Annotated in this window: 41 protein-coding genes and 1 other RNA gene; 13 read left to right on the top strand and 29 right to left on the bottom strand. The window is 39.7% G+C overall.

Annotation, left to right across the window (positions count from 1 at the left end):
* The first annotated feature begins 134 nt into the window (after positions 1-134).
* Complete coding sequence (locus I6F54_RS18480; RefSeq protein WP_197142599.1) at positions 135-1,442, top strand: hypothetical protein; 1,308 nt, start codon at positions 135-137, stop codon at positions 1,440-1,442.
* Positions 1,439-1,753: a hypothetical protein gene (locus I6F54_RS18485; protein WP_197142601.1), complete on the top strand. Its 315-nt coding sequence runs from the start codon at positions 1,439-1,441 to the stop codon at positions 1,751-1,753. Before I6F54_RS18480 ends, I6F54_RS18485 begins: the two co-directional genes overlap by 4 nt.
* Positions 1,754-1,780: 27 nt before the next feature.
* Here the strand turns inward: I6F54_RS18485 and I6F54_RS18490 are convergent, their stop codons facing one another.
* Positions 1,781-2,095, bottom strand: a complete 315-nt coding sequence (locus I6F54_RS18490) for a helix-turn-helix domain-containing protein (RefSeq protein WP_197142603.1) — start codon at positions 2,093-2,095, stop codon at positions 1,781-1,783.
* A gap of 141 nt (positions 2,096-2,236) precedes the next feature.
* On the opposite strand from I6F54_RS18490, the gene I6F54_RS18495 reads away from it, so the two are divergent.
* Positions 2,237-3,826 carry a hypothetical protein gene (locus I6F54_RS18495; RefSeq protein WP_197142605.1) on the top strand — a complete coding sequence of 530 codons (1,590 nt, stop codon included), beginning with the start codon at positions 2,237-2,239 and terminating at the stop codon, positions 3,824-3,826.
* Between the two features lies 1 nt (position 3,827).
* Here I6F54_RS18495 and I6F54_RS18500 read toward each other — a convergent pair whose 3' ends face one another.
* From I6F54_RS18500 to I6F54_RS18525, 6 genes are all read right to left on the bottom strand, one after another.
* The gene (locus I6F54_RS18500) at positions 3,828-5,168 is read right to left on the bottom strand and encodes a KAP family P-loop NTPase fold protein (RefSeq protein WP_197142607.1); all 1,341 of its coding nucleotides are present in this window, start codon (positions 5,166-5,168) and stop codon (positions 3,828-3,830) included.
* Positions 5,169-5,236: 68 nt separating this feature from the next.
* On the bottom strand, positions 5,237-6,238 hold the full coding sequence (locus I6F54_RS18505) for a TniB family NTP-binding protein (RefSeq protein ID WP_197142609.1): 1,002 nt from the start codon (positions 6,236-6,238) through the stop codon (positions 5,237-5,239).
* Positions 6,239-6,240: 2 nt separating this feature from the next.
* Positions 6,241-8,064 carry a Mu transposase C-terminal domain-containing protein gene (locus tag I6F54_RS18510; RefSeq protein WP_197142611.1) on the bottom strand — a complete coding sequence of 608 codons (1,824 nt, stop codon included), beginning with the start codon at positions 8,062-8,064 and terminating at the stop codon, positions 6,241-6,243.
* Complete coding sequence (locus tag I6F54_RS18515; RefSeq protein WP_197142613.1) at positions 8,057-8,686, bottom strand: TnsA endonuclease N-terminal domain-containing protein; 630 nt, start codon at positions 8,684-8,686, stop codon at positions 8,057-8,059. The genes I6F54_RS18510 and I6F54_RS18515 overlap by 8 nt, the downstream gene beginning before the upstream one ends.
* Positions 8,687-8,819: 133 nt before the next feature.
* Positions 8,820-8,916, bottom strand: an RNA gene (gene ffs, locus I6F54_RS18520) — signal recognition particle sRNA small type.
* A gap of 139 nt (positions 8,917-9,055) precedes the next feature.
* Positions 9,056-9,931: a DUF3014 domain-containing protein gene (locus tag I6F54_RS18525; protein ID WP_101164364.1), complete on the bottom strand. Its 876-nt coding sequence runs from the start codon at positions 9,929-9,931 to the stop codon at positions 9,056-9,058.
* A gap of 239 nt (positions 9,932-10,170) precedes the next feature.
* On the opposite strand from I6F54_RS18525, the gene I6F54_RS18530 reads away from it, so the two are divergent.
* Entirely contained in the window at positions 10,171-11,316 is a 1,146-nt protein-coding gene (locus I6F54_RS18530) for a patatin-like phospholipase family protein (RefSeq protein ID WP_165728544.1), read from the top strand.
* A gap of 15 nt (positions 11,317-11,331) precedes the next feature.
* Here the strand turns inward: I6F54_RS18530 and I6F54_RS18535 are convergent, their stop codons facing one another.
* Entirely contained in the window at positions 11,332-13,305 is a 1,974-nt protein-coding gene (locus I6F54_RS18535) for a monovalent cation:proton antiporter-2 (CPA2) family protein (protein WP_197142615.1), read from the bottom strand.
* 132 nt (positions 13,306-13,437) lie between these two features.
* Between I6F54_RS18535 and I6F54_RS18540 the strand changes: the two genes are divergently transcribed.
* Positions 13,438-14,334 (top strand): GGDEF domain-containing protein, encoded by an 897-nt coding sequence (locus I6F54_RS18540; RefSeq protein WP_197142617.1) that lies wholly within the window; start codon positions 13,438-13,440, stop codon positions 14,332-14,334.
* A gap of 73 nt (positions 14,335-14,407) precedes the next feature.
* On the opposite strand, the gene I6F54_RS18545 is transcribed toward I6F54_RS18540, so the two are convergent.
* The 6 genes from I6F54_RS18545 to lpxB all read right to left on the bottom strand — a co-directional run bounded on the left by I6F54_RS18545 (position 14,408) and on the right by lpxB (position 22,384).
* A complete protein-coding gene (locus I6F54_RS18545) occupies positions 14,408-14,749 on the bottom strand; it encodes a hypothetical protein (RefSeq protein WP_197142619.1) in 342 nt (113 codons plus the stop codon).
* Complete coding sequence (gene tilS / locus I6F54_RS18550) at positions 14,750-16,084, bottom strand: tRNA lysidine(34) synthetase TilS (RefSeq protein ID WP_197142627.1); 1,335 nt, start codon at positions 16,082-16,084, stop codon at positions 14,750-14,752.
* An 83-nt stretch (positions 16,085-16,167) separates the two neighbouring features.
* Complete coding sequence (gene accA, locus I6F54_RS18555; protein WP_007581016.1) at positions 16,168-17,124, bottom strand: acetyl-CoA carboxylase carboxyl transferase subunit alpha; 957 nt, start codon at positions 17,122-17,124, stop codon at positions 16,168-16,170.
* A gap of 16 nt (positions 17,125-17,140) precedes the next feature.
* Positions 17,141-20,632 carry a DNA polymerase III subunit alpha gene (dnaE, locus tag I6F54_RS18560; RefSeq protein ID WP_197142629.1) on the bottom strand — a complete coding sequence of 1,164 codons (3,492 nt, stop codon included), beginning with the start codon at positions 20,630-20,632 and terminating at the stop codon, positions 17,141-17,143.
* A gap of 2 nt (positions 20,633-20,634) precedes the next feature.
* Positions 20,635-21,237, bottom strand: a complete 603-nt coding sequence (gene rnhB / locus I6F54_RS18565) for a ribonuclease HII (protein ID WP_010553737.1) — start codon at positions 21,235-21,237, stop codon at positions 20,635-20,637.
* Positions 21,227-22,384 (bottom strand): lipid-A-disaccharide synthase, encoded by a 1,158-nt coding sequence (gene lpxB, locus I6F54_RS18570; RefSeq protein ID WP_197119488.1) that lies wholly within the window; start codon positions 22,382-22,384, stop codon positions 21,227-21,229. Before lpxB ends, rnhB begins: the two co-directional genes overlap by 11 nt.
* A gap of 301 nt (positions 22,385-22,685) precedes the next feature.
* On the opposite strand from lpxB, the gene I6F54_RS18575 reads away from it, so the two are divergent.
* From I6F54_RS18575 to cydC, 5 genes are read left to right on the top strand one after another with little or no spacing between them, the layout of a single operon-like run.
* Positions 22,686-24,269: a cytochrome ubiquinol oxidase subunit I gene (locus I6F54_RS18575; protein WP_197142631.1), complete on the top strand. Its 1,584-nt coding sequence runs from the start codon at positions 22,686-22,688 to the stop codon at positions 24,267-24,269.
* On the top strand, positions 24,266-25,405 hold the full coding sequence (gene cydB / locus I6F54_RS18580; RefSeq protein ID WP_231617053.1) for a cytochrome d ubiquinol oxidase subunit II: 1,140 nt from the start codon (positions 24,266-24,268) through the stop codon (positions 25,403-25,405). Before I6F54_RS18575 ends, cydB begins: the two co-directional genes overlap by 4 nt.
* Before the next feature lie 12 nt (positions 25,406-25,417).
* Entirely contained in the window at positions 25,418-25,582 is a 165-nt protein-coding gene (gene cydX, locus I6F54_RS18585; RefSeq protein WP_002958303.1) for a cytochrome bd-I oxidase subunit CydX, read from the top strand.
* A complete protein-coding gene (gene cydD, locus I6F54_RS18590) occupies positions 25,572-27,365 on the top strand; it encodes a thiol reductant ABC exporter subunit CydD (RefSeq protein ID WP_197119486.1) in 1,794 nt (597 codons plus the stop codon). Before cydX ends, cydD begins: the two co-directional genes overlap by 11 nt.
* On the top strand, positions 27,358-29,103 hold the full coding sequence (gene cydC / locus I6F54_RS18595; RefSeq protein WP_197119485.1) for a thiol reductant ABC exporter subunit CydC: 1,746 nt from the start codon (positions 27,358-27,360) through the stop codon (positions 29,101-29,103). The genes cydD and cydC overlap by 8 nt, the downstream gene beginning before the upstream one ends.
* Here the strand turns inward: cydC and I6F54_RS18600 are convergent.
* The 14 genes from I6F54_RS18600 to rpsB all read right to left on the bottom strand — a co-directional run bounded on the left by I6F54_RS18600 (position 29,086) and on the right by rpsB (position 42,759).
* A complete protein-coding gene (locus I6F54_RS18600; RefSeq protein ID WP_010553743.1) occupies positions 29,086-29,478 on the bottom strand; it encodes a septal ring lytic transglycosylase RlpA family protein in 393 nt (130 codons plus the stop codon). The genes cydC and I6F54_RS18600 overlap by 18 nt on opposite strands.
* 146 nt (positions 29,479-29,624) lie before the next feature.
* A complete protein-coding gene (gene lpxA / locus I6F54_RS18605) occupies positions 29,625-30,395 on the bottom strand; it encodes an acyl-ACP--UDP-N-acetylglucosamine O-acyltransferase (RefSeq protein ID WP_007580998.1) in 771 nt (256 codons plus the stop codon).
* Positions 30,396-30,397: 2 nt separating this feature from the next.
* Positions 30,398-30,850, bottom strand: coding sequence for a 3-hydroxyacyl-ACP dehydratase FabZ (gene fabZ / locus I6F54_RS18610; protein WP_007580997.1), 453 nt, complete (start codon positions 30,848-30,850; stop codon positions 30,398-30,400).
* Between the two features lie 26 nt (positions 30,851-30,876).
* On the bottom strand, positions 30,877-31,899 hold the full coding sequence (gene lpxD, locus I6F54_RS18615) for a UDP-3-O-(3-hydroxymyristoyl)glucosamine N-acyltransferase (RefSeq protein WP_007580995.1): 1,023 nt from the start codon (positions 31,897-31,899) through the stop codon (positions 30,877-30,879).
* Positions 31,900-31,906: 7 nt separating this feature from the next.
* Positions 31,907-32,425, bottom strand: coding sequence for an OmpH family outer membrane protein (locus tag I6F54_RS18620; protein ID WP_007580993.1), 519 nt, complete (start codon positions 32,423-32,425; stop codon positions 31,907-31,909).
* An 11-nt stretch (positions 32,426-32,436) separates the two neighbouring features.
* Positions 32,437-34,908 carry an outer membrane protein assembly factor BamA gene (gene bamA / locus I6F54_RS18625; protein ID WP_007580991.1) on the bottom strand — a complete coding sequence of 824 codons (2,472 nt, stop codon included), beginning with the start codon at positions 34,906-34,908 and terminating at the stop codon, positions 32,437-32,439.
* A 96-nt stretch (positions 34,909-35,004) separates the two neighbouring features.
* On the bottom strand, positions 35,005-36,357 hold the full coding sequence (gene rseP, locus I6F54_RS18630; RefSeq protein ID WP_010553745.1) for a sigma E protease regulator RseP: 1,353 nt from the start codon (positions 36,355-36,357) through the stop codon (positions 35,005-35,007).
* A gap of 1 nt (position 36,358) precedes the next feature.
* Complete coding sequence (gene ispC, locus I6F54_RS18635) at positions 36,359-37,564, bottom strand: 1-deoxy-D-xylulose-5-phosphate reductoisomerase (protein ID WP_024590724.1); 1,206 nt, start codon at positions 37,562-37,564, stop codon at positions 36,359-36,361.
* Positions 37,561-38,427, bottom strand: coding sequence for a phosphatidate cytidylyltransferase (locus I6F54_RS18640; protein ID WP_007580986.1), 867 nt, complete (start codon positions 38,425-38,427; stop codon positions 37,561-37,563). Before I6F54_RS18640 ends, ispC begins: the two co-directional genes overlap by 4 nt.
* Before the next feature lie 19 nt (positions 38,428-38,446).
* The gene (locus I6F54_RS18645) at positions 38,447-39,226 is read right to left on the bottom strand and encodes an isoprenyl transferase (protein WP_007580985.1); all 780 of its coding nucleotides are present in this window, start codon (positions 39,224-39,226) and stop codon (positions 38,447-38,449) included.
* 371 nt (positions 39,227-39,597) lie between these two features.
* Positions 39,598-40,119: a ribosome recycling factor gene (gene frr, locus I6F54_RS18650; protein WP_206008562.1), complete on the bottom strand. Its 522-nt coding sequence runs from the start codon at positions 40,117-40,119 to the stop codon at positions 39,598-39,600.
* A 49-nt stretch (positions 40,120-40,168) separates the two neighbouring features.
* Entirely contained in the window at positions 40,169-40,918 is a 750-nt protein-coding gene (gene pyrH, locus I6F54_RS18655) for a UMP kinase (protein WP_007580982.1), read from the bottom strand.
* Positions 40,919-41,075: 157 nt separating this feature from the next.
* Positions 41,076-41,927: a translation elongation factor Ts gene (gene tsf, locus I6F54_RS18660; RefSeq protein WP_007580981.1), complete on the bottom strand. Its 852-nt coding sequence runs from the start codon at positions 41,925-41,927 to the stop codon at positions 41,076-41,078.
* 103 nt (positions 41,928-42,030) lie between these two features.
* Entirely contained in the window at positions 42,031-42,759 is a 729-nt protein-coding gene (gene rpsB / locus I6F54_RS18665; protein ID WP_007580978.1) for a 30S ribosomal protein S2, read from the bottom strand.
* Between the two features lie 271 nt (positions 42,760-43,030).
* Between rpsB and map the strand changes: the two genes are divergently transcribed.
* From map to dapD, 3 genes are all read left to right on the top strand, one after another.
* Complete coding sequence (gene map, locus I6F54_RS18670) at positions 43,031-43,816, top strand: type I methionyl aminopeptidase (protein ID WP_007376820.1); 786 nt, start codon at positions 43,031-43,033, stop codon at positions 43,814-43,816.
* 63 nt (positions 43,817-43,879) lie between these two features.
* Positions 43,880-46,498 (top strand): [protein-PII] uridylyltransferase, encoded by a 2,619-nt coding sequence (gene glnD / locus I6F54_RS18675; protein WP_197142632.1) that lies wholly within the window; start codon positions 43,880-43,882, stop codon positions 46,496-46,498.
* Between the two features lie 9 nt (positions 46,499-46,507).
* Entirely contained in the window at positions 46,508-47,335 is an 828-nt protein-coding gene (gene dapD, locus I6F54_RS18680; protein ID WP_197142634.1) for a 2,3,4,5-tetrahydropyridine-2,6-dicarboxylate N-succinyltransferase, read from the top strand.
* A 44-nt stretch (positions 47,336-47,379) separates the two neighbouring features.
* Here the strand turns inward: dapD and I6F54_RS18685 are convergent, their stop codons facing one another.
* Positions 47,380-48,345 carry a leucine-rich repeat domain-containing protein gene (locus I6F54_RS18685; protein ID WP_197142636.1) on the bottom strand — a complete coding sequence of 322 codons (966 nt, stop codon included), beginning with the start codon at positions 48,343-48,345 and terminating at the stop codon, positions 47,380-47,382.
* Positions 48,346-48,438 lie beyond the last annotated feature (93 nt).

A 48,438-nucleotide genomic window follows, 5' to 3' on the forward strand; every position in this document is an offset into this window, starting at 1 on the left:
GCCGGTTTAGCGCCAAATGAATCTGAGGTTAGATATCAAGATTCTAAAACTGTGGCCAAATTTTATTGACCACTACAATTCTGGTCTTATCAATTGATAATGTATTTAGGGCAAAGAACATTCGAAGAAATGAATTGAGCGATATAACACCAGCTGAAGTGGCTTCCAACATGAGAGCTTTTATGCATATGATTAATTCTGAGGGTAGCTTGAACCTAGACTTAGACTTAGACAATCAAGGTAAAGACATAAATTTGGCTGATAATAATACAAAATACGGTTTTATAGCTTATAAAGGATTAGTTCCTCAATCTGGATTAACTATTAACAATTTATGCCAAAATCTAACATATTTAAAGCCAAATGTGGCCCCAGAAATCATCTATAGTTTCGATGCAGATAATAAATTCGATAGTTCATCATACAACGTTCTTTTCATTCCTTGGCCTCTTAAAGTGGAAGATGAATCATTTAAAATATCTAGTATTCGTCCAATTGAAACAAACCGTTTTTTTGATTTCTTTGACTACGAGCCTAATGAACCTATTTTTAATGAGGTCATGAGGATGGTACGTTCAGCCATTATTTCTACAATAAAAAGACTTGGCTCTATTGATTTAATAGTATTCCCTGAATGCGCTTTTTCTACCAAAACATTTAATAAACTAAAAGAGAAAATTTATGAACACTTTGGGGAAGATGCTCCGTCGATTCTTAGTGGCGTTTATGGTAAAGACGAAGATGGAGGTATAAATACAGCCTCTTTGGCATTTACTGGAATTGGTGATGGGTATGATACGATAAATCAAAAAAAACATCACAGGTGGTATTTAGATAGAGATCAAATTAGAGCGTACAACCTTGCGGCTCGATTAGACCCAGGGAAAAAATGGTGGGAAAATATTGACATCTCGAGGAGAAAATTAGCTGTTCTTACGACTCCTGATGGAATAAAATTGTGTCCATTGGTTTGTGAAGATTTAGCCAGACAAGAGCCTGTGGCACAAGCAGTTAGAGCCATTGGGCCAAATTTTGTAGTTAGTTTACTTTTAGATGGGCCGCAGCTAAAAGCTCGGTGGCCGGGTAAGTATGCAACGGTGCTATCAGATGACCCAGGCTCATCTGTACTGACGGTTACGCCTCTTGGCATGACATTAAAGTCAACAGGATTAGGAGATCCTCCTAGTCGTGTAGTAGCTTTGTGGAGTGAGCAAGGTAAGTCAGCTGAAGAAATCTCTATCGGAGAAGATGGGATCGGAATTGCTCTGGAATTAAAAGTAGAAAAAACGACTAACTGGTCACTTTTTGGAACTAAGCAAGAAAAAATCATTCTAAAGAAAATGTTTCATTCAACTATAATTGATCAATATAAAGATTCAAATAGTAATAATCTAAGAACCGTTCTTGAAAAGCTATTAAAAGATGGGGGTTACAACATATGAACTTGTCACTGAAAGAGAAACAACAATTACGCTCAGTTATTGAGCTGATAGTACAAAACCCAGATCTAGCTAAAAAACTATTTATAGATATAGAAACAATAAATGCATCCAAAAAATTAGGTGCTTTAGAAGAGATAGCTCCGCTGATAAGACTAGTCTACAATTATGAAAGCTCTATAACAAAACCGAATTACATTCATTCAATTAAAAATATTACAAATAGCTTAACTAATCATGATGTCAAAAAACTTGTACTTTCAACACTTAATGCTCAAGAAATAAGTTCAAGAAATTTGAGTGCGCACCTGTAAAATTTGGAAAGAGGAAGATTCAAAATATTATCTTCCTCTTTCAATTACTGCTCCTAAATGCTGTAATATTTCATTTCGTTTAGTCGCATCTACTTTGCTCAGAGCACAAATTAGCTCAGCTAGATCATCTTCTTCACAATAAAAATAAGCTACTGGCACACCTAGCTCTTTAGCGATGCGTTTCATGGTTAAAAAATCAGGGGCATGTTTGCCTTTTTCGTATTGGTTCATGCGAGCACTAGCCGTATTTGGCTCCATTCCTAATGCCATACCAAGCTGTTGCTGAGTAAGGCCAGCTGCTTTTCTTGCAGATTTTAGGCGTGAAGGTGTTGGAGTTTCCATGTGAACCTTAGCTATAAAAAACATCTTGCTAAGATTCTCTTAGTATCTAACCCATAAGTGTACTAAGGATATTTTAGTTTTTAAATATACACTTAATTAGTAATGTCTTAAACTATACATTTATGAGTTAAAAGGGATTTTATGCTTGTTTTTGCTAGCGATGCTTCGGGTAAGATTGTTTCAATAAATAATGTCAAAAATGGTAAAGCATGTAATTGCTTTTGTATCGCATGTAATGACCCTTTAGTCGCACGCAATGGCGGCAAAATAAAAGCTCACTCATTTGCTCATACGACTAAAGAAGAGTCTAGAACATGCTTAATGACCGCTTTGCATCGGTACGCTCAAGAATATTTTTTAACGGCTAAAACAATAAACCTTCCAGAAATTACTATTTATCATCGAGGTTACAGTAAAACTGAACCTAGTAGAAAAGCTTTAATTAACTCTGCAAAACTTGAATATAGCATTCATAACAAATACATCGCCGATGTGAAGTTAGAAACTGATGTCGGTGATTTATTAGTTGAAATTAAGGTAACATCGCCTTGCTCAGCAGAGAAAATTAACTTTTATCGTGAAGAAAAGCTCGCTTCCTTAGAGTATGATTTATCAGTTTATATTGATTCGGATTATGCTGATGTAAATTGTGCTCTTAAGCATAATGATGATACGTCTAATTGGTTATTTGGTTGGTGTGAGGATCAATTAAGAGAAGAGATTAATCAAAAAGTTGAACTCAACCAAATAGAAATGAATAAAAAAATTCGACAACAAATTGAAGAGTCAAGAAAACAAGCTCTACGTAAATTTGATAACTTAAAAAAGCGACAACGATTAAAAATACCCAGCCACAACATTGGATTTAACCATAATATCAATGGTAAAAATTACGATTTATCTGCCCAAGTAGTAAAAAGTAAAAGTATACATTTTAAAGAAGTTTTACTTGAAGCAGAGCATGAACATTTTTTACTATTGAAATGCGTAGCTCTTAATAACTCTAATCAAGAACGAGTGTTAAATGTTGCCCTTTTATTTCAACACGATACCCCCGATATCCTCAAAAAAGACTCAGGCCAAATCATCGTAGGTCGAATAAAAAAATCAAAACGATTTAAGTTCGAATGGCTTAACTTTACACCACCAGACTCAGCTTTAGAAAGAGCCAAATTTATAGCAATTGCTGAAAAAGAAGAACAACTAAAAAAATATAAGTTTATAGATCATGTAACAAACTATGCTGAAGTTTATACATTAGAACAAGATAGATATTTTTCAAATGATTACCCAAAATGGAAAATTTGGCTTGCTTCACAAAGCGATATGGCTTCAAACGAAAATTTTAATGTTAAAAACCCTAAGTATCCAGCTTTATTAAAAAAAAATAACACACACCCTCAACTTTGGATGTTTGATCGCTGGTATATATTAATATTTAGTAAGTTAGCAGAGTTTATTGATAGCTACCCAATCAATACCCCCATAGATACAAAATACATATTTGAGCTACTAAAAAATGAATTTCCACTTTCCTATAATTACAACCTCTTTGTCGAGCAAGCAGAGAAAATGAATGTTTCATATAAATTAGAGCACTTGCTGAAACCTGAAAGCATTATAAATACTTGCTTATCTTTTTTTGAGGAGACACTTGCTGTTGAAAAAATCTCTGGTGTTTTTTTTAGAAATTACAACTTGAGATTGCAAATGTCCCCTGCAATCAAATAAATTAAGTACCGGAAGGTTGCAGCCCTAATACTTCGAATGTATTTTTAAGCTCTAAAATGGCGTAGCCAGGGTCTATGCCCCAATTAAAAAAGCCGTCATTTATTGTTTTGTCCCAACTATCCTGATCTTCTTTAGGAATAAATTCAGCGGTATTAACATCACAATCTTTAGCTAAAACGACCATTAGAACTTCATGAACCGAAGGTCTATTATGACCTTCAGGATATGGGTTAACTTTCTTTATTCCTAAGATATTAGCAATCTCTTTAGCATCATACTTAGAGTTACTTATTTCATTGGCTAAATCGGGCTTGAAACAATAAATGATAACTGCCAATGTTTTTAATAGTGTATACCCTAAATAGCCACTTCTTGGAAATGCATTTTTGTCTGTTAAAACTTGTAAAACCTCTAAATACCTAACAAGCGTTTCGACTTCTCGTAAGGACAACTCTAAATTAATAATTATAGATTCAATAAATTTTTTTGATACAGAGGAGTAAGTATCACTTCGTATATTCTGATTCCTTTGTATCAATTGCTCAAATAGAGACATTGAAGCAAAAATAGGTTCAAACCTATTTGGCATTGTTTTATTGCTAAGTTTAATAGTAAATTTTAAAAATTTATCTAAATATCTTTGAGAGTCAACATCAACACCATAGCAATGATTTATTGATGCTCTCAATTGTTGGGAGTTAGTAATCAATACAAATTGAACATTGTCGATATCAAATACGTGTTTAATAAGCTCTAGAACATCTACGGCAAAGCTAGGCTTACACCTATCTAGCTCATCAACAAAAAACACTATAGCTTTTTCTTCTGCTACTTTGGATATCGCATCTTTAAGGGAAGTTAGATTTTTTTCAGCTTGTACCTGATCTCTTATAATTGACTCAACTGTAGCATCAATGGCTTTATCCGCGGCTTTTTGAATATCTTTGTCATAGTCATCGGCGACACTAGCAAAATCTTGCCTAAGAATATGTCCAACAAAAGCTTTTCCTCCTGTTTTAAGTCCAAACTTTGTAGCTGGTATAATCTTTTTAATAAAGCCTGGCTGCTCTTTTTCTGGCAGTAACTTAATTATCTCTGATAGAAGCGTGACAAGTGGTTCACCTACATGATCAGCTTTAAATGCATCTACATAGATTAAATGGTGAGTATCCTTTAATTTGAATAAATTAATTGTTTTTTGACAAAATTCAGATTTCCCCGTTCCCCAACTGCCATCAAGCATCATAGGAGATATATCCAAAGATGAACTCAAAAGTTTAATCATGTTTTCTGCTACAGGCTTACGATGAAACTCATCACGACTTTCAAATGTGTTGTTCATATTTTCCCTAATAATTTAATTTTTTAATATTCGAATAATAGTAATCTAGATTCATGACTCCGTATAACCTATTTCCTCAACAACTGACTTATCGGCATCCGTTCGGTAAACTTAGTTGCTATAAATGGGTCTTCGTCTTGGGCGCTTTCAGGTTTGTATAGTGAATAGCGCTCAACTTCGCTTGCTGTAATTTCTGTAACCGGCAAGGTAAATAGGTTTGGTACATCAGGAAATAATACTTCAAATGCTTTAACCAAGTGTGTAGTCGTAAGGGTTTTCGCGTTGTCTACTAAAGCGTAGAGTACGGCATCATCTAAAAAATATTTGAGCGTTCTAAAGCAGCCTTTTGATAGTGAGAACAAAGCAAATACTGTTGCTTGCTCACTTAGATTTGGCTTTTCGGTGAATGGCATACGGTTGGCTAGGCCAATTATTAACTGCACAAAATGCTTTGGATTTTCTGACAATTTAAAATAAGGCAGCTGCCGCCTTACTAATAAACGCGATGACCACTGCGGTTCGTCTGCTATTTTTGCTGCCCACGGCATTCCTACCAATACAATTGATACACCCGCTTCGTCGTTAATATATTTTAATCGGTTGGCAATCTCGCGGCGCTTTTTACCTTGGTTGTGCTCAATTAGCTCTTGAAACTCATCAATAATTATAAGCTCTGTACCACATGTTTTTAGGCATTTTATTAATGATGTCGTTAACCGAGTGCCGTTTACTCGTAGCTTGCGCTCTGTACTACCTACTTGTCCTAAGTCTTTAAGAAGCTCAGCTAAAGTAGATTCTAGTGTCGGATTGCTAGGTATGCGGCTTACTAATACAGGATGGTTCATAACACCATTAATAAATTGCGGTAAGTGACGTTCTTTATATTGCTTGATCAGTGCTGTTTTACCTGTGCCTGTATCGCCATTTAAAAGCATGCAGGGCTTTTCGCCCGCTAACCCTTTACCAAGTCTTAATCTGTCGAAGTCGTTAAATACCGTGCTTATTATTGGGTATTCAATAAATACATCACGAAACTCATTAAGCTTTTCTTTTTGTTTATCGGTCAGCATAATTAAAATCCATCTAGATCTGAGATAAAGTCATCCCAACTATCAGCTGGTTGCTCTTTAGGTGTAGCCTTTTTAACCTCTACGTGTTTGCTCTGCGTGATTGATTTTTGTGAGTCACTATTTACATTTTGATGCTTAGCTAACGCTTTACCCCCTTTTACCTTTGAGTTTTTTGGCGCACTTTTTAACTCTTCAAACTCGCTTTGAATTTTATTATGAATAAACATGCGCGCTTTTGCTAAGCCTACATTATCGATAGAGCCCGAAATAAAATCGCGATGAATACGTATATTTATTTTATGCTGATTCAAACTTAAATTTTGGGTGTAACCGTTTGGATCTATGCATGGCACTTTTATGTAATGCTCTAGCTTATCGAGGTACACATATATATAAGAAATATCATCGGGGTTTAATTTAATTAAAACTTCTTGAGATACTTTATGGCTAAATTGCTTTCTATAATTGGCCAGTTCAGTACTGTCGTAGCTTAAGTTTTCTAGCCGTATTCCGCCTTTACGAAGCACCCGATGATTTGAAATACTGAGCACAACATCTAGCTGTTGAAGAGCATCATTACTCAGCACTATTGGTGGTAACGTATTAAAGCCTTGATCCCATAATTGGCTTGGTATGTACTTAAATCGGCTGTCAGCATCTTGATGGTAAACGTCTACTACCCATTTATGAAATAACTGCATAAAGGTCGTAAAGCGCATGATTGCATCTTTTTTGGGATTGTATTCATGCTTTTGTAAAATGTTAGAAAAGGTTTTACCAGGAACAGGATCTAATAATTCAGTATTAATTGTGCCGAACATACGTTCTACAAACGGTTTTAACCACGGCTTTGCAACAGGGTTATATTGAGTATTAATGCCTATTTCTTCACAAGCAAGTTCAAGGCTGTTACTCCAAAATTCAGCGCCATTATCAACAACGAGAGTTTCAATTTTGCCAGCACACTTCCACTCATTAATCGTATCAGGGTATAGTTTTGCTACTTCACTTTTAGGTTTCATCGCATTTAGCATTGCTCGCCTTACTGCATCGTAGCTAGGCTCACTGAAGCTAAAGTAATAGCCAACAATACAATGGCTATACACATCGACTAACATGGTGAGTGTTGGCCGTCCAAGTGGAATATGCAGCTCATCATCTAATAAAATAAGATCAAGCGGTGTATGGTCAATTTCAACTTTTTCGAGTACACGTGTAGGCCGTGTATGCCCTTCTACTTTATTAAAAGCAATATCAGCAAGGCGCTTACCATAACGAGCAATCATTACTTCGTATTGCGGTAAGTTATCTATTCTGTTTTTAAACGCTTTGTATGTTAAAGGCTTTAAAACACTGCCCACAACACTGTCGTTTTCAATGATAACTAAGTCTTTATAGAACTTGTAAGCCGAAGCCACTGATGGCTTTTCTTTTACTAAGTAACGCTCAAGTGCTTTTTCAAAAAACTTATCGGTTGCTGTATCGTGCTCCCTGTTACCTTTTTTTTGGTGGCTTGGTATTAGCGCCATGATATTTCTGTCTGCATTGGTATAAGCGCTATACCATCGTGCAGCTGTTCTCCAGCTAGGCTTTTTCTCTCCCTCAACTTCAGGCATTACTTTCAGTAAAGGCTCAAGATTTTTTTGTGTCCAACCGCCTTGAGTATTAGCCTCAAGCCATTGAATATATTTAAGCTTAGCAAACGTGGTTATTTTTATTTTTTCAGGAAGGGCTTGTAAATCTTTGACGTAATTTTGAGGTAGTTTGGTTTCTACTTTTGGTAATGGCTGGTTAAATTCATCTTCAAACAAACCGTCATTAAACATTGTTAGACCAAATTGCTGTTTCTATTGATATTTCATTTGTATTTAAGTCGGCAAATAACTGCCCTAATGATAATAAGCGTAGCACAGTAGCAAGTAGCTCACCGGCAGCTACTTTTAAAAAGTTAACTAACTGCCCCACTTTAATAGAGCCGTATTGCTTAACAAGTTCTAACACCGATGCTTGCAGCTCTGTTAAAGACTGAAAACCAGAGTAGCGATGTAAAAGCTTTAAGTTATTGAGTGTTGGGTATACACGGATTTGTTTATCTGTAACCAGTATTAAATCACGTCCATCTTGTTTTGCTATGGCTTGCTTTTCAATAAAACGTGCACGAAAGTCTTCGTCGGCAATTTTGCTTTGTGGTTTTACTTCGATAAATTTTTGCGTGCCGTCTGTGTGGGTAAGTAAAAAGTCAGGTGTGTAACGGCAAGTACGGTTATCAAACTCATATTCGTAACCTAGTGGTTGTGCTTCAAATGCGGCTATTGATGTTGAAAATTCAAAATGGAAACACGCATCAAACTCTAAAGAGGATTCAACTAAACAGGTAGATTTATTTTTTTGACTAGCAAATTTATGGAGGTTTTTTACACGGGAGTGTTTTAGTTTTCTTCTGTACATGTGAGTCAGCCATCTAACCATTTGGTTAAATACTAGACTATGCCACCTTACACTTCCAATTTATGTCATCTTTTAGTACAAATATGTCAACTTATACTTCAAACAACACCCAAATGAGGAATTTGGGTGGCAGTCTTACCAGCCACATCTCGGCACACACGTCACAAACTGTGGCTGCTCCCTTCCGGGCCTGACCAGGTTCGCCTGCTAGTGTTGCGAGAGGACCAATAAGACTACCATTGAGGGCCTTGGTTGGCGCGGGAGGGATTATCTCTACTTTTGCTCTGTTATTCAAGGGATAATCTAAAAAGAAAGTGCGATTGCATACTTCATATACAATCGCGGCGTATTTAGCTATTTTAGTGCGTATTAATTGTTCTCTAACTGCGCTTTTATATTACGTAATGCTGCTTTTACTTTTTTCATGTTTTCTGGACCCATACGTAAAAGCTGCTTTTGTGCATCTGGTAATTGCTCCCACTCCGAAAACGCATACTGGTAAGTTACTGAATCACGAAGTAACGGCAAGTCACCTTCAGGCTCTGGCGTATCAAGTAATAAATCGATTGCATCGGTTAGCGTTTGATTAAATTCGTCATCGCCGTAACCAATTTCACTGTATGCATTATTAATAAGTGGCTTGTACTCTTCGTACATGCGAACGGCTTGCGCTGCACTCATACTGGTAAATATTTTCACATACGGTGTATAACGCTCGTAGCTGTTAGGGTTAATCGTTAAGATATCACCTTCATTCACGCTAAATTTTTCTTCTGGCTGTACAACAGGCATGTGTTTTTTAGCTATTTTTCCTTTTGCTAAGTTATCTACATATACCACACCACGACGAATAACATCGTCGGTCACCATTAAGCTCATTACTGAGTCGCTTAGGTACTCGTCCATTTTAGCAACAACAACTGCATCACTTTCGTTAAGCGTTGGTAGTGGCTCTACTTCTGGCACAGGCTCACTTGGACTTTGTGCTGGTACTTCAAGCTCTGCTGGCTTTTCTGGATTTACAGACGGCGCATCTACCACGGGGTCGTTCTCGGGTTTAAGCTCCATCATAGGTTGTTCTTTAACTGTGGGCTCTACCTCAGTGCGTGTTGCTTGCTCGTCACTGGGTGTTAGCAATACGAAGGCGGCCGCACATGCTACGACTATTAAAATAATAACGGCGAAAAGAATATTGTTATTAGGTGGACGTTTTTGAACATCTGATGCTTCTGGTTTATCTGACATACGAACTCCATAAAAATTAAAATGCGATATCACTTAGAGTACGCTAAGTGGATTAAATTCATTCTTACACAAATACTATTACATTTTATAATACGGCAATTATAACAAAGTAAGTTAAGTACTAAATTGGGTGATTAAACAATGTAATAAGTATTAGGGCAGTTATCCTTTGATTCTTCTAGCTTAAAGACTTACAGTTAATAAATAAAGTAAAGACGTAGAACAGTTTAACCACCAATATGAAAATCAAGCAAGTTGATCCACAAAAACCTAAAATTGCCTTATTACTCACAGGTGGTGGCGCACGTGCTGCTTATCAAGTGGGTGTCCTTAAAGCGCTAGCTCATAGTATGCCTCGTACTGCTCCATTGCCATTTAGAGTAATAAATGGCACCTCTGCTGGGGCTATTAACTCAGCTGCGTTAGCATGTTACGCCTCCTGTGCGCATTTGGCTGTACGAAAGCTTGAATCAGTTTGGAAAAACTTTTCAACCTCTATGGTCTATAAAAGTGATTTTTTAAGCGTATTTGGTCATATTGCGCGTAATATTTTAACGAGCTTTCAGTCAGAACATATTAACCATCCACCAGCGAGTTTGCTAAATAATCGCCCTCTACGTGGTTTGCTCAATGAGATTTTAGACTTACACCGGATAGAGCGTAACTTACACCGAAATTATTTAGATGCGCTTTCAATTACGGCTTCTAGTTATACCACGGGCGACTCTGTTGCGTTTTTTCAATCAAATACACAAACACCATGGCAACGCGCTAAACGCGAAGGCCAAGCTACGCGTATTAACGTTGAGCATTTAATGGCATCAAGTGCGATTCCTATGGTGTTTCCAAGCGTAAATATTTATAACCATTACTTTGGTGATGGCTCAATACATCAGTTATCGCCTCTCAGCCCATCCATTCATTTAGGGGCTGAAAAAATATTTATTATTGGGGTCGACCAGCCTAAAGAGCTTCACCCACCGGGTTACTCCCCTCATTATCCTGGCTTATCGGCTGTTGCGGGACATTTACTCGATAGCGTATTTACCGACACAATGCAGTCGGATTTGGAGCGTTTGGAACGTGTAAATCGCACTTTAGGACTATTACCTGCACGCGATAAACACCAAGAGCTAAAACAAATAGATACCTTTGTTATTAACCCTTCGCAAAACTTTAATGCTATTGCTGCGCAGTATTACGACGATATGCCGTGGGCGATTAAAGTATTGCTGCGTACAATCGGTGTTAAAAAACATTCGCAATCGAGTTTAACCAGTTACCTATTGTTTGAAAAACGCTACACCCAGCATCTAATGCAAATTGGCTATGAAGATGGCATGGCGCAGTTACCTAAAATGCGTGAGTTTTTAGAGTTAGATTAAGCCCAAACAGGCACGTTATTCTATTCCGTCGAGCAGGTAGTGCTCTACCCGCTCTACTCGCCTTGGTTTACCTTGTAGTACTAAAACGTCGTTAGCTAACAAGGTTGTTTGCGCTGATGGCGTGTCTATTTCGGCTCCTTCTCTGCGCAGTGCTTTTACGAGTACTCGACGTTTTTCTAAATTTAGATCTTCAATTGTTTTATTAACCGCATAAGCTTTGCTTGGCAGCGCAACTACATGTAAGTATTCTAATCGTTCAGTTGAGGCATCTTCGCTATCTTTAAAATACCCTGCATAAAAGCTTTGCATTAATGGATAACGGTTTCGACGCTCTTTACTTACTCTACGCACAATACGCGTCATCGGTACGCCCGACATAGACAACACATGCGACACGAGCATTAAGCTCGCCTCTAACGACTCTGGCACTACTTCGGTTACGCCTAGCCCTTTTAAATAATCTAACTGGCTATCGTCACGGGTACGAATGAGTATTTTAACGTTGGGCGCTATTTGTTTTATGGCATCAATAACAACTTGTGCGTGATCAAGCTCTGTAAAAGTAATAATAACCAAGCGAGCTCGCTCTACTCCTGCGCATTTTAAAATATCTTTTTGTTTAACATAGCCAAATATAACAGGCTCACCCGCCGCTTTGCCTTCTTGTACTAAAATTGGGTTACTTTCAATGGCAACGTAGTCTATTGCTTCGGGCTTTAAAAAACGCGCTATAGTTTGCCCAACTCGCGAAAAACCACAAATAACAACATGGTCGCTATAAAGTGTACTACTTTGTGGCTCACTCTCCAGCGCTAAACTAGGGAGATCGAGTATACCCAAACGCTTTAAAATAAATGGCGTTTTATCAATCAAAAATGGTGTAAATGCCATTGATAACACACCAAGGGCAATTAAAAATGAAACTTGCTCTGAGTTTAATAACTGATGCTGGCCAGCAAGTGCGATAAGTACAAAACCAAACTCCCCCATTTGCCACAGCATAATGCCACAGGCGAGCGAGTCTTGGTTTCGCTCATGCATTAGCCGCGCACTAAGTGCGACTACTGTAATTTTTAATACGAGTAACCCAAGCAATGCGCCAATAATTATTACTATATGCGCCAGTACAAATAAAATATCCAACTGCATACCCACAGTTACAAAAAACAGCCCCATTAAAATATCGCGAAATGGACGTATATCGGCCTCTAACTGATGCCTGTAATTGCTCTCACCTAACATCATTCCCGCTAAAAAAGCGCCCAATGCCATAGACAAGCCAAACATATACGTTAAAAAGCCCGCAAATAAGGCGACTAATATAGTGGTAAGCACAAACAACTCATCGGTTCGTACTTGCGCTATTTCTTTAAACACAATGGGCAATACCCATTTACCAATTGCCCAAAGAAGCACGCATACAAATGCGCCCTTACTTAGGGCAAACGCTAAAGCCCAGCCAATACTTTGAGAGTCGCTTGATGCAAATAAAGGAAGTATTATTAATAGAGGAACAACAGCAATATCTTGAAAAAGCAGTACACCAACGGCCAATTGCCCACGGCGCTGATTAAGCTCACCCGTTTCTTTTAATAGCTTAACCACTACAGCCGTAGAAGAAAGCGCCATAATTGTACCAATGGTAAAACTGGTGAGCAGGGAAAAGTCTAAACAATATAAAATAATAATGAAGAGTAAGCTGGTTATACCTACTTGTAACGAGCCCAGCCCAAATACTAGGCTTCGCATTGCCATTAGCCGCGAAATAGAAAATTCTAACCCCAAACTAAATAACAAAAACACAATCCCAAGCTCTGCTACAAACTCTATTTCATGAGATTGCGCTAGCCAACCAATACCATGACTACCGGCTAAAACCCCCGTTGCTAGGTACGCCAAAATAGGCGGCAAGCCAATGCGTTTAAAAAACCACACAAAAAGAACTGCTGCCACTAGCAAGCCAAAAATTTGAACGTTAATACTCTGCAAATTCGGCCTCACGCGTCAATTAAACCAAGGGATTTATTTTAAATATAACAACCATCTTTTTTTCATGCAATTTTAAATGTGGCACAAAAATCGCTTAGGTATTGCAAAGTAATACCCACGGGGGAGAATTTAATGGAAAACGTCCATATTTTGACGCAGCGTGTGTCTGGTCGCGGTGATTTTTTGCCGTTTTCGGCTGAACACTCACCAACCAATGAGATAACAGAAGCGCATAAACTCGTCGCAGAGCTACAAACTAGCTTAGTGATTGAGGATGTTTTAGCTATATACGCAAAATTTACAAAACAATTGTTAAATTTCTCTGGTTTACAGTTTCAGTCAACACTGGGAACTACACAAACATCACAGAGTGATACAAATAGTACACCCTATATTTTTGATTTGGCGATTGGTAAAGAACACTTAGGGCAACTAATTTATTTTAGTAAATTCCCGCTTGGTCAAGCCATTGAGAAAAAGCTACATACTTTGCATACTGCGCTGGTTTATCCACTTCGTAATGCGATGATGTATAGCCGAGTATTAAAGCTTGCCACAAAGGATGCATTAACTGGCTTAAATAATCGCAGTCAATTTAATGACTTTTTACTTCAAAAGCTTGAAAACTGTCGTCGTTACCAACGTCCATTCAGTTTAATGCTGCTTGATTTAGATAACTTTAAACAAGTTAACGACAACTTCGGCCATAAAATTGGTGACGATACACTTAAAGAGTTTTCAAAAGTACTGTGTAGCAGCATACGCGGCACTGATTCGGTATTTAGATTTGGTGGTGATGAGTTTGCTTTACTTATTGAAGACCCTGAGTTTACAACGAATAAAGTGATTGCTGAGCGGATAATGTGCCTAGTAAGAAAGTCACCCCTAATGTCTAAATACAAAGTAACAACCAGCATTGGCTTTACTTTAGCTAGCAGCAAAGATTGCGAAACAGAAATATTTGCTCGCGCCGATAAAGGTTTATACAAAGCAAAAGCATCTGGCAGAAACTGCGCAAAAGCCTACTAACATTTGCTCACACTAATTGAATGAAAAAGCCTAGCTTCCCCCGCTAGGCTTCTTTATTGCTAAAACTCCAATACTAAGGTTTTGCACTCACTAATTTATAAATAAACAACGCAGCACAAAAACCAAAAAAGAATCCGCTAATTAAATTAAGTAATGCGGTAATAGTAGCAAGCGGTGTAAATAACACTAAAACCAATGGTAAACTCACGCCTAAAATAAAAAATAGCCCGCCTTTACCTAACCAGTAGGCAAGTAGTAATGCCGCCGAAATCACACCACCAGCAACTGCATAACCTAAAGTAATAATATTAAGCTCTAGTAAAACATTAGCGATAATAGCTATAACGGCCGTTATCAGCATACCCATTGGCGCTTTAGTCACTAACGACAAACCAACATGTGGCTGTTTACTCATTTATTTACACTCCCAAAAAATACCATTTTCATCAACGTGCTTAGCACTTATAAAATAGCCAACTACCTGCACTAATTCATCATTATAAAAAATAAGCGGTACACTGGCGCGTAACCAAGGTGCTATTTTTGCATCTTTAAACCAATGCTTAACTGTATTACTACCGGGCTTTTTAAGTGGTTTTATACGCGCGCTATTACAATTAAAGCGCACTGTTACTTGCTCATTAGCGTTTGGAGGTCTCACTCCGCAGCCATTGCATTTAATTAGTAATCGCCCGTCTGCAAGTTTTAACTCTGAATGATTAAGCTCAGTATAATTAAGCTCAGTATAATTAAGATCAGCATCTGTTAATTCTGCACTTGGTGTCACAAAGTACAAATAACCTTGATGGCGGCGTATTTGCCCATCAGTTAAATCAATTAGCATTTGTGCGTCGCTTTTTGCACTTATTGCTTGATTAATAATTTGCTCAAGCTGCTTTTGCGATGGCATCACTTGTGTAAATAATGCAAGCCAAGCACGCACTATATTTGCAATACGCGCTGCGCTGTATTCACTTACTTGATTAATACACAGTGCTTGATATTCGTTAATACAGGTATTTAAATCGAGCTGTGTGTATTCATCAAGTAGTGTTTGCTGTTGCTGTAGTAGCTCAATACTTCGTGCTGTACATTGTTCAAACCCATTAAAGCGCTCAGCTAACACCGGTACTATTTTTGAGCGTAAAAAGTTACGATCAAAGCTTTCATCTGTATTAGAGTCATCGGTTATGTGGCGAATGCTAAACTGCGCTGCAAACGCTTCTATATCGCTGCGCATTACACTTAACAATGGCCTAAAACATATACGCCCACTTTGCAGCAAGCGCTCTTTATACATAGAACCAAGCCCTTTTAAACCTGAGCCACGCTTTAAGCGCAATAAAAACGTTTCTACTTGGTCGCTTAAGTGTTGGCCCAGTAAAATAATGCTGCCTTGTGGGCTTAGTTCATCAAGTGCTTTATAACGGGCGTCGCGTGCTTGGGCTTCAAGACTTGTGCGCGACTGCGGCTCAATAACAACTTTCGCAGTTTCAAAAGGCACATTAAGCTCAATGCATACGTTTTTGCAAAAGTGTTGCCAGTCATCAGCATACTGGCTCAAGCCATGGTGGACATAAATAGCCGATACATTAATTGCAGGGTTATCTACTTTTAAAGTGCGCATTAAATGCAACAACACCACAGAATCAACGCCACCAGAAAGCGCCACTGTAAAAGCGGTGTTACCTTGCTCAATATAGCTATTTAATGATTTTTTTAATTGCTGATAAATTGCTGATGTATGCATATGGGCGCACTTTTATATAAAAACTCTGAACATTTTAAAGCAAAAAAGCCGCATAAGCGGCTTTTTTTTAACATTTAATGTGTTTAGCAATAACCAAACGACATTAAACGTTTGTAACGTTGATCAAGCATTTCTTCAAGCGTAAGCGCTTGTAGGTCTGCTAAGTCACGTTTAAGGCGAACTTTTAAGTTACGTGCCATAGCATCGTAATTGCGGTGCGCGCCACCTAGAGGTTCATCAATTAAGTTACTGATTAAATCTAGTTCTTTAACTCGCTCTGCGGTTACACCCATTGCTTCTGCTGCAAGTGGTGCTTTGTCGGCGCTTTTCCAAAGAATAGACGCACAACCTTCAGGCGAAATTACAGAGTAAGTGCTGTATTGCAACATGTTAACTCTGTCGCCAACACCAATCGCTAATGCACCACCTGAACCGCCTTCACCAATAACCGTACATATTGTCGGCACTTTAAGTGTCGCCATTACTTTTAAGTTACGCGCGATTGCTTCAGATTGACCACGTTCTTCAGCGCCAACACCTGGGTATGCACCCGGCGTGTCGATAAAAGTCATGATTGGCATTTTAAAACGCTCAGCCATTTCCATTAAGCGTAATGCTTTACGGTAACCTTCTGGCTTTGGCATACCAAAGTTGCGTTTAATTTTTTCAGCAGTGTCACGGCCTTTTTGTTGGCCAATAACCATTACTGGTTCGCCATCTAAACGCGCAACGCCTCCTAAAATAGCCGGATCGTTAGCAAAAGTACGATCGCCAGCAAACTCGTCAAATTCCGTGAAAATGCGCTCGATATAATCTCGAGTGTAAGGACGCAACGGATGACGTGCTAACTGTGATACTTGCCAAGCGCCTAAATTAGAAAAAATCTCCTGTTTTTGTTTGGCACTTTTTTCTTTTAATTTGCTGACTTCCTCTTCTAACTCAAGGTCTAATTCGCCAGCGCGGCTTATATTTTGTAATTCTTCAATTTTTGCTTCTAATTCTGCAATTGGAAGCTCAAAATCAAGATAATTGAGGCTCATGCTCTAAACTACCTAATCAGTTAAATTCTAGTTCTACATCTTGCGCAGCCATTAGTGATAACTTATGAATTAAGTCGTCACTTGGCGTAACACACCATTCGATCCCAAGAGTTAATTGCGCCAACGCATCTGGACGTTGGTAATAAACCTTGATCGGACACGTTCCCATTTTATAGGGTTCGAGTACTTTTTGTAATTTATCGAAGAAACCAGCCTCGACTTGCACCATGTTCAGCGTCATTTTAATCGCTTTAATACGCTTTTCACGCGCTTGAGCAATGGTGTTTATTTCTCTGGCGGTCATTGTAATACCACCGGAGAAGTTATCAAAGCTGACCTGTCCAGATATTACCAAGATATTGTTAACTTGGAGCATATCTTGGTACTTTTCAAACTCGTCTGAATACAAGCGTACATCAATCCGTGCACTCTTGTCATCTAAAGTTACTAAGGCCCAACGATTTCCTTTTTTATTAATTAATACCCTAGAAGCAATCACCAAACCTGCGGCTGTTGCAAATACATCGCGGTTCGTTGGCTGTAAATCAACTATTTTCCCGCTGGTATAATGCCTAAGCTCACGGCGGTACTGATTTATCGGATGCCCAGTTAAATAAAGGCCTAGGGTTTCTTTTTCACCATCTAACCATTCGTTATCAGTTAGGCCTGTGCCTTTAATAAAGGCTTGTTCAACTTCGTCAGGCTCAGTGGCTAATAAACCAAACAAATCACTTTGCCCTAATAGCTCAGCTTTATTGTGTTGGTCGGCCGCACGCATTGCACTTTTTAAACTAGCTAGTAATGTAGCACGGCCAGATTGCGTTTTTTCTGGCCCTAAATTATCGAGTGCACCTGAATAAATTAATTTTTCAGTGACGCGTTTATTTAAGCGTTTTAAATCAACTCGGGCACAAAAATCAAATAAATCTTTAAATGGGCCCCCTTTTGCACGCGCTTCTAATATTGCATCAACCGGTGCTTCACCTACGCCTTTTATCGCGCCAATGCCGTAAACAATCTCGCCTTGCAAGTTTACTGTAAACTTAAACTCACCTGCATTCACATCTGGCGGCAATAAGGTGAGCTTCATGTTTTCACATTCATCCACCAAAATAACGATTTTGTCGGTGTTATCCATATCAGCCGACATTACCGCAGCCATAAACTCTGCAGGATGATGCGTTTTCATCCACAGCGTTTGATACGAAACAAGTGCATACGCCGCCGAGTGAGATTTATTAAAGCCGTAACCTGCGAACTTTTCTACCAAGTCGAAGATTTTTATTGCGAGTTCGCCGTCAATGCCGTTATTTCTTGCGCCATCTTCAAACGTTGAACGCTGCTTTGCCATTTCTTCGGGTTTTTTCTTACCCATTGCACGGCGAAGCATGTCGGCGCCGCCTAGCGTGTAACCTGCTAGCACTTGCGCAATTTGCATTACTTGTTCTTGATACAAGATAATGCCGTAAGTTGGCTCGAGTATTGGTTTTAAGCTTTCGTGCTGATACTGCGCATCTGGGTATGAGATTTCTTCTCGGCCCAATTTTCGGTCGATAAAGTTATCTACCATGCCTGATTGCAGCGGACCCGGGCGAAACAAGGCCACCAATGCAATCATATCTTCAAAACAATCGGGTTTTAAACGGCGTACTAAGTCTTTCATACCGCGCGATTCTAGCTGGAATACAGCAGTCGTTTCAGCGCGAAGTAGCAACTCAATACTTTTTTTATCATTCAGTGGGATGGTATTTATATCAACGAGGTCTTTACCTTGGCGCTCCATGCGCACGTTGGTCATTTCGACCGCCCACTGCAATATAGTCAGTGTACGTAAACCCAAGAAATCGAACTTAACTAAGCCTGCAGTTTCTACGTCGTTTTTATCAAACTGTGTGACCGGAAACTTACCTTCGTCATCGCAATAAAGTGCAGCAAAGTCGGTAATAGTGGTTGGCGATATTACTACGCCACCCGCATGTTTACCGGCGTTACGTGTACACCCTTCTAGAATGCGACACATATCGATTAAATCTTTTACTTCGTTATCGCCATCGTAGGCTTCTTGCAAGCGCGGTTCTATATCAAACGCTTTAGCAAGTGTCATCCCAGGATCGCCTGGAATCATTTTTGAAATACGATCAACAAACCCGTAAGGGTGCCCAAGCACTCGCCCTACATCGCGTATTACCGCTTTTGCAGCCATGGTACCAAAGGTAATAATTTGCGATACGGCATTTCGCCCATACAAAGCCGACACGTGATCAATTACTTCGTCTCGTCTATCCATACAGAAATCGACGTCGAAATCGGGCATTGACACACGTTCTGGATTCAAAAATCGCTCAAAAAGCAAGTCGAATTCAAGTGGATCCAAATCGGTAATTTTAAGGGCGTATGCAACTAACGAACCTGCACCTGAACCACGACCAGGCCCAACCGGAATATTGTTATCTTTACTCCACTGAATAAACTCCATTACGATTAAGAAGTAACCTGGGAATCCCATTTGGTTAATTACGCCAAGCTCTATATCAAGTCGCTCATCGTATTCAACACGTTTTACTTTTCGCTCTTCTTCGTCGGGGAATAAAAACTGCAGTCGCTCTTCAAGACCATCTTCTGACACTTTAACTAAAAACTCATCAATCTTGAGTGAGCCAGTTGGGTAATCAGGTAAAAAGTAAGTCCCTAGCTGAACCGTTACATTACAACGTTTAGCTATTTCTACTGTGTTTTGTAGGGCTTCTGGAATGTCGCTAAACAGCTCAGCCATTTGCTCTGATGTTTTTAGGTATTGTTCTTCAGAGAATCGTTTAGGCCTGCGTTTATCGTCAAGCGTGTAACCATCAAAAATAGCAACGCGAATTTCGTGCGCTTCAAAGTTTTCAGGCTTTAAAAACACTACTTCGTTGGTCGCTACAACAGGTAACTGCTCTTTTGTAGCAAGCTCTACCGCCATGTGTAAGTAGTCTTCTTCAAGCGGTCGGTTAGTGCGAACAAGCTCAAGGTAATAGTTATCGCTGAAATGCTGCTTATAAAAGCTAACTACCGACTCAATAACACTTGGATTATTTTTTAGTAACGCCTTACCTAAGTCACCATCTTTAGCGCCAGAGAGAATAATTAAGCCCGTTTTATGCTCCACCAGCCATTCTCGGTCAATCACTGGGCGATGAAACACATGCCCACGTTGATACGCTTTAGATATTAATAAGGTAATGTTTTTATAGCCGTCGTTGTCTTTGGCTAATATAGTTAAGCGGCTTGGCTCGTCAGGAAATTCTGGGCTACGAACCCAAAAGTCAGCACCCACAATAGGCTTAATACCGGCGTTATGTGTTGCGCCATAAAAACGCACTAAGCCACAAAAGTTCATTTGATCGGTAATCGCAATAGCGGGCATTTGCAGCTCTTGCGCTTTAGCAACTATTGGCTTTGTTTTAGCAAGGCCGTCAACCATCGAAAAATCTGAATGAACTCTTAAATGAACAAAATCAGGAGCAGCCATGCTTAACCCTCACCATTGGCTTGCGCCAATACACGCTGCACAGGTTTAAAGCTTTTACGATGCTCATCAATCGCGCCGTACTGCTCAAGCGCTGCAAAATGTGCTTTTGTTGGATACCCTTTGTGCCCTGCAAAGCCATATTCAGGGTGGCGTTTATCAAGCTCAATCATTTCGTCATCGCGTGCTACTTTAGCTAAAATAGACGCCGCTGAAATTTCGGCCACTAAGCTATCGCCTTTAACAATAGCTTGCGCTGGCATAGTGAGTTTTGGCAAACGATTACCATCTATAAATACAAATTCAGGTTGCGTACTTAATGCCTCTACTGCACGGGTCATAGCGAGCATAGTCGCGTGCAGAATATTTAACTCATCAATTTCTGTTGGATTGCAGCGCCCATAGGCATAACACAATGCTTTTTCTTTTATTTCAATCGCAAGCGCTTGGCGCTTTTTATCTGTTAATTTTTTAGAATCCGCTAAGCCAGCAATTGGTTTAGTGGGATCTAAAATGACGGCGGCAGTAACTACATCACCAACAAGCGGGCCGCGCCCTACTTCATCTACACCGGCAATTAAGGATACATTAGGTCTATCAATTTGCATTTATTAACTCCGCCACAGCATTAGCTGCTTGTTCGCTGGCATTTAATCTAATTTTTTCGTGAATAGCTAAAAAGCGTGCTTTTAGCTCAATGTTATCGGTATTAAGCATTGGGGTAAGCGCATTGATTAAATTAGCCACATTACACTCACTTTGTAAAAACTCAGGCACTAGCTCTTCGTCTGCTAATAAGTTAGGCAACGAAAAATACTTAATATTAAACGTAAATAAAGTTTTAAATATCCAATAGCTCAAAGGCTTTATTTTATAGCCCACTACCATTGGCTTTTTATAAAGCATGCCTTCGAGTGTTGCAGTGCCCGACGCTAATAAAATAGCATCAGCAGCTTGCATCGCTAATTTTGATTGTCCATCAAGCAGGTTAACATTAAGGTTTGGCGCGGTAGCGTTTAATATATCAGTAAACTGCGCTTTGCGTTTTTCGTTAACCAGTGGCACCACAACTTTAAGATTGGGGTTTTTAGCTTGCAGCTCTGCAGCTGTTTTAATGTAAGTTTCGCTTAGTAAACCAACTTCTGAGCCTCGGCTACCAGGAAGTAACGCCAGTACTTTGTCATCAAGGCTTAAGCCGAGTTCTGCACGTGCTTTAGTATCGTCGTGCTCAAGCGCTATATCGTCAGCCAAGGTATGTCCTACAAATGTACATGGCACTTGGTGTTTATCGTAAAACTCTTTTTCAAATGGCAGTAACGCAAGCACTAAGTTAGTGGCTGCACTTATTGTATGTATACGCTTTTCGCGCCACGCCCAAACAGATGGACTTACATACTGTACTGTTTTAATGCCCGCATCTTTAAGTGGCTTTTCAACGCGTAAGTTAAAATCGGGTGCATCTATACCAATAAATACATCAGGTGGGTTATCTACAAAATGCTGCACGAGTTGTTTACGTATTTTAAGCAACCGCGGTAAACGCCCAAGTACCTCAACAAGCCCCATTACTGAAAGCTCATCCATGTCGTAAAGTGTTTTACAGCCTTGCGCTTGCATTTTAGGCCCTGCTATCCCTTCAAAAATAGCATCCGGGAAGTGCTTTTTAAGGGCTTTAATTAAGCCTTCGCCTAAAATATCGCCCGACAGCTCACCTGCCACAATACCAATTCGTAGTTGTTTTTTATCTTTATTCATTTGATTTTATTTCACAAGTAAACCAGGCGTTCATGCTTGTTAGTTTACCGTGTTTTACTGTTTGGTTAAATGCTTTAAATAACTGGTTTTTTATCACTAAATTTAATTTATTGTATTGTTTGTTTTTAATACTGATGTAGCATATAAAATATATATTAAGTTTTACTAATATACATATTGACAAAAATTGCACAAACGTAAATAATATTACAAACTTTCAGTAATTACTGAAAGTTCATTAAAACTTAACTTTGCCAATTAAATGTTGCCCTGTTAATCCGTCACTCTCAAGGAGCCAATAATGATAGATGAAACCTTTGTGGATCTATCGCGATTACAGTTTGCTGTTACCGCTCTCTTTCATTTCTTATTCGTACCGTTAACGATAGGTATGACCTGGATTTTAGTTATTATGGAATCGGTTTATGTAATGACCGGTCGCGAAATTTATCGTGATATGACTAAGTTTTGGGGAAAATTGTTTGGTATTAACTTTGCAATTGGTGTGGCCACAGGCCTTACCATGGAGTTTGAGTTTGGTACTAACTGGTCTTATTATTCCCATTACGTAGGTGATGTTTTTGGGGCTCCCCTGGCAATTGAAGGTTTAATGGCATTCTTTTTAGAATCGACCTTTGTTGGTATGTTCTTTTTAGGTTGGGACAGACTCTCTAAACGCCAACATTTAGGTGCAACCTTTTTAATGGCCATTGGTACTAACATGTCGGCGCTGTGGATTTTGATTGCCAACGGTTGGATGCAAAACCCAGTAGGTGCTGAGTTTAATTATCAAACCATGCGCATGGAAATGACTAGCTTTGCAGAGCTTGTGTTTAACCCTGTAGCACAAGTTAAGTTTATTCATACGGTATCGGCAGGTTATGTAGCTGCATCAATGTTTGTATTGGGTATAAGTAGTTGGTACATATTAAAAGGCCGCGACCTTGCATTTGCTAAGCGTTCGTTTTCGGTCGCTTCTGGTTTTGGTTTAGCGTCAATTTTATGTGTAATTTTACTAGGTGACGAATCAGGCTACGAAGTAGGCGAAGTTCAAAAAGTAAAACTGGCAACAATTGAAGCCGAATGGCACACAGAAGAAGCCCCTGCTGCGTTTACCGCATTTGGTTTCCCTGATTCAGAAGAGCAAGTAACACATGCTGCGGTTAAAATACCTTACGCACTTGGGTTAATTGCAACTCGCTCGCTCGATGAGCAAGTAACCGGTATTAACGACCTAGAAAAACAACACGAAGTACGAATCCGTAACGGTATGATAGCTTATAAATACCTTATGATGCTCCGAAATGGTGAAGACACGCCTGAAAATATAGCGACATTTAACACTCTAAAAGATGATTTAGGCTATGGCTTGCTGCTTAAGCGCTACACACCTGATGTTGTGGATGCGACCGAGGAGCAAATTCAAAAAGCCGTTAAAGACTCTTTCCCTAAAGTAGGCCCTATGTTTTGGTCATTTAGGATTATGGTTGCCTGCGGTGTAGCCATGTTGGGTGTATTTATATTGGCATTTTACTACAACGCACATCGCGTTATTGAGCAAAAACGCTGGTTGTTATGGGCTGCCGTATTGAGCATCCCACTACCTTGGATAGCTATTGAATTTGGCTGGATAGTTGCTGAGTATGGACGTCAACCTTGGGCTATATCTGAAATACTGCCGACCTTTTTAGCCACGTCGTCATTAACAGTGAACGATATTTTAATTAGCTTAACTGGATTTATTGTTTTCTATACTGGTTTAGCCATTGTTGAAGGTTGGTTGATGATCCGCTTTGTTAAGCAAGGACCAAGCTCGCTACATACTGGTAAATATCATTTTGAATTGCCAAATAAAACTGATCAAACTGAAGGAGAGCAATCATGATTTTTGATTATGAAACATTAAAAATGCTTTGGTGGTTGATCATTGGTGTGCTGCTTATTGGCTTTGCTATTACCGATGGCATGGATATGGGCGTTGCTATGTTGCTTCGCCTAGTTGGTAAAACAGATTCAGAGCGCCGTACGGTAATTAATACCATCGGTCCACACTGGGATGGTAACCAAGTATGGTTTATTACCGCAGGCGGCGCGTTATTTGCAGCGTGGCCTATGGTTTATGCTGCCGCATTTTCGGGCTTTTACTTTGCCATGATGCTAGTACTCTTTGCTTTGTTTTTTAGACCACTAGGGTTTGATTACCGCAGTAAAGTAGACTCAAAACGCTGGCGTAATAACTGGGATTGGGGTCTGCTTGCAGGCAGCGCAATTCCAGCATTAGTTTTTGGTGTTGCTTTTGGTAACTTATTTTTAGGCGTACCATTTAATATTGATAACTTAATGCGTGTTAGCTACCAAGGTTCATTTTTTGGTTTACTTAACCCGTTTGGTTTGCTTGCTGGTTTAGTGAGTATCACTATGCTAATTGCTCATGCGGGTATGTGGTTACAGCTTCGTACAGCTGATGCAGTAGCAGAACGCTCGGGCCAATATGGTCGTTATTCACTGATTGTGTTTGTTATACTGTTTGCAGGCGCTGGTTTTTGGGTTGCTAATTTAACGGGTTATCAAATTGTATCTATGCCTGATACACAAAGCCATGCAGATCCATTAGCTAAAGTAGTAACAACAGCCCAAGGTGCTTGGTTAAGTAATTACAGCACACGTCCGTGGACAATGACCTTCCCTATTTTAGCCTTTGTAATGGCACTAAGTGCGCTATTGTTTTCTAAATTGAACAAACCAGCACTTGGACTTATTTCAACAAGCTTAATGTTAATTGGCGTGATTATGACGGCCGGTGTTTCACTGTTCCCATTTATTATGCCATCAAGCAACAATCCAAATATTAGCTTAACAATTTGGGATGCGGTATCGAGCCATAAAACGCTCAATGTAATGTTTGTTGCAGTGTGTATTTTTGTTCCACTTATTTTAACTTACACCACCTGGTGTTATGTAAAAATGTGGCGCAGAGTAACGGTTGAAGAAATTGAAAACAACACTCACGGTAGCTACTAAGGAGACTAAACTATGTGGTATTTCGCTTGGATTTTAGGTGTACTTTTGGCCTGTACCTTAGGTGTAATAAATGTAATGTGGTACGAATTTCATCAAAATAAAAACAGCATTGCTGATGATGAACAAGCCATGCACGATTTATTAAACGATGCTAACAACACAAAAGATGACGACTAACCCCCGACCAGATCGCGCGCAGCAGCAATCACTGCGCGCTTTTTTAAAGCGTCAAAGTAAACCCGCTGCAGTGTGGTTAAAGTTAAGCATTGCACTGGGTACTTTTAACGCATTACTGATGATTGCAGGTGCTTATTTACTGGCTCAAGCTATTCATAATGTAATGTTTGAAGGCAGCAGCTTAAGCGGCGTTACACACTTACTGTGGCCCTTAGCAGGTATTACTTTACTGCGTGCAATATTTTTAGCATTAAGCGAACGCTTGAGTGCATATGCTGCACTTAAAATAAAATCGGCAATGCGCCAAACACTTCTAAATAAGCTCAGCTTACTTGGGCCAAGCTATATAGAACAACACGGCCAAGGCGCTACATTAAATACCCTACATAATGGCGTAGAAGCACTCCACGACTATTATGCTAAATACCTACCTGGTGCTGCTTACAGCGCGCTTATTCCGCTGGCAATATTGGTTGTTATTTTTCCGACAGATTATAAAGCTGGGTTGATATTTTTATTAACCGCCCCGCTCATTCCTTTTTTCATGATTTTAGTAGGCTCAAAAGCCGAAGCTTTAAACCAAAAACGCTGGAAGCAACTTGCTGTACTGGGCAATTACTTTTTTGACCGCGTACAAGGTTTAACTCAACTCAAGCTATTTAATGCAACACGTACCGAGCTTAAACAAATAGCTAAAATTTCAGATGATTTTAGACACGCTACACTCGATGTTTTAAAAATCGCGTTTTTATCATCATTTGCACTTGAGTTTTTAGCCACCATTAGCGTGGCATTAGTCGCAGTAATTATTGGTTTTAGACTGTTTTTTGGCACTCTTGATTTTGCTACTGGCTTTGTGGTGCTACTTTTAGCGCCTGAATTTTATTTACCACTGCGCCAGCTAGGTAGCCATTACCATGCACGCTTACAAGGCATTAGTGCCGCTGCCGATATGGTTGCGATTTTAAATGCACCACTGCCAAGTGACGAAAATGCGTCAGTGACTACAAGCACGCCTGAAAACAATTTAACTTTAAATACAATTAACTCAATAAGTATTACCGACCTTAATTTTATATACCCAGATAGTAACGAAGGGATTAAAAATATAAATTTAACACTGCCAAATAAAGGCTTAATTGCAGTTGTGGGCAGTAGTGGCTCAGGTAAAAGTACGTTGTTTGATTGCTTATTAGGGTTTCACCCTGAGGTGATAAACCACCTATCTATTAATGATCAGAGTTTAAGCACAACCGATATTACTTACCTGCAAAATAACATTGCATGGATACCACAAAAAGCGACGCTGTTTTACGACACCATTGCTGCCAACATTAAATTGGCCAAACCAACTGCCACACAGCAAGAGCTTGAACATGCAGCAAAGCAAGCTGGTGTGCTTGAATTTATAAATACCCTACCCGATGGTTTTAACACACTGATAGGTGAGCAAGGCGAAGGGCTTTCTGGCGGACAAAAGCAACGCATCGCACTCGCACGTGCATTCATAAAACAAGCACCAGTTTTAGTGCTTGATGAGCCTACAGCGCACCTTGATAGCCAAACAGAGCAGCTTATTCAAGATGCTATTAATGAATATGCTAAAAATAACTTAGTGTTAGTCATTGCTCATCGATTAAATACCGTTAAACATGCCAGTAATATCATTGTTATGCACGATGGAAAAATAGCTGAGCAAGGTCACTTTGAAACACTTGCAGCGCAAAATGGTGCATTTGCTGATTTATTAAAAACGGCCAAACAAGGGGTTGCGCATGCATAATTTTATTCGCTTATTAAAGCTTTGTGCTCCTCATTATAAAGCGATGCTATTGGGTACATTTTTAGCAACGATTACGGTATTAGCTAATGTGGGCTTGTTGGCTATTTCTGGCTGGTTTTTAGCGTCAATGGCGGCTGCAGGTCTTGCGGGCGTGCAAATGAACTACTTTACTCCAGCAGGAACGATTCGGTTTTTAGCAATTGTGCGAACAGCATCGCGCTATGGCGAACGCCTAGTTACTCATAACGCCACGTTTTTATTACTAAGTGAAATACGTACCAATGTATTTGCAACGTTAAGTAAGCTTAACAATGTTGATTTAGCAATGAGCCGCAGCGCTGATCTAGTTAACCGATTACAAAACGATGTAGACGCACTCGACAAGTTTTATTTAAACGTTTTACTTCCTATGCTGGTCGCTCTTTTAAGTGTGCCAATCATCATGCTGTTTATGTCGGCTTATAATGGCAACGTCGCCCTTATTTGCTTTACTGGCATTATACTTATTGGTGTGGTTATACCTGCCCTACTCAGCGCAAAGCTCACTAAAAACAGCCATAAAGAAACACAACTTAGTGCACAACTTCGCTCTGAGCTTTCAGATACACTTACAGGCCTTAGAGAGCTTAGTATTTATCAAGCCCGTTCGCAGCAGCTTAATAAGTGCGACGAATTAAGCGAGCAGTACAATAAGCAATTATTTATTCGCCACAAAGCACTAGCAAACTCAGATGGGTTAAGCTTGTTGGTTGTTCAATTAGCCATGCTTGCTAGCATAGTCACCATAGTCCCGTTGGTTTACGCCAATACTATGGTAAATGTAGAACTTGCTATGTTAAGCCTGTTTGTACTGGCAAGTTTTGAGAGTGTATTACTACTTCCTAATGCGTTTATTGAGCTACCTAACGTATTAAAAGCAGCAGAGCGGTTGTTTACACTTGAAGATAAAGCAGCTAGCTCACAAGATAAAAATACAATTATAGAAGCAGATGAAAGCTTTAGTGCGCAAAATAACACATTGGCACTTAACAATATTAGCTATCAATATGGTGAACAAACAGCACTAACTGATGTTAGCTTTGAGCTAATGCCTCAGCAAAAAGTAGCGATTGTTGGTAGAAGCGGCAGCGGTAAAACGACGCTTGTAAATTTACTGACTGGTTTATGGCCTTTACAACAAGGCAGCATAACGCTAAATAATCAAAATAGCGTTGTTGACTTACATTCGTTAAATAATGATATACGCGCAAGTGTGATAAATATACTCGCTCAGCAGCACCATATTTTTGATGGCACACTGAGTGAAAATTTACGTTATGCCGCGCCAAATGCAACTAAAGAGCAAATGATTGAAGCGCTCTCATTAGCGCAATTAAGCCCATGGTTTAATGAGCTAAAAGAAGGTTTAAAAACACAACTAGGCACTGGCGGGCGTAACGTATCGCAAGGTCAGTCTAGACGTATAGCTATTGCACAAGCTTTGCTTAAAAGTCCGGCTATTTTGGTTCTTGATGAACCAACAGAAGGTCTTGATAATCAGTCTAAGCAAGGGGTAATGCAAGCAATAATGCATGTTATGAATAACGCGAGCGTGCTGACAATTACGCACGATCCCGCTCTACTTGCTCAAATGGATAATGTTGTATGGTTGGAAGACGGTCAAATAGTCGCACAAGGCTCTCATAAAGAGCTCAGTGTGGCTTATCCTGGTTATGTTTCGCTAACTACCCGGTTTTAAAACCTTTACTGATACATCAATAACGCCGACCTTAGGGTCGGCTATTTTTTTAAACATACTTTTTGATAAATCAATAATACGACCTCGCACATACGGGCCTCTATCGTTGATTCTTACCGTGACTGATTTGTTATTAGCGAGGTTGGTAACAACCACCGTAGTACCAAAATCAAATTCTAAATGGGCTGCTGTTGCAGCTTGTTGGCTAAAGCGCTCTCCGTTGGCGGTTGTTCTTCCGTGGTATTTATCAGCATAAAAAGATGCTTTCCCAACTTGAGTGATTTCTCCAGCAGATGATTTAACAATAGGCTGGCTACTACAAGCGGCTAAAACTGAAGTAATAAAAAGAGTGACTACTAACTTAGGTAAACGCATAGGACGGCTTTTATTATATAAATTACCCGCATACTAACTCAATTACCCTGAGTATTAACTGAATTAGCTTAAAGCAGGGCAATAAAAAACCACCTTCGATTTATCATCTAGGGTGGTTTTTTTAATGCTTAAAGCAAACCCGCGAATTATCTTACGATGCCGCGCTCTGAGTTTTTAACAAAGTCGACCATCAATTTCACAGCAGGATACTTTGCGGCATCTTCACTAAGCGACTCAATAGCTTCTTCAGCACCTAAGCTTTTACGATAAAATGCTTTGTATGCACGGCGTACAGCCATAATTTCATCACTTTCGAAACCACGACGTTTCATGCCTTCTTTATTGATAGCTGCAGGGCCTGCTGGCATACCAATGGTAGTAACAAATGGTGGTACATCTTTGTTAACACCTGAATACATACCAATAAAGGCATGTGCACCAATTTTACAAAACTGATGAACACCCGAATTACCACCAAGGATAACCCAATCGCCTACATGTACATGGCCGGCCACACTTGCGTTGTTAGCAAAAATTACGTTATCGCCAATTACCGCGTCATGTGCAACGTGTGTATAAGCCATAAACAAATTATTACTACCAATTTTAGTAACACCTTGGTCTTGAATCGTACCACGGTGAATAGTGGCACATTCACGGATAACGTTGTTATCACCCATGATTAAAGTGGTTGGCTCGTTGTTGTATTTTTTGTCTTGGCAGGCTTCACCCACAGACGCAAACTGAAAAATATGATTGCCAGAGCCAATAGTTGACGGCCCTTTAACAACAACGTGAGACTCAATAATACAGTTATCACCGATAACAACATCATTGCCAATATAACTATACGGACCAACTGAGACATTGTTGCCTAGTTTAGCGCCAGGTTCGATTATTGCTGTAGAATGGATCACTATTAAAACTCTCTTCTCGCACACATAATTTCGGCACTACACACTATTTTGCCGTCGACTCTAGCTTCTGCAGCAAACTTCCAAATGTTGCGACGTTCTTTTAAAAACTCAACATGAAGATGCATTGTATCACCAGGAATTACAGGTTGTTTAAAACGTGCGTTATCAACAGCAGCAAACAAATACAATTCGTTTTCGCTACGGTTTTCTACTGTTTTAAAACCTAATAAACCCGTTGCTTGCGCCATTGATTCTAATATTAGCACACCAGGAAAAATTGGCTGATTTGGAAAGTGCCCAGTAAAAATTGGTTCATTTATAGAAACATTTTTAATAGCATGTAAAGACTTGCCAGGTGTAAAATCAATAACACGATCAATTAATAGCATCGGGTAACGGTGCGGTAATAAACTTAAAATTTCTTGAATATCAAGGCTATTTAATTCGTTTGCCAAAATAGCATCCTTATTAGTGTTCAACGTTATGACTTAGCCAATGCTTCAAGCGCTTTAAGACGAGATTTCATGTCTGAAAGGTTACGCAAGTGAGCTATTGATTTACGCCATTCTTTGTTTGTTGTATGGGGCATACCAGATGAGTAAATACCTGGTTCGGTGATTGATTTTGTCACCATACTCATGCCGGTAATTATAACACCATCACATACAGACATGTGACCATTAATTGCAACCATGCCACCAATTTGACAGTTCTTGCCAATGGTAACGCTTCCTGCAAGTACAGTGCAGCCCGCTATTGCGGTGCCTGAATTAACTTCAACGTTGTGCGCTATTTGACACTGATTATCGATAATAACATTGCTATGAATGATGGTATTGTCCAGTGCACCACGATCAATTGTCGTACTTGCACCAATTTCAACTTTGTTGCCTATGATCACTGAACCAAGTTGAGGTATCTTAACCCACTGCCCGCGCTCATTTGCATAACCAAACCCATCACTACCTACAACACTATTTGCTTGAAACAAACAATCTGAACCAATTTCAACATCGTGATAAATAGTCACACTAGGCCAAAGCTTAGTGCCAGAACCTATTTTAACACGTTCCCCGATAAAACTGTTCGGACCAATTTGCGCGTTGTCACCTATCACTGCATGAGCTTCAATGACTGCGTTAGCACCAATAGCGGCGCTATCACTAACAATCGCTGTTGAATGAACAGTTGCACTTGGATGAATACCCGTCGAGGCTGAGCGTGGTGTTGTATCCATAAATTGCGCTAATTTTGCGTAACTTACATACGGATTAGCAACAATAATTTTGCTACCACTAAAGTACTCTGCATCGGCTTGGCTTACTATTACAGCACTAGCTTGAGTAGTCTCAAGTTGCGATCGATATTTTGAGTTCGCTAAAAATGCAATATGCCCAGAATGGGCATTTGCAAGTGTCGCTATTTTTTTTATTTCTAAAGCGCCATCACCCTGAAGTTCGGCGCCTAGAAGTTCCGCAATTTGCGAAAGCGTATAATTTTGCATAGAGTGATTATTTCTTACTAACAGCGGCTACAACTTTAGATGAAAGATCAGTCACTTCTTTAGGGTTAAAGTAAATAGTAGTGTCTTTTACTTTAACTTCGTCGAAGTCGCCGTCTTTAGCAATCTCTTCAATTGTTTTGATGATTACACCTTGAACTTTAGCAAGCTCTTGGTTTTGACGCGCTTTAATTTCTTGCTCTAAAGGGCGACCTTGTTCAGCAAGATTTTTTTGCATGCCTTGAATTTTTTCACGCAGAGTATCTTTTTGAGCTTGGCTCATCGTTGTACTTTCACGTTTAAATTTTTCAGCTTCAAAACGAATATCGCCTTGTAACTTTTCAAGCTCTTGACGACGTTCAGCAAACTCAGTTTGTAAAGACTGTTCAATTTTAGCCATTTGAGGAATTTGCTTGTAGATTTCCTGCATATCAACAATACCTACTTTGTGTGCAAATGCATTCACAGAAGTACCCATCATTAACGTTGCTAAAACTGCTACAGCTGTTGATTTAAATAATTTTTTCACAAAAAACTCCTTTAGAAAGTGTTACTAATGTTAAAGCTGATGGTTTTCGTATCGTCATCTTCTTCTTTTTGCAATGGATACGCAAAACTGATCAGCATTGGACCCATTGGAGAGATCCATTGTAATGAAAGACCGGTTGAAACCCTAAAACGCATTGGGTCTGAATAGTCATCTAATTTAGCACGTTCATCAACGCCTAAGTTTTGATAGCGGTCTACGTTAAACTCAGTATCCCATACGTTTGCAGCATCAACAAAGAAGCTAGTACGTACAGAGCTGGTATTTTCTTCATCTAAGAATGGTGTAGGAACAATTAGCTCCATACCTGCCACTGCTTTGGCATTACCACCAATACGACCTTGTGGCACTAGAATATCAAATTCTGATGCACCACCAATGCTACCGGTTGTAGTACCGTCTGCACCTGGCGTACCCGGAATAGACTGCGGTATACGCGACACAGCACGTGGTAATATTGTATTACGGTCAAAGCCACGTAGTTCCATTTCCGTTATACGGAAGTACTCTTGGAATGGAAGTGTTTGCTCATACCCGTTTGTAGAACCATAACCATTACCATAACCAAGTGCTGCACGCGTTGAGAATACCCAACGGTGGTCATTTGATATAGGCCAGTAAAAACGCGAATCGTAGTTCAGTTTAAAGTACTGAAGATCTGAGTTAGGCGTTGTTGCTGTTAAGTTTAGAGTTTGACGCGAACCCGCTGTTGGGAATAAACCACGGTTAACGGTGATACGCGACCAGCCAACACTCAGCTCATACTTAGTAAAGTCAAAGCCTGCATCTGGGTTATCTGGATCTAAGAATGTTTCACGAAGTACACGCGTTTGCTCGTACTCTGCAATATCCGAAAGCTCTTCTTTAATCCAACGGGCGCCAAAGTTAACACGATTTACAGCATCAATTGGAAAACCAATATTTGTGCCTAAACCATAACTTTTCGATTTATATTCAACAAGACTGAATTTACTTGCATCGTAGTTTCTGTAAAAGATGCTACTGCCTTGCGATACACCATCTGGCGTAAAGTATGGGTCTGTGTACGATAAGCTTAAGCTTTCAGAACCTGTAGACGTATTAAGGTTTAAACCAATTTGGTTACCTGTGCCTAAAAAGTTAGATTCTGTTACACCAATATTAAACTGCAGACCTAAGTAAGAACCATAAGCAAGACCAGCATTAAAGCTACCTGCAGATTGCTCTTTTACAGTAAAGTCTACATCTACTTGGTCATCCACACCGGGTACAGGCACTACGTTAAAATCAACAGTTTCCATGTAAGGTAGACGTTGAATTTGCAGTTTTGAACGCTCAAGGTTTTGATTAGATAACCATGCGCCTTCAAGTTGTGTCATTTCACGACGAAGTACTTCATCTGCCGTATTTTGGTTACCACCAACAATAATACGACGAACGTATACACGCTTACCTGGATTAACCGATAGTGTTAATTGTACTTCTTGCTTTTCGTCGTCAATTTCTGGAATTGTACGCACTTCAGCATTAGCGTAACCAAAACGTGCTAAGTAGCTTTTAATAAACTCTTCAGATGAAGTAACTACAGAACCGTTATAAAGCTCACCCGCTCTAAGTGGGATAACACTTTTAATTAAGTCTTCACGGCCAAGCAAGTCACCAATAAAGTCAAAACCTTTAACTTTATATTTTACGCCTTCAGTTAAGTTAGCTGTAACGTAAACCGATTCACGTTCAGGGCTCACTGAAACTTGCGTTGAGTCGATATTAAAACGCAGGTAACCACGGTCTAAATAATAACTACGAATTTTTTCTAAATCGCCTTCAATGGTTTGCTTTTGGTAACGGTCGCTACCCATAAACTGCCACCAAGGTAAATCTTGCTGCGATTCAGCAAGTTTAAGAAGCTCTTCATTAGAAAAAAGTTCATTACCCACTAAGTTAATTTGGCGGATAGAAGCAGCATCACCTTCATCAAACTCTAACTTAAGTTTAACGCGGTTACGTGGCAGCTTAGTAATACTGATATCTACTTTAGCGTTGTATTTACCAATACTGTGGAAAAACTCAACTAAGCCTTTTTCGATACTATCGATAACGGTTTTATCAAGTGGTTCACCTTGGCGAATATCTTGCTGATCAAGAGACTCATTAAGCTGCTCGTCTTTAATGTCTTTATTGCCTTCAAACTCAATAAAGCTGATGGTAGGACGTTCCGTTACTTTAAAAATAACGTTGTTGCCATCACGAAGTGCTTTTATGTTATCAAAGTGCCCAGAACGATAAAGTGACTTTATTGTTTTTGAAATCGTATAGTCATCAACATTATCGCCTACGTTAATAGGAATATGTGTTAGCGCTGCACCAAGTGCTACGCGCTGCAAACCTTCAACTTTCAGGTCTTCAACAATAAAGGAGTTTTGGCCTAGGGCTGCAAAACTTGCACCCAATAAACTTGTTATTGCCAAATGTTTTTTTATAGCCATTTTATTATCTTTATCCTTTACAACTGTATTACCGCATAACACCTTACTAATGGTGCTTTACAATCGTGTTCTAATTAGTAATTTGCCACGCTGTAACTACAAACGCGATACATCATTGAACAAAGCGAAACATGTTAGAAAAATGAGCAACAAGGCACCCACTTTAAAACCAAACTCTTGTGTCTTTTCAGAGACCGGCTTTTTACGAAAAAGTTCAATTATGTAATACATTAAGTGTCCGCCATCAAGCACTGGTAAGGGTAATAAATTAAATACACCCAAGTTAACGCTTATTAAGGCTAAAAAGCTTAAAAAGGCCACTAACCCATAGCTTACGCTAGTTCCAGCGCCTACTGCAATGCCCACAGGACCACTTAAATTTTTAACCGAAACCTGGCCTGTAATTAAATTACCAATCATGTCAAAACTGAGTGTAATTAAGCGCCAAGTTTCTTTTGTGCCTCGCACAATACTATCGAGCGGGCCGTAATGCCTTGTCTCTACATAGCCATCAGGCCATTGCTGTACAACAGGAGCAACACCTAAAAAGCCTTGCTCAATACCGTTATTATCAATGCGCCCTTTAGGGGTAACTGTAATGGCTTGTATAGTATCTTGTCTTTTTACACTAAATTGTAAAGATTTGTTAGCTGATTGCGTAATAAGATTAACTAATTGCTGCCAATTGCTTATTGTTTCACCGTTTACAGCCAAAATTGTGTCGTTAACTTGTAAATTAGCGTGTTCTGCGGCTGAGTCTTTAGTTACGGCGGCAATTGTTAAAGTTGCTTGAGGTCTAAATGGCACAATACCTAACGAACTCAGTGGTGGTACGTCTCGCTGGTCAAGCTTCCAACCCTCTAAATTAAGCGTTTTAACGCGTGGTTGAAGGTTTTTATCACGAACAATAACTTCAACGCTTTCTTCGCCTAAGTTAGACATAAGCGCAAATGTGGCATCTTGCCATGTCGTTATGTCATCATCACCAATTTTTATAATATGTTGAGAAGGCATAATGCCCGCCTGCTCTGCGCGACTGCCTTCGGTTATGCTGCCAACAACTGGCTTAACCGATTGCACACCTACCATATACATCACCGCAAGAGCAAAAATGGCAAACAAAAAGTTAGCCATTGGTCCCGCAGCAACAATAGCAATACGCGCTTGTACAGATTTAGAGTTAAACGACAAGTGGCGTTGATTTGCTGGTACGTCATCAACTCGCTCATCAAGCATTTTTACATAACCACCTAATGGAATAGCGGCAATCACGTATTCGGTATTATATTTGTCATGCCATTTTAACAGTGGCTTACCAAAACCAATTGAAAAACGCAGCACTTTAACGCCCATTTTTCGTGCAACCCAAAAATGGCCATATTCATGTATGGCCACTAAAATACCAAGCGCTAAAATAAATGAGCCAAGATTCCAAAAAAAATCAAACATATTAATGCGCCACTTTTGTTATAAATTCTGAAGCGCTAATACGCGCTAATTTATCACACTCTAAAATTTCATCTAGGCTTTGCACATTGGTGTAAGTTGCAGCTTCTAGCGTCTGTGCATTTATTTTGTATATATCGGTAAAACCAATTTTACCGTTTAAGAATGCGCCCACAGCTATTTCATTTGCTGCATTAACCGTTGTTGTCGCGCCCTGCCCTGCACTACACGCATCAATCGCTAATTGTAAATTTGGATAACGAGAAAAATCAGGTTTAGTAAACGAAAAATCACAAATGTCAGAGAAGTTTAACGGTTTAACACCCGCATTAATTCGCTCAGGATACGCAAGTGCATGGGCAATTGGCGTGCGCATATCGGGGTTACCCATTTGCGCTAAAATAGAACCATCGTGGTACTGCACCATTGAATGAATGATACTTTGTGGATGAATAACCACATCAATATCACTCGCATCACAATTGAATAACCACTTAGCTTCAATAAACTCTAAACCTTTGTTCATCATAGTTGCGGAATCTACTGATATTTTTTGACCCATCGACCAGTTAGGGTGTGCAACGGCTTCACTTACGGTTACATCTTTTAACGTATTTATATCACGCGTTAAAAATGGGCCACCAGAGCCGGTAAGCAAAATTTTACTTACGCCATGTTGCTGTAGTTTTTGATCGCCTTTGGCATTTTGTAACGAAGACGGTAGGCATTGAAAAATTGCATTATGTTCGCTATCTATTGGCAGCAAAGTGGCTTTATGTTGTTTAACTTTATCAATAAACAACTGACCTGACATAACTAAAGATTCTTTATTAGCTAGTAGTACTTTTTTACCCGCTTCAACAGCACTTAATGTGGGTAGTAAACCAGCTGCACCTACAATTGCCGACATTACAATGTCAACATCAGGATGAGCACATAAGTCACTCATTGCTTGCTCACCGTGCATAACAAGAGTTTGGCACTGAGTATTAGCTAAATACGCAGATAATTGCTCTGCGGCCTGCTGGTTAGCCATAATCGCATAAAGCGGTTCATGTTCAATACACAACTCCGCCATTTTCTTTGCATTTTGTCCTGCAGCCAAAACAAAAACATCAAATAACTCTTTATTGCGCGACACAACATCAAGTGTACTTAAACCAATTGAGCCCGTTGCGCCTAAAATAACCAGCAATTGCTTTTGGCTCATAAACTAAGAGTCCACGCATAGCACATAACAAACATTGGAGCAGCAGCCGTTAAGCTGTCAATTCTATCTAAAATACCGCCGTGTCCTGGTAAACATCGACCGCTATCTTTTAAACCAGCTTCACGTTTAAACATGCTTTCCAGTAAATCACCTACCGCAGAAAACAACGCAATAAATGCTGTCATTATCGCGTACACAGGCCATACAACTAAATCAACATCGGTAAAGTGACAAAATGCTAATACAAAAATAATAGAAGCGACTACACCGCCTGCTAACCCTTCAATTGTTTTATTAGGGCTTACTTTAGGCATTAACTTATGTTTACCAAAACTTTTACCCGTAAAGTAAGCACCCACATCTGCGCTCCATACAATACCGAGTACCACTAAAATTAGCACCGAACCAAAATGAGTTGATTCAGCATATTGCGCGCTACGTAGTGTATTTAGAGCAAGCCATAGCGGTACAAGCGTGAGTAGCCCTGCAATGCCGCGCATAACTAGGCCTTCATTCCACGCTTTAGCCATTTCTGGGTAGCGCCAAATTAAATAGCTAGCAACAATCCACCAAGCAAACGAAAGCGTAAATACGTAGTTTGCATCACCGACTAGCTTGCCATTTTCCCATAATGATTCAATAGGCCAATGTAAATTAAGCAAGGCAAGTAAAGCGCCAATAAACACAACAAAGGCAGCACGTTTAAGCTTGTCGCAAAGGCCCATAAATGCAGACCATTCCCATGCGCCTAATAATACAATTGCACCAGCAAAGTAACTAAATAACGTAAGCGGTGTATAAAAAACCAAAGCCAATGCTAATGGAGCTAGCACTAGAGAGGTTAAAATTCGTTGTTTTAACAAAATGTGACCCTTATTCTATTTAGGTTTGAGCGAGTAATTGTTTTATTTGTTCGCCCGTACAACCAAAACGTCGCTCTCTGGCAACGTAACACGCAATGGCCTCAGCAAATGCTGCTTCATTAAAATCTGGCCAAAGTGTCTCGGTAAAGTAAAGTTCTGCATAAGCAACTTGCCATAGTAAAAAATTACTAATACGAACATCGCCACCAGTGCGAATAAGTAAATCAGGTTCAGCCTGATCTGCCATGCTCATATGCTGTGCTAAGCGCTCTTCTGTAATATCTTCTGCGTTTAGTGTGCCCTGCGCAACTTGCAAAGCAAGTTGTTTTGCCGCATTGGCAACATCCCAACGACCACCGTAATTAGCTGCAACATTTAAACGCAACCCGGTGTTATTTTCAGTCAGCTTATGCGCAGCGTCTACCTTGCTACGTAATCCTTCAGAAAATCGTGATAAGTCTCCAATAATGGTCAGTTTTACATTGTTTTTATGAAGCTTTTTAACTTCCTTTGTTAAAACAAATAAGAAAAGCTCCATTAAAGTGTTTACTTCGTCTTCAGGGCGGCGCCAGTTTTCACTACTAAAAGCAAATAAGGTTAACGATTGTATCCCTAATTTAGTACAAAACTGAACAGATTGACGAACTGCGTCTACGCCTTTTTTATGCCCATACACACGAGGTCTATTTCTAGCTTGCGCCCAACGTCCGTTCCCATCCATGATGATAGCAACATGTTTGGGTAAACATTGCTGTGAAATTGTGTCAGCATCTAGAACCATAAATATCGAGTATTCCATAAAAAAACGCCGCCTAGTATACCCTAGACGGCGTTTCAAAACTAATAATTTTAATAGGTCCTGTCGACCTTTCAGGATTGTAATTTGTTCAATCTAGGGGCGACTTAATCGCGGCGCGAGATTTGTAACCTAGTGGACTAAGTAAAAATCGAGTAAAGCTTCCGCGTCCTGCTCACGCCCCTTACCTACATCCATGTAGGCAACAAAGAGTTAATCGCCCCTAGGCAGAACCCTTTGGGCAGCGCGTGTTTGGATTTTATGCATCGTTATCGCCTAATTATGGGGAATAACCACACAACATAGGCTCTGCCTTGCCTAAAAACCAAACACACTGCTGCAAATTCAACCTCGAAAGATAAACAGGACCTTACTTAGATTTCCATCAATTCTGTTTCTTTGGCAGCTAATAAAGTATCCATTTCTTTAATAAACTTATCAGTAAGCTTTTGAATCGCATCATCCGATTGACGCGCTTCATCTTCAGATATGTCTTTATCTTTTAATAAACCCTTTACATCGCCATTAGCATCACGACGAATGTTACGAATAGCAACACGACCGCCTTCAACTTCGCCACGTACAATTTTGATTAGGTCTTTACGACGCTCTTCTGTAAGTGGAGGAAGTGGTACGCGAATAACAGTACCTGCCGACATAGGGTTTAAACCTAAGTCAGATGCCATAATTGCTTTTTCAACAGCTTGCGCTAAAGACTTATCAAATACACCAATAGCAAGTGTACGAGAATCTTCAATTGTTACGTTAGCAACTTGGTTTAAAGGCGTTGGTGCACCGTAGTACGACACCATAATGCCATCTAGGATTGCAGGATGTGCACGGCCAGTACGAATTTTAGATAATTGGCTACCTAGTGCAGTTACACTTTTTTGCATGCGCGCTTGCGCGTCTTTTTGAATATCGTTAATCACGGTTTAATCCTAATTATTTGATTATTTCATCTGAGGCTTGTGAAGAAATAAGTGTACCTTCTTCTTCACCCATAATTACGCGTTTTAGCGCGCCTGATTTATTCATGTTAAATACGCTCAATGGCATATTGTGATCGCGGGCTAGAGTAAATGCCGCTAAATCCATAACTTTTAATTCTTTTTCAATGATTTCATTGTAGCTTAAGTGGGTATAAAGCGTCGCATCTGGGTTTTTAACAGGGTCATCACTGTATACGCCATCAACCTTAGTCGCTTTAATTACTGTATCCGCTTCAATTTCGATACCGCGTAAACATGCTGCAGAATCGGTAGTAAAAAATGGGTTACCAGTACCCGCTGCAAAAATGACTACGCGACCAGTTTTCAATAAACTAATTGCTTCAGCCCAGTTATAAGCGTCACATACACCATTAAGCGGAATAGCCGACATAAGACGACAATTTACAAATGCACGGTGTAGCGCATCACGCATTGCAAGGCCGTTCATAACAGTTGCAAGCATACCCATGTGATCGCCTACTACGCGATTCATACCTGCTTCTGCAAGTGATCCACCGCGTAAAAAGTTACCTCCACCAATAACTAAACCCACTTCTACGTCGAGCTCTACTAGCTCTTTAATTTCTTGTGCCATACGGTCTAAAACTTTAGGATCGATGCCGAAGCCTTCGTCTCCCATTAAAGCTTCACCACTTAATTTGAGAAGAACACGTCTAAAAATAGGTTTGCGATTGATAGTCATAGTATTGGGGCCAACTTTTATTGAATTATGGATAAAAAATAACCGCGCTTATGTTAAACATAAAAGCGCGGTTATTTTAAAGAATTTCTAGCTGCGAAGCAAAACCAAATAGTACTTTAATTGCATCTAATTTCATTATCCTTCACAAATAGTAATCTTACTTAGCTTTAGCAGCAGCAATTTGAGCAGCAACTTCAGCAGCAAAATCTTCTTCTTTCTTCTCGATACCTTCACCAACTTCTACACGTACGAAGCTAGTAACTGTTGCGTTTTTCTCTTTAAGAATATCGCCAACAGTTTTCTTAGGCTCCATGATGAAAGCTTGACCAGTAAGAGAAACCTCACCAGTGAATTTTTTCATGCGGCCAACAACCATCTTCTCAGCGATTTCAGCAGGCTTGCCTTCATTCATCGCGATTTCGATTTGTACTTGCTTTTCTTTAGCAACAACATCGGCTGGTACATCTGAAGGTGTTAAGTATTCAGGGCTAGATGCAGCAACGTGCATTGCAACGTGCTTAAGTGTTTCTTCATCAGCAACACCCGCAACAACAACACCGATACGATCGCCATGACGGTACTCAACTAGGTTTTCACCAGTTACGTACTGTAAACGACGTACATTGATGTTTTCGCCAATTTTAGTAACTAGCTCAACACGGTCTTCTTCAAACTTAGCTTGTAAGTCTTCGATAGAGATAGTGTCAGCAATTGCAGCGTCAGCAACTTTGTTAGCAAATGCTAAGAAGCTTACGTCTTTTGCAACGAAATCTGTTTGACAGTTAACTTCTACTAGTACTGCAACACCCGCGTTTTGCTTGATGATGATAGTACCTTCAGCAGCAATGTTACCTGCTTTTTTAGCAGCTTTAGCAGCGCCACTTTTACGCATGTTTTCAATCGCTAACTCGATGTCGCCATCAGTCTCAGTTAACGCTTTTTTACAATCCATCATGCCAGCGCCTGTGCGCTCGCGTAATTCTTTAACTAGGGCAGTAGTTACAGCCATTAGTAAATCCTCAAATCTGAAATCAGGTTAGATAAGCGGGTTACCCGCTCGACAAGAATAGCAAGTCTTCACCTTAAAAAGATGAAGACTTGATGACAGCTAATTACTCAGCTTCAACGAAATCGTCTTTCTCAGCTTGAGCAACGATGTTATTCTCGCGACCTTCAGTAATAGCAGCTGCAACAGCGCTAGTGTAAAGGCTTACAGCACGGATAGCATCATCGTTACCAGGTACGATGTAATCAACACCGTCTGGGTTAGAGTTAGTATCTACGATTGCAACAACTGGAATACCTAGGTTGTTTGCTTCACGGATAGCAATGTGCTCGTGGTCAGCATCGATAACGAAAAGCGCGTCTGGAAGACCGCCCATGTTTTTGATACCACCAAGGCTCTTTTCAAGCTTTTCCATTTCGCGGTTAAGCGTTAACGTTTCTTTCTTAGTTAATTTCTCGAAAGTTCCGTCTTGGCTTTGTGCTTCAAGGTCTTTAAGACGCTTGATTGATTGACGTACAGTTTTCCAGTTAGTCAACATACCACCTAACCAACGGTGATTTACGAAGAACTGGTCGCTTTCTAAAGCAGCTGATTTAACTGCGTCGCTTGCTGCGCGCTTAGTACCAACGAAAAGAACTTTACCTTTGTTTGCTGCAGCACTTGATAAAAACTTAAGTGCGTCGTTGAACATTGGTACAGTTTGCTCAAGGTTGATGATATGTACACGGTTACGTGTGCCGAAGATGAAAGGCTTCATCTTAGGGTTCCAGTAACGTGCTTGGTGACCAAAGTGAACACCAGCTTGAAGCATATCGCGCATTGAAACGTTTGCCATTTTATAGATCCTCTATAGTTGTTTAGGGTTAGGCCTCCACATATCCCATAGCACCAACACCGAAGTAATTAAACTTCAAATGCACCCAAGTGTATGTGACGATACGTGTGTGTGTTAAAATAAAATTGTGTTTGCCTTAAATACAAAAAATCATTTAAGAATTTATTTGTAAAAAGACGGCGCGCTTTATACCATATTAAAATTAAATACTCAACGTCGCGTGCAAAATTTGTTCGGCGATAAATGTTAAAAACTCAACTTTGGAGCCTCAATGAGCGCTATTATCAAGACCCCTGAAGAAATAGAGAAAATGCGCGTAGCTGGGCGCTTAGCGGCCGATGTACTTGAAATGATCGGCCCTCATGTAGTGCCAGGTGTTACCACCGATGAGCTAAATACACTTTGTCATGATTATATTGTTAATGTGCAACAAGCAATCCCTGCTCCGTTAAATTATCATGGCTTTCCAAAATCAGTTTGTACGTCAGTTAATCATGTTATTTGTCACGGAATTCCAAATGACAAAGCATTAAAAGAAGGCGACAGTGTAAATATCGACGTAACGGTCATTAAAGATGGTTACCACGGCGACACATCTAAAATGTTCCACGTTGGTACACCAAACATTCAAGCTAAGCGTCTTGCAGAAGTAACACAAGAAAGCTTATACCTTGCTATTAAAATGGTAAAACCAGGTGTGCGCTTGGGTGATATTGGCTCAGCAATTCAAAAATATGCAGAGAGCTTTAACTACTCAATTGTACGTGAGTATTGCGGCCATGGTATTGGCGCAGGATTTCATGAAGAACCACAAATAATGCATTACGGTAAAGCCGGTACTGGCGAAGCCTTAAAAGCAGGTATGTGTTTAACTATTGAACCTATGGTTAATGCGGGTAAACGCCAATGTAAGCTTCTTAAAGATGATTGGACAGTAGTTACACGCGACCGTAGTTTGTCTGCGCAATGGGAACATACTTTATTAGTGACTGAAAATGGTGTTGAAATTTTAACGCTACGATCAGATGATACTATCGACAGGATTATCGAACACTAATAAAAACCGAACCATTGATAAAAGTACTTATCAAAATAAAGGTTCAACAAGGAGCCAGCCCACGTGGCATTACCCAACAAAGTAAAAAAGTTGCTTAGCGATGCTGAGCAACTTAGTGATTATCGCGATTGTTCTAGCTATTTTTATAAATGGCTACATAACGAGTTTTCTAAACAACCGGTTGGGAATTTAATTAATGCCCGGGCTGAGTTTATTGACCGCCTACTCATAAAGCTGTTTCATGTTTACGACTTAGCGCATGAACCTGATTTAGCGCTAATTGCTGTAGGCGGATACGGACGTGGCGAGCTACATCCCTACTCCGACATCGACTTTTTATTGCTTGTAACTAAACCGCCAAGCGAAGAAATATGCGAAAAAATAGGCCTGTTTGTCACCATGCTATGGGATCTCAACTTAGAGATTGGCCACAGCGTGCGCACGATAGAACAAGCCATTGAGCAAAAACGCGAAGACGTTACTTTTGCCACCAGCTTGCTCGAAAGCCGCCTTATTTTTGGTAACCACATTGAGTTTGAAAAACTCAAAATGCATATTCTTGAAACGCCAGTATGGCGCTCAGGTGAATTTTTTACTGCTAAAGTTCAAGAGCAAAACTTACGCCACAGAAAGTGCCACGGCACCGCGTATAACCTTGAGCCAAACATTAAAGAAAACCCCGGTGGTCTGCGCGACTTACAAACCATTATTTGGGTGGCAAAAAAGCACTTTAGAACCGAAACCCTACAAGAGTTAATAAGCCACGGATATTTAACTCACGAAGAGTTTCAAGAGCTTTCCGAGTGCCTAGAAAACCTATGGAACATTCGCTTTGCACTGCATTTAGCAGCAGGGCGAGCTGAAAACCGCTTATTGTTTGATCATCAACCGCAAGCCGCTGAAATTTTAGGTTTTGGTAGCGACGGCAAAGCCTCCGTTGAGCGTATGATGAAACGCTTATTTAGAATAATGAGCCGCGTGCGCGAACTTAACCAAATGCTACTTTCATACTTTGAACAAAGTATAATGCCCGAAAGTAGTGAAAAAACGGTGATAGAACTCGACAGAAACTTTGAACAAGTGGGCCATCAAATACGCGTAAAAGATCCGTCGGTATTTTTTAGACGCGATCAACTTTTTGTATTATTTGAGCACATAGCCGATAACCCAGTAATAACCCATATTTACCCAAGTACTATTCGTACCATTCGCCAGGTGCGCCGTCGTTTATTGGGTGATTTACAAGATTACGCAGCCTGCCGTGAAGCATTTTTACGCTTAGTTAAACACCCTAATGGCATGGGACGCGCATTTACGCTGATGCACAAGCACGGCATGCTTGCCGCCTACTTACCACAGTGGCGTAATATATTTGGGCAAATGCAGTTTGATTTATTTCATGCCTATACCGTTGATGAGCACACCCATAAGTTAATCAAAAATATTTACGAATACTTTGATAAAACAGGCATTAGCGAGTTTCCTATTTGTAGTGAAATAGTAACTCGAATGGATAAACCAGAGCTACTTTATTTAGCGGGTATATTTCATGATATTGCTAAAGGCCGAGGTGGCGACCATTCAGAACTTGGCGCTGTTGATGCCATAGCTTTTGCTAAATTGCATGGCTTTTCATCGGCTGATGCTAAGCTAGTAGCATGGCTTGTAAGTAACCATTTACTTATGTCGGTTACCGCACAGCGTAAAGATATTAACGACCCAGCTGTAATAAAAGACTTTGCAACACGTATTAAAACAGAGCGCCAACTCGACTACTTATATTGTTTAACCGTTGCCGACATACGTGCAACCAACGACAACTTATGGAACGATTGGAAAAACACCCTACTGCGTGAGCTTTATTTACACACGCAACGCGCACTGCGCTTAGGGCTCGAAAACCCAATGGATCAACGCGACCAAATTCGCGACAAAAAGCATCAAGCTAAACAGCGTCTTCTTAATTTAGGTTATCAAGAGGAACAAATTGATTTAATTTGGAGCCGCTTTAAAGCCAACTATTATACCGCTTTTAGCGAACAGCAAATATCATGGCAAACCGAGCATTTATTAAATAGCACAGACTTAAGCCAGCCAAGTGTTGTTGTATCTAACAAAGCGATGCATGGTGGCACACAAGTATTTGTATACAGCCCTTACTCTGGCGCACTATTTGCCAGATTAGTGAGCGTTATTGGCTCTAAAAAAGCACAAATACAACACGCTCAAGTACTGACCACAAAAGACGGTTATATACTGTTTAGCTTTGTAATACTTGAAGTGAGCGGCGACCCTATAGCCAGTGGTAGAGCGCAATCAATTAAACGTGGACTTGAGCAAGCCCTAAGCGATCCGCGTAAAAAAATTCGCTTTAAAAAGAGCAGAACTCAACGCTTTAAAGATTTTAATATTAAACCTAAAATTGTACTGCGCCCACATGCACGCAAAGACCGTAGCTTAATAGAAATTCAAGCCGTCGATATACAAGGTTTACTAACCAAAATAGCTGAAGTTTTCCAAGCGCATTTACTACACATTCACGCTGCCCGTATTACCACAGTAGGTGAACGTGCCGAGGATTTCTTTGTTGTATCAAATAACGAATACCAAGCGCTGACTGATGAAGAGCAAGCAAAAATTCATCAGGCATTACGTAAAAAATTCAACGCCGAAACAGAATAGAGGACACACATGTCAGATTTAAAAACGATGATCGAAAACGCATGGGACAACCGCGATAGCATTAGCCCAAGCACAGTATCAAACGACGTAAAACAAGCTATTATCGACGCACTTGATTTACTTGATAGCGGCGCAGCACGTGTTGCTGAAAAAATATCGGGTGAATGGGTTGTACACCAGTGGCTTAAAAAAGCAGTGTTACTGTCGTTTCGTATTCGCGACAACCAACCAATGAACGATGGCGTAAACCAGTTTTACGACAAAGTACCGCTTAAATTTAGCGACTACACCCCAGAGCAGTTTCAGCAAGGCGGTATGCGCGTAGTACCAAACGCAGTAGCACGTAAAGGCAGCTTTGTAGGTAAAAACGTTGTACTTATGCCATCGTACGTAAACATTGGCGCATACGTTGACGACGGCACCATGGTTGATACATGGGCGACTGTAGGCTCGTGTGCACAAATTGGTAAGAACGTACATTTATCAGGTGGCGTTGGCATAGGCGGCGTTTTAGAGCCTCTACAAGCTAACCCAACTATCATTGAAGACAACTGCTTTATTGGCGCACGTTCTGAAATTGTTGAAGGCGTAATCGTTGAAGAAGGCGCTGTAATTTCAATGGGCGTTTACATCAGCCAAAGCACCCGTATTTATGACCGAGAAACCGGCGAAATTCACTACGGCCGCGTACCAGCAGGCGCAGTAGTTGTACCAGGCGCACTACCTTCAAAAGATGGCACCCACAGCCTGTACGCTGCAATCATCGTGAAAAAAGTAGACAAACAAACACGTGAAAAAGTAGGCATAAACGCCCTACTACGCTCAATTGATGAATAAAGCGTAGTCAATTTAATGGCGCAAATATGAATTAATTTGCGCCATTAAAAAATGTATGGCTTCGATTTAAAATCAAGCTTAGCGTATTTTTTCACGTTCCTGAACCCAACTTCCACGAAACGTAAACTTGGATGGTTTAGTATAGGAGTAACATTAACCCCACCATCAACTAGTCCATGCAATTCTATATATTCGAGTTTAACTAACTTCTCAAGTCCATTTAATGTTGTCACTTTTGTGTTACTTATAGTGAGGGCCTCAATATTAACCAAATCAGAAATAGAAGCAACATTGTTGATATCGTTATTGCCAAGCTCTAATGTAGTTAACGTAGTAATATTTTTAAGGGCCGTTATATCATTAATATTATTGGATGATATATCTAACATATTCAGATTATTTAGTGATTTGAGGGGGGAAACATTAACTATTTCATTTTTTGATAAATCTAACTCTTTTAATGAACTTAGCTTTCTTAAAGCTCTTATATCATTGATCTGGTTCTTCATTAAGTTAAGCTTTTTAAGAGTTGAAAAATTTTTTAATGACTGAATGTTATCAATTAAATTTCTTGAAAGATTCAACTCCTCTACATTTTCAAGCGAAGCTAAAGCTGATATATCTTTTATTCTTAATAGTATTAAAGATATAAACTTTAAGTTATTGAGATTTGACAAAGAGGATATATTAATTGATTCACTTTGAAAGTTACATGAAGAAATATTGATTTTCTCCAAAGATGATAATTTCCCTAAAAAATCGAGATTAGGTATATCGCTGGAGATTAAACATAACTCTTTCAAATTGTGTAAAGAAGACACTCCTGATAGCTCATTCACACTAACAAACATTAATTTTAAAGCGTTTAATTTTTTCGAACTAACTATAAAATTAAGATCATTTATCTTACATCTTGCAAAACTTACCTCTTCTAGTTCTAGCAAAGCATTCAATGGGGATAAATCATGGGCATTTACTTTATTTATCACTAGTCTTTTTAGACGTTTCATATGTAGTGGTACAGTGATTTTGGCCACCCATTAAGAAAGAAATGTTATGCTAATAAGCATACAAATTTGGGTGAAAAAATGACGAAATTAAAA

The sequence above is a fragment of the Pseudoalteromonas sp. SWXJZ10B genome, assembly GCF_015864475.1.
Lineage (GTDB): Bacteria > Pseudomonadota > Gammaproteobacteria > Enterobacterales > Alteromonadaceae > Pseudoalteromonas > Pseudoalteromonas arctica.

What these genes read in the sequence shown, in the direction of transcription:
- I6F54_RS18510 (WP_197142611.1), bottom strand. Translation starts at nt 8,064, where the DNA reads ATGTTTAATGACGGTTTGTTTGAAGATGAATTTAACCAGCCATTACCA.
- I6F54_RS18540 (WP_197142617.1), top strand. Translation starts at nt 13,438, where the DNA reads ATGGAAAACGTCCATATTTTGACGCAGCGTGTGTCTGGTCGCGGTGAT.
- I6F54_RS18575 (WP_197142631.1), top strand. Translation starts at nt 22,686, where the DNA reads ATGATAGATGAAACCTTTGTGGATCTATCGCGATTACAGTTTGCTGTT.
- I6F54_RS18490 (WP_197142603.1), bottom strand. Translation starts at nt 2,095, where the DNA reads ATGGAAACTCCAACACCTTCACGCCTAAAATCTGCAAGAAAAGCAGCT.
- map (WP_007376820.1), top strand. Translation starts at nt 43,031, where the DNA reads ATGAGCGCTATTATCAAGACCCCTGAAGAAATAGAGAAAATGCGCGTA.
- cydD (WP_197119486.1), top strand. Translation starts at nt 25,572, where the DNA reads ATGACGACTAACCCCCGACCAGATCGCGCGCAGCAGCAATCACTGCGC.
- ispC (WP_024590724.1), bottom strand. Translation starts at nt 37,564, where the DNA reads ATGAGCCAAAAGCAATTGCTGGTTATTTTAGGCGCAACGGGCTCAATT.
- accA (WP_007581016.1), bottom strand. Translation starts at nt 17,124, where the DNA reads ATGAGCCTCAATTATCTTGATTTTGAGCTTCCAATTGCAGAATTAGAA.
- cydC (WP_197119485.1), top strand. Translation starts at nt 27,358, where the DNA reads ATGCATAATTTTATTCGCTTATTAAAGCTTTGTGCTCCTCATTATAAA.
- bamA (WP_007580991.1), bottom strand. Translation starts at nt 34,908, where the DNA reads ATGGCTATAAAAAAACATTTGGCAATAACAAGTTTATTGGGTGCAAGT.
- I6F54_RS18495 (WP_197142605.1), top strand. Translation starts at nt 2,237, where the DNA reads ATGCTTGTTTTTGCTAGCGATGCTTCGGGTAAGATTGTTTCAATAAAT.
- pyrH (WP_007580982.1), bottom strand. Translation starts at nt 40,918, where the DNA reads ATGACTATCAATCGCAAACCTATTTTTAGACGTGTTCTTCTCAAATTA.
- tilS (WP_197142627.1), bottom strand. Translation starts at nt 16,084, where the DNA reads ATGCATACATCAGCAATTTATCAGCAATTAAAAAAATCATTAAATAGC.
- I6F54_RS18645 (WP_007580985.1), bottom strand. Translation starts at nt 39,226, where the DNA reads ATGGAATACTCGATATTTATGGTTCTAGATGCTGACACAATTTCACAG.
- I6F54_RS18600 (WP_010553743.1), bottom strand. Translation starts at nt 29,478, where the DNA reads ATGCGTTTACCTAAGTTAGTAGTCACTCTTTTTATTACTTCAGTTTTA.
- I6F54_RS18685 (WP_197142636.1), bottom strand. Translation starts at nt 48,345, where the DNA reads ATGAAACGTCTAAAAAGACTAGTGATAAATAAAGTAAATGCCCATGAT.
- rseP (WP_010553745.1), bottom strand. Translation starts at nt 36,357, where the DNA reads ATGTTTGATTTTTTTTGGAATCTTGGCTCATTTATTTTAGCGCTTGGT.
- I6F54_RS18530 (WP_165728544.1), top strand. Translation starts at nt 10,171, where the DNA reads ATGAAAATCAAGCAAGTTGATCCACAAAAACCTAAAATTGCCTTATTA.
- dapD (WP_197142634.1), top strand. Translation starts at nt 46,508, where the DNA reads ATGTCAGATTTAAAAACGATGATCGAAAACGCATGGGACAACCGCGAT.
- lpxD (WP_007580995.1), bottom strand. Translation starts at nt 31,899, where the DNA reads ATGCAAAATTATACGCTTTCGCAAATTGCGGAACTTCTAGGCGCCGAA.
- rnhB (WP_010553737.1), bottom strand. Translation starts at nt 21,237, where the DNA reads ATGCAAATTGATAGACCTAATGTATCCTTAATTGCCGGTGTAGATGAA.
- I6F54_RS18515 (WP_197142613.1), bottom strand. Translation starts at nt 8,686, where the DNA reads ATGTACAGAAGAAAACTAAAACACTCCCGTGTAAAAAACCTCCATAAA.
- I6F54_RS18485 (WP_197142601.1), top strand. Translation starts at nt 1,439, where the DNA reads ATGAACTTGTCACTGAAAGAGAAACAACAATTACGCTCAGTTATTGAG.
- frr (WP_206008562.1), bottom strand. Translation starts at nt 40,119, where the DNA reads ATGCAAAAAAGTGTAACTGCACTAGGTAGCCAATTATCTAAAATTCGT.
- cydB (WP_231617053.1), top strand. Translation starts at nt 24,266, where the DNA reads ATGATTTTTGATTATGAAACATTAAAAATGCTTTGGTGGTTGATCATT.
- I6F54_RS18500 (WP_197142607.1), bottom strand. Translation starts at nt 5,168, where the DNA reads ATGAACAACACATTTGAAAGTCGTGATGAGTTTCATCGTAAGCCTGTA.
- I6F54_RS18545 (WP_197142619.1), bottom strand. Translation starts at nt 14,749, where the DNA reads ATGAGTAAACAGCCACATGTTGGTTTGTCGTTAGTGACTAAAGCGCCA.
- lpxB (WP_197119488.1), bottom strand. Translation starts at nt 22,384, where the DNA reads ATGAATAAAGATAAAAAACAACTACGAATTGGTATTGTGGCAGGTGAG.
- rpsB (WP_007580978.1), bottom strand. Translation starts at nt 42,759, where the DNA reads ATGGCAAACGTTTCAATGCGCGATATGCTTCAAGCTGGTGTTCACTTT.
- I6F54_RS18505 (WP_197142609.1), bottom strand. Translation starts at nt 6,238, where the DNA reads ATGCTGACCGATAAACAAAAAGAAAAGCTTAATGAGTTTCGTGATGTA.
- I6F54_RS18525 (WP_101164364.1), bottom strand. Translation starts at nt 9,931, where the DNA reads ATGTCAGATAAACCAGAAGCATCAGATGTTCAAAAACGTCCACCTAAT.
- dnaE (WP_197142629.1), bottom strand. Translation starts at nt 20,632, where the DNA reads ATGGCTGCTCCTGATTTTGTTCATTTAAGAGTTCATTCAGATTTTTCG.
- cydX (WP_002958303.1), top strand. Translation starts at nt 25,418, where the DNA reads ATGTGGTATTTCGCTTGGATTTTAGGTGTACTTTTGGCCTGTACCTTA.
- tsf (WP_007580981.1), bottom strand. Translation starts at nt 41,927, where the DNA reads ATGGCTGTAACTACTGCCCTAGTTAAAGAATTACGCGAGCGCACAGGC.